The organism is Cruoricaptor ignavus (assembly GCF_900141665.1).
In the GTDB taxonomy this organism is placed as follows: Bacteria; Bacteroidota; Bacteroidia; order Flavobacteriales; family Weeksellaceae; genus Cruoricaptor; species Cruoricaptor ignavus.
In genome coordinates this window covers 397,255-453,865 of record NZ_FQYI01000001.1, presented here as the reverse complement: position 1 = coordinate 453,865, position 56,611 = coordinate 397,255, and the positions used below count along the sequence as shown (strand labels likewise).

Genomic DNA, 56,611 nt, shown 5'->3' with positions numbered 1-56,611 from the left:
CTCAATTTCGAAACAGCGTGGAATATCGGGAAGAAAATCTTCAGCCCGTAGATTGTAATACGAAAAGCCGCCCAGGCTTGGCGTCCCGAGCGGCTTTTTATATAATTAATTTTTAGAAGGTGGAATTGCTTTCGTTGAATTTTTCCTCCACCTTATCCCAGTTGATCACATTCCAGAAAGCGCCGATGTAATCCGGGCGCCTGTTTTGGTAGTTCAGGTAGTAGGCGTGTTCCCACACATCCAGCCCAAGAATTGGCGTGCCCTGCTTCTCGGCCACAGGCATCAGCGGGTTGTCCTGGTTTGGTGTGGAGGTAATTTCCAGCTCGCCGTTTGCATTCTTAATCAGCCAAGCCCATCCGGAACCGAAGCGCCCCTTTGCCGCTTCTGTGAAAACTTCCTTGAATTTTTCAAATCCGCCAAAGTCCTCAATAGCCTGCTTTACATTTCCCACCGGCTCTTTGCTTCCCGGCTCTTTGCTTCCGCCGGGTGTAAGGATGTCCCAGAAGAAGGTGTGGTTCCAGTGGCCGCCGCCGTTGTTTCTCACTGGCGTTTTATCGGTTCCAGTTTTGCAGATTTCCTCGATGGATTTTCCTTCCAGCTCGGTGCCTTCTATCGCTTTGTTCAGGTTGTCCACATAAGCCTGGTGATGCTTGGTGTGGTGGATTTCCATAGTTTTCGCATCAATGTGCGGCTCAAGGGCTGCGTAATCGTAGCTTAGTTTCGGTAATTCGAATGCCATAAGTTGTTGATTTTAATTATTGATTTTGAATCCAAAAATAAGACCTCTATAGCACCGAACGAATTATTTTATGATTTTTTAACACTTATCAGCACTCCAAATTTCAAAAATTTGTGCTTTTAGAATAAAAATTCCCTAAACATATCTTTCTTAATCGCTGAAGAGATCATTTCTTTAGATAATTAAAAAAGCGGAACTAAATCCGCTTCAGAAGGTTACTGTAATTTTTTTTACCAGGAAAGTGTAACACAATCTCCATTGCGTTTTACATGTACATTGAATTCTTCTCCCAAACTTTCGTCTTTCATAATTTTATTTAAGTAAGAATAGGCAGAACTCACTCCACAAACAGTGCAAGAGCCCTTATAAACCTCAGCTGGCGATTGAGATTTCTCTGTTTTGCAAATTATAATGCTGTTGCTAAATGTATCCGCAGAATTTTTGCTTATAGAAATTTTCGCTTCTACAGAAGAATCCAATATTTTTAGGGATGCTATTGAAGCATCAATATAGTTGATAATTCTTTTAGTAAATTCATCTGCTCTGCTATAATCTTCCGCAGATACGATGGACTGGTGCCCATCCCTCATCGTCAGTTGAATATCTACCTTCGTTGGGTTTGTAGGGTTCTTTGCAAATGCTGCTGTGCCAGCCATCATCATTAATAGGCACAAAGCTTTTAATAAATCCTTCATAAATAATTTTTTTAATCAAACAATTTTTGATTGAACTACAAAAACACGGTGCGCAACCTTGTTTTCTGATGGCTAAATTGCAAAGAAAAAATGATATATCTTATTCGAAAATCGAATAAATTAGCACAAAATCGAATAATTTATGCGATTTTGTGCTAATAATACGGTGCATGTAAAAAATATTTGCGTAATCGGCTATTTTATATATCTTTAAAAAAATAAACTGATGGAAAACACCTTGAAAAATTTAAGACAGCTTATTCGCCTCTACCGCCTGAAAAAGGGCTATAGCCAGGAGGTTATGGGCGAGCTGCTCGGGATCAGCCAGTCAGCATATGCCAATATAGAGAATGGTAAAAATAAAATTACGGTGGATAAACTTCTGGAAATCATGCGGCTGCTCGACAAGATTTCGTTTTGGGTATAAATTTCAGTGGCGTATACAATTCATCTATCATTAAAATTAGTTTTTAGTTTGAAAAAAACAATGACCACAAAAATATGCTTTTTGTAGCCATTGAATTTGTACCATGTTGTACAACGTTTAAACTTTATTGCGTCTATTTAATTGTAAAACTCCTATTATCAACACAATAAATAAAATTGAAACTTGAACATAACTTGTCCATTTATTTTCAAATACTATTAATTTATATATTAATATGATTAACAATAAAGTTCCTATGAAATATTGAAAAAACTTATTTTTAAATATTTCTGCTACATAAGGATTAACATTTTTTAAATAAATTAATGCTAAAACTAGAATTGTTGAAATGATAGTTAAATACATTTATAATAAATTTAGCAATCACGCGCACATGCGTAAGTATATGCGGCAGCGGCAATATCCATTAATGGTGCAGGACCATCCCACAATGAAATTAAAAATCCTTGACCTACACAACTAGCGCCACACAGCCATCTAGGAGTTCTATCACTTAAACCATTTTTTGCAGTATAACCACTTAAAGATAAAGTGCTATTTTCATTTTCTATTAAATCAAATTCAATTGGACTTGTCTGATATAGACTATCAATATGGTCTATGAAAAGGTTGATTTCCTTTTCAAAATCTTTCTGAGGTGTAGTTTCGCTTTCTTCTTTCAAAACTCTGTTCTTTTAATTACCGCCAACGTTTTTCGGCTTGCCGCAGTGGGGGTTTTTAGCACAAAAGTTCAATCGAAGCACTGCACTTTGGTTAACCACAAAACTGTCATAGAAGCACGTCTGCCCCCATTGCGGCAAACCGATGTTGGTAGCCGTTTTAATTTAACAATGGTAATATTTTTGATGTGAGAACGTCATCGCCATCTGTCCAATCTGAAATATACATTAAATTTCCATCTTCATCAAATAGAATTATTTTTGACATATCATCAATCAATTTTGATTCAGCATAAAATTTCTTCAAAAAATTTTTATATTTTTTACGAGGTTTATTTCCGTATTCATCACTTAATACCAAGATATTCAAATTTTCATTTTTAAATTTATTATTTTCAATTTGCATTTCTCTCGAATTCTCATTATGAATTAATAAAATATATAAATTAACCTTTTTGTTATTAGCAAAATTAATTATATGTGGCAACTTTTCAACGCAAGGTTTACACCAAAAAGCATAAGAATAAATAATAGTTTTATTCTCATTTTTTAATAAACATATTAATTTTTCATCATTTATGATAAATATGTTATCAGTATTGGGACAGATTCTCAAATTGCATTTTTCCAAATTTTGTGCGCTCAATATAGAAGTTAAAAAAAGTGAAAAGATTATTATAATTTTCATTCTAATATAAATTAAAATTCTAGTATAATTTAAAAGCGGCAGCGGCAATATCCATTAATGGTGCAGGACCATCCCACAATGAAATTAAAAATCCTTGACCTACACAACTAGCGCCACACAGCCATCTAGGAGTTCTATCACTTAAACCATTTTTTGCAGTATAACCACTTAAAGATAAAGTGCTATTTTCATTTTCTATTAAATCAAATTCAATAGAACCAGCTTCATTTTCATTTGTGAAAGTCGCTTTCATAGCATCTAAATCTACGCTTACAATTAAACCTTCTAACATGCCACTTAGATTTTCATCGGATGAAGTCATATCTGAAAAAACAATAACTTCACTAATATCACTATTTTTAGAGGTAGTAGATGATTTATTAAAAGATGTAATTAAGTTTTCATTGATAGGACTTTGATCTAAACTTTCATCTTCGTTACAAGAGAAGAAAAAAAATTGATAATAATAATACAAGTGTGATTTTTAAAATTTTATTCATTTGTATAAATTTATTTGTTAATATTTAATTTTCAATGTTTTACTCTTAACGATTTTCAAACTGATGCTCATAACATCTCGCGCATTCATTCTTGTTTGATGTCGAGTCAGAATTATTTCGACTTTGGAAGGTTAGTCCTTTTTTAACCGTTTTTAAATTAAATGTTGTACAACATGCGGATATGCGAGAGCTTCTTCCACTCCATTAAAACAATGAATATGCCCTAAAAACTTTAAAAAAAGCTCTCTTCTGTTACCTTACATTACAGTAAACCTCAGCAACAGGTATTAGGGCAAACAATAACATTGCGCCCATTTCTTTCTAAAAATAGTATGATTATTTGTTCATACTCATCAAAAACTCCTCATTGCTAAGCGTATTTTTGATGTTTTTCTCCACAAATTCCATCGCTTCCACTGGGTTCATTTCTGCAAGGTATTTCCGCAATATCCACATTCTCTGCTGCGTCATTTCATCCAGGAGCAGATCATCACGCCTTGTGCTGGATGCCACCAGGTCTATGGCAGGGTAGATGCGCTTGTTGGCAATCCTTCTATCCAGCTGCAGCTCCATATTTCCGGTTCCTTTGAATTCCTCGAAAATCACCTCGTCCATTTTTGAGCCGGTATCAATCAGTGCCGTGGCGATGATGGTAAGGGAGCCGCCGTTCTCAATCTTCCGCGCCGCCCCAAAGAATCTTTTCGGCTTGTGCAGCGCATTGGCATCCACACCGCCGGAGAGTATCTTGCCCGATGCCGGCGTCACGGTGTTGTACGCTCTTGCCAGCCTTGTGATGGAGTCCAGAAGGATCACCACATCGTGGCCGCACTCTACCATTCTTTGCGCTTTTGCCAAAACTAAATTCGCAACCTTTACATGCTTTTCCGCCGCCTCGTCGAAGGTGGAGGCTATTACTTCCGCATTCACGCTGCGCTCCATATCGGTCACCTCCTCTGGCCTTTCGTCGATGAGGAGCACCATCATATAGGCTTCTGGGTGGTTTTTTGCAACCACATTGGCGATGTCCTTCAGCAGCATCGTTTTCCCGGTTTTCGGCTGTGCCACAATCATCGCCCGCTGTCCTTTGCCAATGGGCGCAAACATATCCACAATGCGCGTGGAGGTGGTGGCACCCTCGCCTGCAAGGTTAAATTTCTCTTGTGGGAAGAGCGGCGTGAGGTATTCAAAAGCCACCCTGTCCTTGATGAAGGAAAGATCCCGCCCGTTTACCTCCACGGGTTTCAGCAGGGAGAAGTATTTTTCGCCCTCCTTCGGCAGCCGCACGATGCCGCGTACCGTGTCGCCGGTTTTCAATCCATAGTTGCGGATTTGTGCGGTGGATACATACACATCATCCGGCGAAGAAATGTAGCTGAAATCCGATGAGCGCAGGAAGCCGTAGTTGTCGGGAAGAATTTCCAGCACGCCTTCGATTTCCACAATCCCGTCGAAGTTAAATTCTTTTCTCGGCTCCGCATCCTCGGCCGCCGGTCTTGGGTGGTTCTGTTTTTGAAAGTTCTGCCCGTTCCCGTTCTGGTGCCGGCCGTTCTGTGCGCCGTACCCGTTCTGGTGCTGGTTGTTTTGGCGCTCCCGCTGCTGGTTTTGCCCGCTGTATCTCGGGTTTCTCTGCTGGCGGTTTTGCTGAGGATTCTCTGCCGCGGTTACCGGGCTAGTCTCAGTTTCATGTGAAACCAGGGCTTCCGCAGCCTCCTGCAAAACATCTGCTCCAGGGTTTTCCGCAGCCTCAATGGCTTGCTGGTTCTTAGGTTTCCTGCCGCGTTTCTTGGGTGCCGGTTTTTCCTCCGGAGTGGTTTCTGACTGCGGTACCTCCAGAATTCCTGCATCCTCGGCTTCCGTGGAGGCGGTTTCGGGTTTTTCTGCGGCCTCCTTCTTCGGCCTGCCCGGCTTCCTGCCGCGTTTCTTTGGGGTGGCATCTGTGGCTTCCGCAGGTGCGGCCTCCTCGCCGCCGTTTATTTTATTGTAATACTCTGCCGCCGCAGTTTTGTTTGCCGCCTGAAAGTCCAGAATAGCAAATGCCATTTCCTGCGCGGTGCTGCCCTTCGGCACATCCAGCCCCAGGCCTTTCATTATTTTGCGCAGTTCTGTTTCGGAAGTACCGCTCAGCGATTCAAGATTGAACATATAATGTCAATAAAATGTAAGTATAAAATGAAAATAAACCTGCACAAAGGTATAAGTACAGGTACTTTTTTGTGTTAAAGTGCTGCAAATCTACATCATTTTTTGAATTACGCAAAAAATTGTCTTACTTTTGCAGGCATATTTGATACCTGGAATGCTGCAGAGAATACAGACGGTGTGGATGGGGCTGGCGCTACTGTGCGGCCTTGCGGTGGTGTATGTAAAGGATCCGCTGAACAGCCGCGCGGAAGACGGCGCGTTTTACTTCATCGCTGCGGCATTCATCGCGCTGGAGGTATTCAGCATTTACAGTTTTAAAAATAGAAAATTACAGGTGCTGCTGAACAGGATCGGCATCGTACTGAACGCATTGTTGCTCGCTCTACTGTCGTACTGGCTGCTAAGCTTACCCGGAGGAATGGAGTTTCCTGAGAAGGGTATTGAGCCGCTGTTTCCCCTCCTGGCTATGGTGTGCCTGGCTATTGCCAACACATTTATCCGCCGGGACGAGAGGCTCGTGAAATCTGTGGACAGGCTGCGGTAAAGCGGAAACTTTTTTTTTGAGTGAAGACAGCTCCGGACTCCCGGGGCTGTTTTTTTTGTGCTGACGGTTTCCGGTTGTATATTTGGCAAATTTTTCTTTGAAATGATATGAAATTCCGTGCAGATATTCAGGGGCTTAGGGCTATTGCTTTTTTAAGTGTTTTTATCTTCCATTTAAACAAAGCCTGGTTGCCGGGTGGTTTTTTGGGGGTTGATATATTCTTCGTGATTTCGGGCTACCTTATTACCACCATCACAATTTCGGATATGGATAGGGGCAGATTTACTTTCGGAATTTTTTTAAAAAAAGGCTCGTCCGGATCGCGCCGGCATACTATGTTTTGATTTTTGGGGTGTCGCTTGCTGCATGCCTATTCTACCTCAGCACGGATATTAAAACATTCAGGGACGACCTTTCGTATGCGTTAATATTCCTCTCCAATAAAATCTTCTCCCGCGGAGATTCCTATTTTGGTGCCAAGCTGAGCGAGAATGCTTTGCTCCACACCTGGTCATTGGCAATAGAGATGCAATTTTACCTTATCCTTCCGTTTATTCTTTATTTTGTAAAGAAGAGGAGGTTCCTGGTTCTGCTCTTGCGATGTGTTAATGTTTAAAATTGAAAGTTTAGGGTTCAACATTGCGCTGCCGTATTTAATTTTTTTAACCACAGAGGCACAGAGTTTTTTTAATGGCATCGAAAGATGGTTCTTAGTTTAAAGTTGAGAGTTTAAATTTTAGTTTTCGTATAAGCACGAAACCACAGAGTTTTATAGCTTTTACTTTCATTAAAACGCTGCAGCTTAGGTTTTGGTGGAATGTCATCCGGAACTTGTCGAAGGGCAAAAACAATTGAAGCTTTACGCTTCGACAGGCTCAGCGTGACAGGATGCGCTCCGGCAGGCTCAGCGTGATAAAATCACTCAGCCTAAACCTCATTCTTTACCTAAAAGTATTTTTAAGTAAATTCGCCTGATGTTTGTTTCAGAATATATCTCGCGGGATTATCCCGCATTCAGCCCGGAAGATCCGGCAGAGGAGGCGTACGAAATCTGCCGCAGCTTCGGCTTTACCCACATTTTTATTGAGGAAGAGGGGTATTTCGCCGGTGCGCTGCGCCAGGATTTTCTTGAAGATTTTTTAGAGAGCAGGCTTAGCGACCTGAGGGTGCATTACGAAAAATTCGCCCTGCCCGCGGATGCCGGGGTGCTGGAGAGCCTCCCGGTATTCCACACCTACAACACCAGCGTGGTGCCCATAATCTCCAGAGAGGAGAGGTACGAGGGCTATGTGGAGTACCGCGATGTATTTGCGGAGCTGTCGCGCTACCCGCTTTTTAGCGAGGCAGGAGCGGTGCTCACCCTGCAGACGCCGGCGGCGCACTGGTCGATGAGCGAAATCTCGCAGATTGTGGAGGGCAGCAACGGGCGGATACACGGCGTATTCATCAGCAGGATAAATACGGACAGCATCGAAATTACCCTGAAAATCAGCAGTGGCGGGCTCAGCTCGATAGAGGAGACCTTCGAGCGCTATGGCTATATTATCATTAACAAGCATTATCAGAACGAGCGCGATGAGCTGATGCGCCAGCGATTCGATTTTCTGCAGAAATATATAGAAGTGTGATGAAGGCGGCTATCTATACCCAAAAGAACGACCTGGATGTTTTCCTTTACCTCAGCAGGTTCATATCCGAGCTGGATAAGCGCGGCGTAAAGGCGATAGTGCATACAGGCACGGCGGAGAACCTGCAGTTCTCTGCGAATTTCAAGACTTTCTCCAACTACGAGGGGCTGGCGAGCCACGGCGTGGATTTCTTTTTCTCTTTCGGCGGAGACGGCACCATCGTAAGCTCCCTATACTACATTCAGGACCTGGGCATCCCGGTGGTGGGGGTAAATATGGGCAGGCTGGGCTTTCTGGCGAGCTTTACCAAGGAAAACCTCTTCGGCTACCTGGATGATATTTTAAGAGGGAATACCAACATCAGCCACCGCAGCGTGGTGGAGGTGCACCTGCCGGAGGAGTACGACATCTTCCCCTACGCACTGAACGATGTAGCCATCTCCAGGAGGGAAACCACAAGCATGATCACGGTGGAATCCTATATAGATAACGAGTTCCTGAATGTGTTCTGGGGAGATGGGGTTATAGTCTCCACCCCTACGGGCTCCACCGCCTATTCCCTGAGCTGCGGCGGGCCGATCATCGCCCCGGACAACAATAATTTCGTGATCACTCCCATCGCTCCGCACAACCTGAATGTGCGCCCGCTGATTGTGAATGACGATGTGGAGGTAAAATTCCGTGTGCAGAGCCGCGCCAAGCATTTTACCCTCTCCCTGGATTCGCGGCTGGTACACATACCGGTGGAGACGGAGTTCAGCGTGAGGAAGGCGCAGTTCCATTTCGCGCTGGTACACCCCAATGATCTGAATTTCTACGAAACCATCCGCCAGAAACTGCTGTGGGGGCAGGACAGAAGGGAGCATAAAAATTCATAAAAATTCTTTAATTTTACGACAAAAGTTTATCAAAATTCTAAGTTATGAGCAGAAAATTCCCGGCAGGTGTTGCCACAGGAAATTTGGTAACGGAAATCTTCCAATACGCCAAGGAAAACCAATTTGCCCTCCCGGCAGTGAATGTAATCGGATCCAGCAATGTGAACGCCACTATGGAGACCGCTGCGAAGCTGAACGCGCCGGTAATCATCCAGTTCTCCAACGGTGGGGCAGCCTTTAATGCGGGCAAGGGCCTGAACAACGACGGGCAGCGGGCTGCCATCCTGGGGGCGGTGGCAGGAGCAAAGCACATCCACACCCTTGCGGAAGCCTACGGAGCCACGGTAATCCTGCACACGGACCATTGCGCGAAGAAACTTCTGCCATGGATAGACGGGATTATGGATGCCAATGAGGCGCATTTTAATCAGACCGGCAAGTCGCTCTATTCCTCCCATATGCTGGATCTTTCCGAAGAAACCCTGGAGGAAAACCTGGAAATTTCCCAGAAATATTTTGAGAGGATGGCGAAGATGGATATGACAATCGAGGTGGAAATCGGGGTGACCGGCGGCGAGGAAGACGGCGTGGATAACTCCGATGTGGATAACGCAAAGCTCTATACCCAGCCGGAAGATGTGGCATACACCTACGAGAAACTAAAGCAGATTTCGCCAAACTTCACCATCGCCGCGGCATTCGGGAATGTGCACGGCGTATACAAGCCGGGCAATGTGGTGCTAACGCCGAAGATCCTCGACAATTCGCAAAAATTTGTACAGGAAAAATTCGGCACCGCAGCGAAGCCTATCAACTTCGTATTCCACGGAGGATCCGGCTCTTCGCTGGAAGAAATCCGCGAGGCTATCGGCTACGGCGTAATCAAAATGAACATAGATACCGACCTGCAGTACGCCTATCTGGAAGGCATCCGCGATTATATGCGCGACAGAACCGACTATCTGCAGGGGCAAATCGGCAACCCGGAAGGCGAGGACTCCCCGAACAAAAAGCACTACGACCCGCGCGTGTGGCTGAGAAAAGGTGAGGAAACATTTACCAAAAGGCTTACCCAGGCTTTCGAAGACCTGAACAATGTTAACACATTAGGGTAAACCTTGCCTAGAAAATAAATCACCTGCCCGGCGGAATTTCTGCCGGGCTTTTTTTCTGATGACAAGTTGAGGCAAGATAATTTTGACTATGAACGAAAATAATTACCTTAGCTGAAATTTTCTTTTTTAAAAATTCTGCATGGCGTTTGAATGGTTTAGAAGGCAGGCGAAAAACATTACTACCTCCACCGCGGAGAAGAAGGATATGCCCAAAGGGCTTTGGCATAAAACCCCCACGGGGAAGATCATAGAGTACGACGCCCTGCGGGCAAATAACTATGTATCGCCGGAAGATGGCTTCCATGTAAGGATCGGGAGCAAGGAATATTTCGACATTATTTTCGACGGGGGTACCTGCAGGGAGCTGGATGCCAAGGTAGAAAGCATAGACCCGCTGAAATTTAAAGATACCAAGGCGTACAGCGACCGCCTAAAGGAGGTAAAGAGCAAAACAAAGCTTACGGACTCCATCCGCAGCGCTACCGGCAGCGTGAACGGGCTGGAGATGGTGGTGTCCTGTATGGATTTTGCCTTCATCGGGGGCTCCCTCGGCTCCGTGATGGGCGAGAAGATCAGCCGCGCGGTAGACTACTGCATAAAAAACAGGCTTCCGTATATGATCATCAACCAGACGGGCGGGGCGCGCATGCAGGAGGCAGCGATTTCATTAATGCAGATGGCAAAAGTGCAGTGCAAGCTCGCGCAACTCTCCGAGGCGGGGCTGCCATACATCTCGTACCTTACCGATCCTACATTCGGCGGGGTGACGGCCTCTTTTGCAATGACGGGCGACATCATCATGGCGGAGCCGGGCGCGCTCATAGGCTTTGCAGGGCCGCGCGTAATCCGCGAAACAATAGGCAGGGATCTCCCGGAAGGCTTCCAGACCTCGGAGTTCCTCCTGGAGAAAGGTTTCGTGGACTTCATAGTAAAGCGTACGGAAATAAAGGAAACCGTAAGCCAAACCCTGCGGCTGCTGATGAACAAGTGAAGCCCTGCCTGAATTTCTTTCTGCTCGTGCTGTCTCGCCCCGCCTTTGCGCTGCTCTCAGGTTTTGCATTCATTAAAACAAAAATAACAGCAGAGAAGACCTGGCGGGGCAGCCGAAGAAGCAGCGCCTTCCGGGCGTATGAAAATGCTCTGCTCGGCTCCCTGGTGATGATGTACTGCTGCAAGATATCATCTCCTCGAAAATCTGCCGCCTGGGCACGCCGAATCGCGGAACTTACTGAGCAAGTTTTTACCAAAAATCCATCTGCGCAGGAAATAAACCTTCATAACATAAATGTGGGCGTTAGCCATTTTTTTGAATTACTACCGGGGGTGCACCGCCAGTTTTTCGAGACCTCCTTCTTTGTGCCGGGGCTTTTATCTAAAATAAAAAATGCCGAAGGCAAGCCGGAAGCCGCAGGCCCCGACTCGCTAATAATAGCGAAAAATAATGAAGGTATTTACTAAATTGGTAATTTCGCCAAAAATAATAAAATGGTTCTCAGCCGCATCTGGTCCGCATTCATCATTGTAGCGCTCTGCGTGGCGGGGTGGAAATATCTTACTTCCCCGGATTATAAGGATATCTTCAACGATATGGTAGTGGGCAGGGGCGGCGATACCGTGCGGATTTCCACTGTGCCGCTGAGGGAAGTACCGGGGGAGGTTTTGGCAAAGTTTGAAATAGAGCCTGCGAATGCGGTGGCAGCGGAAGGAAGAATTCAATATAAAATAAATCCTCAGCGGCAGACCGCTGAAAAATTCCGCGTGCAGGATACCGATGGGGTTATCGGCACCAGCCGCACCGCCGTGGATATCTGCATCGGGCTTGTGGGCATTATGACGCTGTTTATGGGCTTTATGTCCATCGCGGAGAAGGCGGGTGCCGTCACGGTTCTCAGCCGGGCGATTCAGCCCTTTTTCTCAAAACTCTTCCCGGAAATCCCGAAAGACCACCCTGCCTTCGGGCATATGCTGCTGAATTTTTCCGCCAATCTTTTGGGGTTAGACAATGCTGCTACGCCGTTTGGGCTGAAGGCGATGGAGAGCCTGCAAACCCTAAACCCGAAGAAGGACACGGCGAGCAATGCACAGATCATGTTCCTGTGCCTGCACGCCGGGGGGATGACGCTGATACCAGTGTCCATCATCGCGATTCGTGCCTCATTGGGCTCCCAGTCGCCCACGGATATCTTCCTGCCGTGTATGATAGCGACCTTTGCCGCCACGATGGCCGCGATGATTATTGTGTCAATTTATCAGAAAATCAATCTGCTGAATGCTACGGTGCTTGCCTATGTGGGAGGGATTTCCGCACTCATCGCCGCATTGGTATGGTACCTCACGGGGCTCTCGAAGGAGGGGCTGGAACAGTTCAGCAAAGTGCTGAGCAACGGCTTGATTTTGTTAATTTTTCTACTCATCGTCCTCGGCGGTGTTTATAAGAAAATCAATGTTTTTGATGCGTTTATCGATGGCGCGAAAGACGGTTTTACCACCTGCGTGAAGATTATTCCGTACCTGGTGGGTATGCTGGTGGCTATTTCTATGCTGCGCACTTCCGGCGTTTTTGATGTAATCATCGGGGGGATGCGCTGGCTCGCCGATCTCTCGGGTGCCGATACGCGTTTTGTGGACGGGCTGCCCACCGCCCTGATAAAGCCGCTTTCCGGAAGCGCGGCGCGGGGTATGATGGTGGATGCGATGCAGACCTTCGGGCCGGACAGCTTTCAGGGCCGGCTGGCTGCGGTGCTGCAGGGCAGCTCGGATACTACTTTTTATGTTATCGCGGTGTACTTTGGCTCCGTGGCGGTGACCAACACGCGATATGCCGTTCCGGCGATGCTTCTGGCAGATTTGGTGGGTGTGATCACATCTATCGTTCTTGCCTATATGTTCTTCGGGTAATGCACACTACTGCGGGATTGGCGCTGTGGACGGTACCGGGATCGAACCAGCGACCTCTGCGATGTCAACGCAGCGCTCTGAACCAACTGAGCTAACCGTCCGCTTAATACAATAAAAAAATCCCAGATTACTCTGAGATTTTTGTGGGTTCTGAGGGATTCGAACCCCCGACCCTCTGGGTGTAAACCAGATGCTCTGAACCAACTGAGCTAAGAACCCTTGTTTTTGGTTCGGCAAATATACGGCGATTTTTTAAACCTGCAAATTATTTTGCAAAAATTCTCCAACAATAAAGTTACTACCGCCTACAAAAATCATCTCTCCAGGCGTAAGTGTTTCTTTTGCAGAAAGATAGGCATCCTGCACTTTTTCAAAAATTTTATAAGGTATGCCGGTTTTTTTTAGCTGGTGTTCATATTCCTGCGGGTTTCTGCCTCTTGCCACATAAGGTTTAGCAAAATAATACTCTGCATTTTCTGGCAGCATCTGCAAAACCTCATCTATTTTCTTGTCATTCACAAAGCCGAGGATGATGTGCTTGCGCTGCGGCATCTCGTTGAGCTGGCTGAATACCTCCGTGAGGCCGGCCAGGTTATGCCCCGTGTCGCAGATGGTGAGCGGGTCCCGAGAAAATTCGTACCAGCGGCCCAGGAGGCCCGTGTTGCGCTGCACATTCCCAAGCCCGGTACGGAGCGCGCTGCCGGGTATCCGAACATTCTGCCTGCGGAGTTCTTCTGCGATAGCCACTGCCACGCGGATGTTTTTTTTCTGGTAATTGCCACTCAGGTCGGTGCTGAGGTCGGTGCTAATCTTTGTGGCATCAATGAATTCAGCTTTTTTTTCTGCAGCGATATTTCGGACGATTTCCTGTACTGTCGGATTTTCTTCTCCGGAAACTACGGGGATGCCTTCTTTAATGATGCCCGCTTTTTCTGCCGCGATTCCCTCCACAGTATCGCCCAAAACATCCTGATGGTCCAGCGCCACGCTGGTAATGGCGGTGAGCACCGGGCTGAGGATGTTTGTAGCGTCCAGCCTGCCGCCGAGCCCGACTTCTATCACCGCAAAATCTACCTGCTGCTGTTGGAAATATTCGAAAGCCATTACAGTGGTAAATTCGAAAAAAGAAGGCCTTATGTCTTGGGGGATTTCCTTCAGTCTTTGGATGAAACTAAAAACAAAATCGCGGCTGGCATTCTGGCCGTTAACCTTGATCCTCTCGGTAAAGTCCAGTATGTGCGGCGAGGTGTACAACCCCGCGCGGTAGCCTGCTTCCTGCAGTACGCTTGCCGTCATACTGCTCACGGAGCCTTTGCCGTTGGTCCCCGCGATATGTATGCAGCGCAAAGTTTTCTGCGGGTTTCCAAAAAAATCGCAAAGCCTGGCGATGTTCTGCAGCCCTGGTTTGTAGGCGCCCTTGCCGGCGCTCTCCCAGCGGGGGGCTTGTGCGTACAGCCATTCCACGGCTTGCGTATATTCGTTTTCTGTCATAGGAGATTTTTGAAATGCAAATTTAGTAAGAGTATAGCTGTTGCAGGATTTATAAAAATTTAAACAAAGAAATGAACAAAAGGTTAATTAATTGTTAAAACATTAAAAGTTCAAACTTTTGGAAAGACATTTGCATCTTCCGTTCTACAAAACGCACTATGGAGGGCTACGAAGGTATTTACGAAAATAAAAATTTATCGGATGCGGAACGCACTACTGAAAAAGAGCTTGCATCAGAAAAAAGTTACGGCGTAAATTCATCAGAGAAAATCTCAATTGTAAAGGAGGAGGTTGCCTTCGGGAAAAAGGAAGTAGAAAGGGGTAGGCACATTTTCAGAAAAGAAGTATCTGAGCGGGAGGTTCCAGCAGAAGTTGAACTTCGGTCAGATAAATTTGACATACAGCGAGTGCCAAAAAACGAGGAGGTTGATTTCATCCCAGAGATTCGTCAGGAAGGCGATGTAACCGTGATCCCCGTGGTGAAAGAGGTACCTGTGGTAGTGAAGAAGCTTATGCTCGTGGAGGAAATTATCATTACCAAAACCACGGAAGCGCACACCGAAACAGTTAATGCTTTCGTGCGGGAGGAAGAGTTTAAGCACGAATTTATTGAGACAGAAAACAATTCACAAAATATCTAACAATTAAAAAATTATTATTATGAACTACACTGTAGTAGGTTTGTTCAGAACCGCAGAAGAAGCACAAAGAGCATCAGAAAGACTTGATGATGCAGGTTTCGAAAAAGAAAATGTAGACTACTCTCCGTACAGATACGAAGGGGATTACGAAGGGGAGGATTTTGATTATGATGAAGACGAAAGATCTGGATCCTTCTGGGATAGGCTTTTCGGCGCAGATGAGCCCGTACGGAGAACTTACAGCGCAGCAGGTGCAAGAAGCAATGTGGTAACAGTATACACAGACGATGCAGACCGCGCTGAAAGAGCAAGAGACATTATGGATGAAAACGGCGCTATCAGCGTGGATGACCACATCCCTACAGGCTATAATGAAGCGGGATATGCTGCAGGAACAGCGGTAGAAGGCACCCGAACACAGAACTTTGCTCAGACCACTGAAGGTTCGGACAAGGTAGAAGTAGTAAAAGAAGAGCTGAATGTAGGCAAAAGAGAAGTAGAGCAAGGCGGTGTGCGCCTAAGGAGCCGCATCATCGAGCGTCCAGTGGAAGAAAGTGTACGCCTGCGTGAAGAGCGTGTGTATGTGAAAAGACAACCTGTAGATAGAGCGGTAACTGACGCAGACCGCGCATTCCAAAACCAGACTGTGGAAATGTCTGAAACTCACGAAGTGCCGGTAGTAGATAAAACTGCCCGCGTGGTAGAAGAAATCGAGCTTGCAAAAGATGTGACAGAGCGCGACGAAACCATCTCCGATACTGTACGCGAAACTGAGGTAGATGTAGAAAACCTTGGTTCTGACAGAAGAGATGACCTTGTTTAAATAATTAAAATTCCTAATATAGGCTGCCCTCGGGCGGCTTTTTTATTTTTAGAAAAAAATTACGGAATGAAAATGCGCGTGGCAATCATCGGGGGCGGGGCTGCAGGGATGTTCTGCGCCGCCAATCTTGATGAGGAAAAATGTGAGGTAAAGATATTCGAGCAGAATGCCGATGTATTGCAGAAAGTAAAAATCTCCGGCGGAGGGCGGTGCAATGTGACTCACGCCTGCTTCGATCCGCGCGAGCTCGCCAAGTTTTACCCCAGAGGCAGCAGGGAGCTTTTAAGCGTATTCTCAAAATTCCAGCCGGCGGATACCATCGCCTGGTTCGAAGAACGCGGCACGAAGCTGAAAACCGAGGAGGACAACCGCGTGTTCCCGGAGAGTAACAGCTCGCAAAGCATCATTGACACCATCACGAAAGAAGTTCTAGCAAAGGGATTCGAGGTGAAGACACGCTGCGCCATTCGGGACATCGCCTGTGAGGAAGAAATTTATAAAATTTCTACTTCCGGGGGGGTATACCCTGCCGATGCCGTAGTATTCGCCACGGGCAGCGCGCCAAGATCGCTGAAAATATTGGAAAATCTCGGTCACGGCATCGTGCCGCCGGTGCCGTCGCTGTTTACTTTCAATATTCAGGATGCGCTGCTGGAGGGGCTTTCCGGCACAAACTTTGAAGATGCGGAAATATCCGTCCCCGCTTTAAAAACGGAAGAGTCCGGAGCGCTGCTCATCACGCACTGGGGACTCTCCGGGCCGGCAATCCTGAAACTTTCAGCGTGGAAGGCGCGAGAATTAGCGGCGCAGAATTATCGGTTTGAAATCCTTGTGAATTTCATCGGGGAAAACATTCGGGATACTGAAGAAATTTTCCTTGATTTTAGAAATAACCATCCTAAAAAATCCATAGGCCAGAGCAAAATTTTCAATGTAACTCACCGCTTCTGGCAGAGAGTTCTCGAAATATCTCAAATCAAAGCTGAAAAACAGCTCTCCCAAATCAGCAAAAAAGAAATAATGGCAATGCTGGAAAATCTTTGCAGGAAGCGTTTTTCGGTAAACGGGAAATCTACCTTCAAAGAGGAGTTCGTAACGGCGGGCGGCGTAGAGCTGAGGGAAATTAATTTTAAAACGATGCAATCCAAACTGCTGGAGAATTTCTTCCTCGCCGGCGAGGTTCTGGACATCGATGCCGTAACCGGCGGCTTCAACTTCCAAGCGTGCTGGAGCGAGGCTTGGCTGATTGCCCAGGCACTGAATGGCACTGTCTAAAGTTTTCGCAAATGAGAAATAAGAATAAGGTGGCACGCATAAAAAGCCTATTTTTGCAGGTGAAATGGCAGATATCATCCAACTTTTGCCGGATCATGTGGCGAACCAGATAGCAGCGGGCGAGGTGGTGCAGCGCCCGGCATCCATCGTGAAGGAGCTTCTGGAGAATGCCATAGATGCAAAGGCTAGCAAAATAGAACTTATCGTGCGAGAATCCGGCAGGAACCTCATCCAGGTGGTGGACAACGGCATCGGGATGAGCGAAACGGATGCCCGAATGGCCTTCGAAAGGCACGCCACTTCCAAAATCCGAAACACTGAGGATATTTTTAAAATAGCCTCCAAGGGCTTCCGCGGCGAGGCGCTGGCGTCCATCGCTGCGGTGGCGCAGGTAGAGCTGAAGACGCGGAAAAAGGATGCACCCATAGGCACCAACATCTACATAGAAGGCGGGGGGCTCCAGTTTCAGGAGCCGGTACAGACGGCGGAAGGCTCCAATTTTTTGGTGAAAAATCTTTTTTACAATGTCCCCGCAAGGCGTAAATTCCTGAAAAATAATAATGTGGAATTCCGGCACATCCTCGATGAGTTCCAGCGGGTGGCGCTTGCGCACCCGGAGGTGGAGTTTGATCTCTATCATAACGACGATATCGTCTTCCGCCTGCGCAAGGGCTCCCAGCTGCAGCGCATCGTGGAGATTTTCGGGCGGAAGCTGCAGCCGCTCCTTATCCCCATAAAAGAGGAGCTGGACTGGGTACGGTTTCACGGATATGTGGCTAAGCCGGAGGGGGCAAAGAAGGTGCGCGGCGAGCAGTTTTTCTTTGTAAATGGCAGGTATTTCCGCAGCCCGTACCTCAGCAAGGCAGTGGTGGAGGCATTCGAAGGGCTGCTGATGCCGGGCTACATTCCGTCGTTTTTCCTCTACCTGGAGCTGGATCCTGGCAGGATTGATGTCAATATACATCCGCAGAAAACCGAGGTAAAGTTTGAGGATGAAAGCCTGATCTTCGCCCTCATCCGCTCCACCGTCAAGCGCGCTCTGGGCATCTACAACATTGCCCCGTCGCTAGATTTTGACCGAGATCCGCAGGTTGAGAATTTTCTCGGAAACGCTACGGCCAGCTCGCTGAACAAGCCGGCGGGCATCCCGGTAGACCGGAATTTCAATCCCTTTGAACAGGAAGGCAAAACCCGGCCGGAAATGCTGAATCTGGAGGAAATCTACGGCACTGCCGAAACTGCTCCTTCAAAAATCAACCTTTTTGAGGATGATGAAAACCTTGACGAAGACCTGCTGCGGCTGCCCAACGGCTACTGGCTGCTGAACCGCCAGGGCGGGACGCTGATGCTGGACCCCGGGCGGATGCACCGCGTCATCAATGCGGAGCGAAATAAAGGAAAAAAGCGGAGTACGGAAGCCCACCAGCTGCTATTCTCGCTGGAATATCACCTCAATGAAATTGAGAAAACAAAGTTCCGCTCCATAAAGAAATACCTCCCGCAGCTGGGTTTTGATATGACGCTGGCACAGGAGAATGTGCTGAGGATAGACGCCGTGCCGCAGGGGCTGAAGGAGACGAAGGTGATAAAATTACTGGAGGACCTCTTCGAAATCCTTGACTATCACACCGAGGAGGATTTTTTGCATTTCTATGACAATCAGTGGAATAAGCTGCATTCCAAGTCCCGGTTTGATTTTATTTATAAATATGAAATGCAGGAGCTGCTCAGGGATTTCTCCGCGGCGGGCTTCCCGAATTACGCTCCGGACGGTAAAATTTGTTTTATTGAATTACCTTTGGAGGAATTAAAAAATAAATTTTAAACCAATGTTTGACAATCAGGCGCCCATCACCAAAAATATTATTTTGCTCAACTCAGTGATCTTTGCACTGATGTACCTCCCCCTGCCCGCGGCGCACCAGCTTCTGGTGAGCTTCCCAGCCTATTTTCCACTCTCGCCTTATTTCCGGTGGTGGCAGGTGATTACGCATATGTTTATGCACGGCAGCCTTATGCACATCCTTTTCAATATGCTTACGCTTCTGAGTTTCGGGCCTACCATAGAGCGGCTCTTTGGCGGGAAGAGGTTTACCCTGCTGTATTTCCTTAGCGGTCTCGGGGCATTTCTGCTGTTTAATTTATGGAATTATTACCTCTACACCCAGGCAGCAGGCACCGCCGAGGGCGACGCCATACTGAATACGCCGATGGTGGGGGCGTCGGGGGCTATTTTTGGGGTGATGACCGCCTTCGCCACTCTCTTCCCGGATACCAAGCTCTACTTTATGTTCATACCCGTACCCATCAGCGCAAAGTACATCCTCCCGGTCATCATCGTAGTATCCATATACCTGGGCTTCAGCGACCAGATGAGCGGGATAGCGCACTTCGCGCATGTGGGCGGGGCAATCGTAGGCTGGATAATGGCACGGAGTTGGAAGAAAAAACTGCCTCAACATAATTTCTACCGATGAATCTGCTGCGCACTTTCCTTGCCGCCGTCCACCTTCTGGTGGTGGTGGCCCTGCTGCTCTGCGGGCTGAATGCGGTGGTGTCGCCGGTCGTTTTTCCTTACCTCAACCTCCTTTCGCTGGCGTTCCCGGCGCTGCTTGGCATTCATGCCGCGCTCTCCGTACTTTGGTTGCTACTTCGGCGCAAGCGTGCCGTGTTTTTTCTGCTGATGAGCATCTTTTTCTTCAAACCGGCGCAGAGGTGGATTAATTTTACCCCTGAAAAAAAGCCCGGAAATTTTAAGGTGATCACCTACAACGGTCATTATAACGGCGGCGAGAATGATGCGGTGCGGAACTACCTGCTGAGGCACAACGCGGATGTGGTTTTCCATCAGGAATACAGGCCGGCGGAGAATTTCTACCCTATCGTGAAGCAGGAATCTGTGGTTGCCATCAGTTCTGCGCACAGGATCGTAAATTATCAGCTCATAGATATTGGCGACGGAAATTCTCAGGCGATGGCGGCAGACATACAGATAAACGGCAAAGTAATCCGTTTTATCAACATCTACCTCGAGCCGTTTTATATCAATAAAGATTTAGTGAAATCTGCAGCGAAAAATGAAATGAAAGCTGATGTATTGAAAAACAGGCTACTCTCCACCTTCCGCATTCACGGGCAGCAGGTGCCGGTAATCCAAAAATTTATCAAAAACTCGCCCTATCCCGTGATCGTAGGTGGGGACCTGAATTCCGTACCCAACTCCTTTGAATATTACTCGCTTTCGGAAGGCTTGCAGGACGCGTTTACCGCGGCAGGCAGGGGCAGCGCCACCAGCTTCCACGATTTTAAATTCCCGATCCGCATCGATTATCTTTTCTGTTCCAAAGATATACTGCCGAGTACCTACCGCGTAGACCGGGGCGTGCGCTATTCCGACCATTACCCAGTAATCGCTACATTCACTTTGAAATAGATGAGAGCTTATAAATTTTTATACCTTTCGGCAGCCCTTTGCCTTGCTTTCTGCAGCAAACCACAGGGCGAGTTGCCGGCAGCAGAAGCGGATAACCTTCCTGCGCCCTACGATACCGCCGCGGTGGATTCCTTCGCCCCGGGCGCCACTTCGAGGAATGTGGTATTGGTGAGATACGACACGGTGCCGGTAGATTCCTTGAAAAACATTAAGCCAAAAACCAAAGACTCCGCAAAGAAAAAAGCCGAGAAGCCGCAGGATAAAAACCTGAAAGACAGGACTAAAACCAACGAGAGCGAGCCAAAGGCCGCAGAATAATATTTTTAAAATTGACAGAAAAATTAAAACTTGAAGAGCTCGGTAGGATAAGCATCGAGGAGTTTAAGAACGCCGCAAAAACCCCGCTGGTCGTAGTGCTGGATGATGTGAGGAGCATGCACAATGTAGGCGCGGTATTCCGCACGGCGGACGCGTTTCTGGTGGAGAAAATCTTCCTCTGCGGCATTACGCCAAAACCGCCCCACCGAGAAATCCACAAATCTGCGCTTGGCGCTACGGAAAGCGTAGAGTGGCGGTTTTACGAGAATATATCTGAAGCGCTGCTCGATCTTAAAACTCTGCGGTACGAAATCATCGGCATTGAGCAAACGACGGCCTCGCGGGCTGTTACCGATTTTAAAATCTGCAAAGACAAAAAATACGCCCTCGTGCTGGGCAATGAGGTGGAGGGGCTTTCGCAGCGCGCCATGAAGCACTGCGATGCTTTTCTGGAAATTCCTCAGCTGGGCACCAAGCACTCGCTGAATGTTTCCGTGTGTGCAGGGATCATAATGTGGGAGTTCTTCCGGATTTTGCGGTAATTTTTATTTAATTTTGAAAACCAATGAAGCCTTCACAAAGAATCCTGCAATTTGCCAAACCATACAGCCGCTATCTTTGGGGCAGTATGTTTTTCAACATTCTGTACTCCGTGCTGAATATCTTCTCCGTAGCCACTATGCTCCCGATTCTCGGGCTGATGTTCGGCACTGTGGAAGCTGTGGATACCACCCAGGCGCCGCCCAGCGGAGGCGGAATTTCGGAATTCTTCGGTTCCCTGCAGCAGCGTGTTTATTACGCCATCCAGCTGCAGATCAATGAGCACGGCGCCATCCCGGTGCTGGCGGTGCTCTGCTCGGTTACCGGGTTCGCCTTCCTGCTGAGGAACCTTTTCCGGTACATCGGTTCGCTTTTGCTCGTGAATTATAGGGTGCTCATTACCAGGGATATGCGTGCCGAGATGTACAATAAATTTCTGCAGCTGCCGGTAGCCTTCTTCACGGAGCGCCGCCGCGGGGATATGATGTCCCGCATTACCAACGACATCAATACGGTGGATTCGGGGATACTCGGCAGCCTGGTGGATTTGGTAAATGCGCCCTTTATGATAATTTTCTCCCTCTTGGCGCTCTTCGCCCTCTCGCCGCAGCTTACCATGTTTTCCCTGATCGTTTTCCCCGTGATGGGCTGGATCATCTCCCGCGTAGGCAAGTCCCTGAAGCGCGAGGCACACGCAGCCCAGCACGAGCTGGGGAATCTCTTTTCTATGGTAGATGAAACCCTGAGGGCATCGAAAATTATTAAAATATTTAATGCGGAAGAAATTCTTAAACGGCGGTTTAATACCACATCCGAAAACTGGCAGGACTACACGATGCGGATGAGCCGCCGCCGTATGCTGGCATCGCCCTCCAGCGAGTTCCTGGGGAGCGTCACCATACTGCTGATCACCTGGTTTGCAGGCAGGCAGATTATTGAGGAGCACAGCATGCAGCCAGAGGCATTTCTGGTATTCATCGGGCTTTTTTTCCAGATTCTGGAGCCTGCAAAGAGTTTCTCCAACGCCATCAGCAGCGTGCAGAGCGGTATGGCAAGCCTGGAGCGCGTCACCGAGGTGTTGGATTTTGATATAAAAGTGGCGGAGCGGGAAAATGCACAGCCGGTGGAAAATCTTAAGGATAAAATCGAGTTCCGCAATGTTGGGTTCTTTTACGAAAAAGAAAATATCATACTCAAAAATTTTAACCTCACCATACCGCGGGGGAAAACGGTGGCACTCGTAGGGCAGTCCGGCTCCGGGAAATCCACGGTGGCTAGCCTGCTCGCGCGGTTCTACGATGTTTCCGAAGGAGAAATCCTGATAGACGGGGTGAATGTAAAAGATTTAAAACTGACCGATTTCCGCAGCCTGCTCGGTATGGTAACGCAGGAGTCGGTGCTGTTCAACGATACCGTGTACAACAATATCCTTATCGGCAACCCCCGGGCTACGGAGGAGGAGGTGGTAAAAGCCGCGAAAATTGCCAATGCGCATCAATTCATAGAAAGCCTCCCTGAAAAATACCATACCAATATCGGGGACGAGGGCAGCAAGCTCTCCGGCGGGCAGCGGCAGCGGCTCTCCATAGCCCGCGCCGTGCTGAAAAACCCACCCGTGATGATTCTGGATGAGGCCACCTCCGCGCTGGATACCGAGTCCGAGAAATTTGTGCAGGATGCCCTTGAAAAGATGATGGAAAACCGCACCTCGCTGGTGATAGCCCACAGGCTTTCCACTATAAAAAAAGCGGATTTAATCGTGGTAATGGATCGCGGCAGCATCGTGGAGCAGGGTACGCACTCCGAGCTGCTTGCCTTGGGCGGTATATACAGAAAACTGGTAGAGCTGCAGAACTTTGGTTAATGAGAAAGCGTCTCTCAGCTCTGCACTCCCGGGTAGATCAGCACATAATTTTTCTCGCGGAAGTTTCCGTTCAAGAAGTCCGGCACTGCCGACATCTCCGGCAGGTATGCGGCACGCCCCCGGCGGGACATTAGCAGGATCAGGCAATGGTTGGCTTTTATCTTGCCGGAAATCTTTGTAAGTTCCTTCCAGTTTTCCAGGATAATAAATTCCGCATTCAAAGCCGTTCTTCGCTGGAATCTTTCAAGTATCCGGATGGTCTTTTCCGTGGTGTAGAAGTTCATTTTTGCCCCAAGGTTTTTCCCTAAATTCCAAATTCGGGAGAGCGCCTGCTGAAAGCCGGCCTCCAGCTCTGCCCCGGCCGGCAGCGCGATGTGGAACTCCGCAAGCGTGCCGATAGGCTGTAGTATGTGCGAAACCAGCACCGTGGTATCCTCATCCGCCAGGTATCCGCTGTAGAGATTGTACACAAAAGTGGGCGAGAAGCCTTTATCCGGCTCCACCCCGATGATCAGGTCGGTGATTTTATTCTTTTTGATCTCATTGTTAATGCCCGCAATCACATCAGAATCGTACCGCTTTAGCGGGGTCATCGCCACATCCGAAGCCGTGGTGATCTGCGTAGCCTGCTGCAGAAGCTTATCCGCATTTTTGTCGCTGGATTCATTTACTTCCGCACTTTCATCCTCTACGATGATGTTCAGGGCGAAGAGCCTGTCTTTATTCTTGGGGGATTTTGTCTGCAGGGCTAGCTCCGTCAGGCTTTCTATAGTTTCGGGATAATTCAGAGCTATCATTATGCGCTCCTCGCCCTCTCCGCTATCATCTTCTTCATCCATCTCCAGCGCTACTTTCCCCGCATTTTTCTGGGTCACAAAGGACGAGATGGTACAGCTCACCAAAATAAGCAGGATGCTGCCATTCAGCACGCTTTCGTTGAGCAAGCGGATGGGCTCTCCATTCTCATTCTCGCCAAGGATGATGTTGTAGCCTACCATTACCGAAGCCAGGGTAGCCGCCGCCGAGGCAGAGCTAAGCCCGAATATCACGCCGCCCTCGGCACGGCTGAGGCGGAAGGTCTTTCGTGTTGCTACCGAGGCGAGATATTTCCCCACCAGCGCAAGAACCGTCATTACCAAAGCCACCTTTATCGTTTCCGGGTTTTTGAAGAAGGCTCTGAAATCAATAATCATCCCCACACTGATCAGGAAAAAAGGAATGAATAATGAATTCCCGACAAAATCGATGCGGTTCATCAGTACGGAAGTGTGCGGGATGAGCCTATTCAGCGCGAGACCGCAGAGGAATGCCCCGATGATTGCCTCAATGCCTGCTATTTCGGCGAGCAGCGCGGCAAAGTAAATCATCACCATTACAAAAATGAACTGCGAAATTTTATCATCCACTGTCTTGAAAAACCACCGCCCGATGATGGGAAAAAGCCACAAAACCACGGCGCCAAAGGCAAGAACGGAGCCACCCAGGCGTATCCAGAACTCTGTGGTTACATCGCCCTTCGCCATTCCCACGCACGCGGCGAGTATCAGGAGTGCGGCGATGTCGGTAATCATCGTTCCGCCCACGGTGATGGTAACGGCAGGGTTTTTCGCGATGCCGAGCTTGCTTACCAGCGGGTAGGTGATGAGCGTATGCGAGGAAAAGAGGCTGGCGAAGAGTACCGCCGTAAGCCACTCAAAACCAAGGAAATACCGCCCAGCGATGATCCCGAAAATCAGCGGGATCATAAAAGTGTAGAAGCCGAACCCCAGGCTTTTCCATTTATTTTTGTAGAATTCCGTAAGGTCGATCTCCAGCCCTGCCTGAAACATGATGAAAAGCAGACCTGTAGTCCCAATAACCACGATATTGGCATCGCGCGGCAGGAGGTTGAAGCCGTTCGGGCCCACCAGCGCGCCGGCGATTATCAGCCCGATGAGGTGCGGCACCTTAACCCTGTTGAGTAGCAGCGGCGCAAAGAGGATAATCAGCAGGATGAGGAGGAACTTCAGCACAGGATCCTCCACCGGCAGGGTAAAATGATCTAAAATTGTTAGCATACGCTATTCTTTGATGAGTTCCACGGTGTATTTTGCGGTACAGTTTTTATCTACCTGCAGCTCGCGCGTGCCGGAAATGCGCTTCTGCCCTATGTTGTTCAGCTGCATTCTTATCTCGATGAGCTTCCCGGAATCCGTGGTGCGCTCATTCGTCAGGTTTATGTTCGTCCCGTCGTACTGGCCTTTGTATACCTGTACGCTGCCGGATTTGTTGGTGTTGGAAAGCACTATGTCGCTGCCGTCTATCGTGAGCTCCCAGGCATCTACCCGCGTATCTCCCACCACATAGTCGGAGCAGTTGGATTCTGTACACACTACTTTACCATTCCACCTACCGGCAAAAACGGGAGAAAGCTGCGGGGTGACGGCGAGGCTGTCCTGCTGTGCCTGGATGCTGTCGCGCATCTTTATAAGGTTCTGATAATCGGCTTCCTTTAAAGCCAAAGCTTGTTCGCGCGCGGTAAGCAAGGAATCTCGCTCGCGCAGGCCTGCCTCGCGGCTGTTGTCAATTTTGCTGCAGGAGATTAAAATAATGCCAATGGCAAAGAGAGACGCGGGAAACTTCATCTGAAAATTTTTTGGAAAATTTAAGAAAAATAAAATTAAATGCTACAGTCACACCAGCTTAGCGATTACATCCAGCCCGCCTTTTACCTTATCCCCGATTTTGCACCGGATTTCGGAATTGGTCGGGATAAAGACATCCATCCGCGAGCCGAACTTGATGAAGCCAAACTCGTGGCCGGCCTTTGCCGCATCGCCCTCATTGGCATAAAACACGATGCGCCGCGCCATATACCCGGCGATCTGGCGGAACACTACCGGGTGCCCTATAGCGGTTTGTACCGCAAGGGTAGTGCGCTCATTGTCCGTGGAGGATTTCTCGTTCCACGCCATCAGGTACTTCCCCGGGTGGTATTTTTTATAAATAACCTCTCCGGTGACGGGGTAGCGGCAGATGTGCACATTCAGCGGTGACATAAAAATGGAAATCTGCATCACTTTCTGGTTCAGGAACTCATTTTCCTCCACCTCCTTTATCATCACCACCTTGCCGTCCACAGGGGCTACCACCGTCTCGCTGTGCTCCGCGATCTGGCGCTTCGGCACGCGGAAGAACCACAGGATCAGGCCGTAAGTTACCAGCAGCGGCACTATTATCAGCAGCGACCACATTTCCAGGTAGTAGATGGAAATAGCCGCGATAATGGCAAATAAAACTGAGGAAATAAGGAGCGTAGCCCTGGATTCTCGGTGGAGTTTCATCAGAAAAGTTTTTCGATTAAGAAGTACAAATATACAACCGGGGCGCAAATGATGAAACTATCCAGCCGGTCCAGCACGCCGCCGTGACCGGGGATCAGCTTGCCGCTGTCCTTCGCTCCGAAGCTGCGTTTCAGCTGGCTTTCCACCAGATCCCCCAGGGGGGCGAAGAGCGAGACCAGCAGGCCTACCGCGATCCAGTTGCCACGAAGGTCGGGATTGTATTTTTCCACAAAAAATGAAACGATCAGCGTTAAAACCACTCCCCCGGCATAGCCTTCCCAGGTTTTTTTGGGAGAAATTTTCGGCGCCATCTTGTGTTTTCCGAAGAGCCGCCCCGCCAGGTAGGCGAAGGTGTCGCTGCACCAGATGAGGATGAAGAGAAAAAATACCTCCAGAGAAAAATCGCTGCTCCCGAACTTCGGCAGCCCGAGGGCGAAGGAGAAGGGCAGCGCGGTGTAGATCACTGTGAAAATCAGCTTCCCGTTTTCATAATACAGCTCATCGCGGAATCTGAATAATGTGACTGCGGCGAGGGCAATAAGGCTCAGCTCCAGCAGCTCTGGAAGATGGAAGCTGAAATAAAACCCGTGTCGGTAGTAGCGCACCGAAAATCTGTAGAAAACAAGAATTACTAGCGGGAATACGGCATAGAATTCCCAGGATCTCTTGTCGAATTTCATCAGGCGCGTACACTCCCACGCCCCGCAAAGCATCAGGAAGCCCATCAGGCCCCAAAACAGGTGCTGCTGCGGCAGGTGCGGGAAGATAGCCTGCAGCACGGGAGCGGTACACACGATAATTACCGCGCAGTAAACGATGCCGGAGACGGTACGCAGGATGAGGTTGCGGTCCATAAGATGCTAATCTTCCAGCAAAAGTAGGAAGATTTTTGTGTTAGCCTTCTCCATGGTCTCCAGCTGCCCCTTCCCGCAACTGATGGAGGTCAGGTTTTTGCAGGTGCCCTGGCGTTTTACCTTCATCATAGCCTCGTTCAGGTTCGTCACTATCTGGGATACCGTAGCCATTATGATGATTTTATCTGGCAGGCGTGAAGAAGGGTAATGCTGTATATTGTTGGAAGTGAGCATGATACGCCCGCTGTCCGCCATTAGATATTCGCAAGTGATAAATGCCGCGTCATTAAAAAGCTCCAGCACGGGAGTATATTTTACATTGATGACGCTGAGGAAATTCTTCAGATCTTCATCGAAACAGTACACTGACTGAATTTCTTCTATTTTAATTATTTGATTCAGCGTCTGCAATGCCTCGGCCTCATCGCCGCAATAGTTGAAAAAGCCTCCGTCGTGAGTAAAGAGCTGAGCAAATCGGTAGTCCGGATCAGCATTCTTCAGCTGATCGGCAAGCCTTGCCACATTGCGCTCGTCTGCGGGCTCCTGCTGCGGGACGATTTTTTTTATTATTTTCTTAAAAATACTCAACTGACCGTGCGTGTATTATTATACAAATGTATAAATATTTTTGCCGATAATAAAAACCCCCAGGCGGGCCCCGAGGGATTATTAAACTTATTTAAATAACTCCGCCGCTCTCCGGCGCCACCACCGTTTCCGGAATTTCGTTTTCTACGGTGGTCAGAGGTTTTTCCGTAAGCTCCGGATCCCAGGCGCGCTTGCCGAAAATCTCTTCCAAATCCTCACGGAAGATCACCTCTTTTTCCAATAGTTTTTCTGCCAGCCTCTCTAGCTTGTCGCGGTGGGTGCCAAGGATCTCCAGCGCGCGCTGATACTGCAGCTCCACTATTTTGGAGATTTCCTCATCTATGGTTTTTGCAGTTTCTTCGGAATAAGGCTTGCCAAAGCTGAATTCTGCCTGGCCGGAGCTGTCGTAATAGGAAATATTCCCTACTTTGTCATTCAGCCCATAAATGGTCACCATCGCTTGTGCCTGTTTGGTTACCCTTTCCAAATCAGACAGCGCTCCGGTGGAAATATTCCCGAAAATAGTCTGCTCCGCGGCGCGCCCGCCGAGGGTAGCGCAGATCTCGTCCAGCATCTGCTCCGTGGTCGTCAGCTGCCGCTCTTCCGGAAGATACCAGGCGGCGCCGAGGGAACGGCCGCGCGGAACGATGGTTACTTTCAGAAGCGGTGCGGCGTGCTCTACCAGCCAGGAAATCGTGGCGTGGCCGGCCTCGTGGTAGGCAACCCGCTTTTTCTCCGAAGGCTTGATGGCTTTATTTTTCTTCTCGAGACCGCCGATAATCCGGTCTACAGCATCCAGGAAATCCTGTTTTGTAACGGCTTCGTGCCCGTTCCGCGCGGCGATCAGGGCAGATTCGTTGCAGACATTCGCGATATCAGCACCGCTGAATCCCGGTGTCTGTTTCGCAAGGAAATCTACATCTACAGATTCATCCACCTTAATTTTAGCGAGATGCACATTGAAAATCTGCTTCCGCTCGTGGAGTTCCGGCAGGTCTACATAAATTGAGCGGTCGAACCGGCCGGCGCGCATCAGGGCTTTGTCCAGAATATCGGCGCGGTTGGTAGCCGCCATTACGATGACATTGGTATCCGTACCGAAACCATCCATCTCTGTAAGTAGCTGATTCAGAGTGTTTTCACGCTCATCATTACCCCCTGTGAAATTCTTTCCTCCCCGTGCCCTGCCGATGGCGTCAATTTCATCGATGAAAATAATCGCCGGAGATTTTGCTTTCGCCTGCGCAAACAAATCACGCACTCTCGACGCCCCTACACCGACAAACATTTCCACGAAATCTGAGCCGGAAAGTGAGAAGAACGGCACCTTGGCTTCGCCGGCTACAGCCTTTGCCAGAAGGGTTTTACCAGTTCCTGGCGGACCTACCAGCAGCACGCCTTTTGGAATTTTCCCTCCAAGCTTGGTGTATTTTTCAGAATTTTTAAGGAAATCTACCACCTCCTGCACTTCTTCCTTCGCGCCTTCTAGGCCTGCAACATCGGCGAAGGTTACATTTACTTTTTCCTTTTCGTCAAAAAGTTTTGCGCGGGATTTCCCGATGGAGAAAATCTGCCCCCCGGGGCCGCCTGCACCAGCCATTCTGCGGAAGAAAATGTAATAGATTAAAAACATTACGCCGAACCACATCGCCATCTGCAGCAGCAGGCTCTTCATCTCGGAGCCCTTGCGGTCTATGTTCAGCTGTGTCGTTAGCGCCGGGTTGGCTGCCTTTTCGGCATCGAATTTTTCCTGGAAATGCTGCAGGTCCCCATAGTTGAACGAATAATCCGCCACCGGCCCGGCAGCAAAATTCATACCCGGGAACATCTCCTCGGCGCGGCTGTTTTTCACGCTCGCCGATGCCGCCTCCTTTGTGAGGAATACATCGGCATCTTCGGCATCTTTGTAAAGGATTAGTTTATCTACTTTGCCCTCGCGCATCAGCTCGAAAAAGCGCTCTTCATTAATTTTTGCTTTAGCTAAATCTTCCCCGAATCCATTACCGAAGAAGAAGAAAATCATCGCGAGGATGGCTATTGGGAAAAACCAGTTGAATCCCTTGTTGTTCATCTTAAAATTTAGAAAAAATTGTTTTAAAAAAATTAATCTGCTATGGCAGTGATTTTGGCATCGCCCCAGAGCTCCTCGATGTCATAATACTCACGGATTTGTTTCTGGAAAATATGGACAACTACGGATACATAATCCATCAGGATCCACATCGCGTTCTCCTCGCCTTCCACATGCCACGGGCGCTCGCCTGCCTCGTTCCTTACGCGGCGCTGGATCGCGGCGGAGATGGCTGCCACCTGCGTGTTGGAGTTGCCGCTGCAGATGATGAATGTTTCGGCTACGGCGTTTTCTATTCCGGAAAGATCGAGTATGCGAATTTCTTCGCCTTTTACATCCTGGATGGCTTCAGTGATTGTTGATATTAGTCTTTGCTTTTCTGCAGATTTTGTCATTCAAAAATTTATATTTGCAAATTTACCGCTTTTTACCAAGTTTAAAGTTAAAAAAATAATTATTTGATTTTCAAAATATTACAATGTTGATAAGCCTGCACCATATCCCCACCTGCGGTTCTACCAATTCCGAAATCCTGGAGTTCCTCCAGGGAAACCCCTGTGGTACGGCCGTATACACATTTTGCCAGACGGCAGGGCGTGGGCAATACGGCAACCGCTGGCAGAGCCGCCCCGGAGAAAACCTCGCATACAGCCTTGCTGTAGAAGCGAATTTACTCCGCACTTCTGCGAACTTATTCAATTATCATACCGCCACGGTGGTGAGAGATTTCATTGCCAAAGTGACTGATTGTGGTGCGGAAATAAAGTGGCCGAACGACATTATCCTTAAAAAAAAGAAAATCTGCGGCATCCTGATTGAGAAACATAAGGCTGAGAATCTTCGGGAATACTTCATTATCGGCATAGGGATCAATATTTTAAGTGATGAGTTTTCGGAGCTGCCGAAAGCGGGATCGTTATTTACTCAAACGGGCTTAAAGCCTGATTTACATATGTTTACGGAAGAATTTCACCAGTACATTAGCGAGAATATTTTCCCCCAAAAAGGCGATGAAGAAATCCTGGAGAAATTTAACGGGCATCTGTTCCGCAAGGATGAAGTATCCGTTTTTGAAATTGAAAAAGTAAGACAAAATGGCATCATCCGAAAAGCCGATGCGGAAGGTTTCCTTTGGGTAGAGTTGGAAAACGGAGGGCTAAGGAAATTTTACCACAAAGAAATGGAGCTGCTCTACTGATTTGCCCTTTTCCAGTACAGGTAAAAGGCTACCGGCGCAAAAACGATGTTGGGCAGCCACATCGCCAGCATCGGCGGGATGGTATTGTGCTCCGCCACCACTTTCAGCGCCTCGAAGGAGAAGATGAAAACGAACGCCAGCGCAATGCCGATGGCAAGATTGACGCCCAGGCCGCCGCGTTTTTTCTGCGAGGAGAGGGAGAGTGCCAGTACGCTGAGAATGATGATGGACACCGGCATAGAGGTCCGCTGGTAAAGTTCGATGTAGTTGGTGGTTAGGTTGCCGTTCCCTTTCAGTTTTTCCTCGCGGATGAAGCTGCGGAGCTCCGGCGTGGTTTTGGACTGTGCGGAAAGTTCGTCCGGGAAGAGCTCCTTCGGCGGCCTGCCGAAGTCCAGCATTTTTGTGTCGCCATCGCTGATTATTTGCGTATCTTTTTCCCCTGCTTTCCTTTCATAAAAATTGCTAAGGACAAAGCGCTGCTTCTGAGGTTCCCAGTATATATCATTCGCTGAAATCTGGTGCAGCAGCTTGCCGTTTTTATCAAATTTTTGCCAAAGCATCCCCGTACCGCGCTCGCTTTTCCGGTTGTAGTTGAAGATGAAAAGATAAGTGTCTGGCGTAAGCTTGGTAGCGATTTCCACATCACCTTCCAGAGCCTGTTTTTTGCGCTCTGTGCCTACATAGGCTTCCAGCTTGTTCTTTTTCACATTCGCCCTCGGCAGGCCGTAGTGGTTGATGAAAAATGCCATCACGGCGAGCAGCAGCGAGGTGATAAAATATGGCCGCGCAAAACGGTGGAAGCTCGCGCCGCTGCTCACCACTGCCACGATCTCAGTATTGTTCGCCATCCTTGATGTGAAGAAAATCACCGAGATGAAAACGAGGATGGACATAAAGGTGATGATGAGATACACCATCCAGTACGGATAGTAGTGCAGCAGGAAATAGCCCACGGTATAGCCGTTGTTCTCGATGCGGGGCGCCTTAGATTGAACATCGATGACTACCACGATTACCGACAGCAGCACCAGCATAAACGCCAGCGTTCCCAGGAATTTCCGGATGATGTATCTGTCGATGATTTTCATCTAAAGTCGGTTTTTCAATTCTGGAAGCACGGAATTTTTCCACTGGTAAAAATCGCCTGCAAGGATGTGCTGCCGTGCGGTTTTCACCAAATCCAGATAAAACGCCAGGTTGTGCACGGATGCAATCTGCTTCCCGAGGTACTCCCTCGATACAAACAAATGCCGCACATAAGCCTTGGAATAATCCCTATCCACATAGCTTTTGCCGAATTCATCCAGCGGCGAAAAATCGTTCTTCCACTTCTCGTTTTTAATGTTGATGACGCCTTTCCAGGTGAAGAGCATCCCGTTTCTTGCGTTTCGCGTAGGCAATACGCAGTCCATCATATCGATGCCAAGGCCTATGGATTCCAGGATGTTCCACGGCGTGCCCACACCCATCAGGTAGCGCGGTTTCTCCTTCGGCAGAATGTCCGTCACCTCATCCGTTATGCGGTACATTTCGTCTTCCGGCTCACCTACGGAAAGCCCGCCAATTGCGTTGCCATCGCAGTTTTGCTCCGAAATGAATTCCGCGGAAATCTTCCGTAAATCCGAAAAAGTAGAGCCCTGAACAATCGGGAAAAGGTGCTGCCTGTGCGCATAGATTTCCGGATTTTCTTCGCACCATTTTATGCAGCGTTTCAGCCAGCGATGCGTCATCTCCATCGAAAGTTTCGCCTGAGTGTAGGTGGAAGGATAGGCCGTGCATTCATCGAAGGCCATAAAAATATCGGCGCCGATTTGCCGCTGAATTTCCATTGATTTTTCTGGTGAGATGAAATGATAACTTCCATCGATGTGCGATTTGAATTTCACGCCTTCCTCCGTCATCTTCCTTGAATCCGAAAGGCTGAACACCTGAAAGCCACCGGAATCCGTGAGAATCGGCAAATCCCAGTTCATAAACTTGTGCAAACCGCCAGCATTCTGCATCACCTCCATTGCAGGACGAAGGTAAAGGTGATAGGTGTTCCCAAGGATTATCTGGGCTTTGATATCCTCCCGAAGTTCACTTTGGTGCACGGTTTTCACGGAAGCCACCGTTCCCACGGGCATAAAAATCGGCGTCTCGATTTTGCCGTGATCTGTGGAAATTATTCCGGCCCTTGCCTTGCTTTCCGTGGTTTTTTCAATTTGGAAAAAAGGATTCATTTAGTTTGGGGCTGTCTCTTCTTTTGTTTTCTTTTCAATATAAGCCTTAGCTTCTGGATCTTTCGACAGAATAATGTCCTGAGCGTCTGAGTAAATTTTCTCCAGCTTCCAGGGTTTCGTGAGGTAGTACCGGTGGCTTTCCAAAAATTGCTCCTGCGAGATCCTGTGCTGCTGAAGTATGAAAAGTCCCTGCTGCTGCATATCCCCCTGCTGGTTCAGTAAGCCCATTTGGTCATTGATTGCAAAATCCGCGATGATGCTGCTCATTTCCCCTTCCGGTATCAGGTTTTCCGGCTTCGGTATGGTGCCGCTGCAGGAAAGCAGTACAGATAAGGCTAAAATCTGGAGCTTTTTCATAGTTTTCCCGTCAGCGCTTTCCATCTCAGTTGCAAAATTCCCACCACAGCTTCACCGATGATGTTGCCGTTCATCTTGCTTTCGCCGCGTACCCTGTTGGTAAAGATTATCGGCACTTCCACGATTTTCATCCCCTGCAAAAATGCCCGGTACTTCATCTCCACCTGAAAACCGTAGCCTTTCAGCTTTATTTTGTCAATGTTAATTTTTAGCAAAGTTTCCCGTTTAAAACAAACAAAACCCGCCGTGGTATCTGCCACGGGGATGCCGAGCACCAGCCTGACATAGATGGATGCGAAGTACGACAGCAGCACCCTACCCATAGGCCAGTTTACGACATTCACACCCTGAGAGTAGCGTGAGCCGATGCTCATATCTGCGGTTTGGCAGGCGTTGTAAAGGCGGATTAAATCTTCGGGATTGTGCGAGAAATCGGCATCCATTTCGAAGATGAAATCGTAGTTTCTATCGAGTGCCCAGCGAAAACCGTGGATGTACGCCTTGCCAAGGCCATCCTTAGTTTTCCGCACCGTAAGGTACAGATTTTCAGGGAATTCCGCTTGAAGTTTCTGCACGATTTCCGCCGTGCCATCCGGAGAAGAATCGTCCACCACAAGAATTTCGAAGCCCTGCTGCATAGCGAAAACCGCCCGGATAATGGCCTCGATATTTTCCTTCTCGTTGAAAGTTGGGATGATGACGAGCTTCTTCATTTAAATCGGCAAAGATACGACTTGAGACACAAGATGCAAGAACTAGGAATCAAGACTCATCAATGGATTTTGCGACTAACCAAAACTCTTAATTCTTGGCTCTAAAATCTCCGTTCTAAAAATTAATTCTTCACCAGCAGCCGGAAGCCTTCGCCGTGCACATTGATGATTTCCAAGCCTTCATCGTCCTTCAGCAGCTTGCGCAGCTTGGCGATGTACACATCCATACTGCGCGCCGTGAAGTAGTTTTCCTTCTTCCAGATTTTCCGCAGCGCCAAATCCCTCGGCATAAAGTCGTTGCGGTGTATGCAGAGCAGCTTCAGCAGGTCGTTTTCCTTCGGCGAAAGCTTGTGTTCCTGGTCGTGCACCTTCAGCTGCCGCAGCACTGAATCGAAGTAAATGTTGCTGATTTTAAACTGCTCCTGCTCCTCGTTTTCCAATGTGGAACTTCGCTGCAGGATCGCCCGGATTTTATACAGAAGTAGCTCAGTATCAAACGGTTTGGTGATGTAGTCGTCTGCCCCGATTTGGTAGCCCTTCAGAATATCCTCCCGCATATTTTTCGCTGTAAGGAAGATGATCGGGGTGTTTTTGTCTATTTTTTTTACATCTTCCGCGAGGCTGAAGCCGTCTTTCTTCGGCATCATCACATCGAAAATGCACAGGTCGAATTCTCCGTCGGTAAATTCTTTTAGCCCCAGCTCGCCATCCGTAGCCAGGGTTACTTCAAAATTATTAATGCTCAGGTAGTCTTTCAGTACCGCGCCAAAGCTCTGGTCGTCCTCTACCAATAGTATTCTGTTCATATTCTTTGTTTTAATTGTAAATTTTACTGAAAAGGTATTAACTCGCTAATAATGTCAATTATGAATCATAAATTCATCGGCAATTTTATTATAAACTTTGAGCCTTTTCCTTTTTGGGATTCCACCTCTATTTTACCATTGTGCAGCTCCACAATTTTTTTTACATAAGACAGCCCAAGCCCCTGGCCCTTCACATTGTGGATGTTGCCAGTCTCCTCCCGGAAGAATTTTTCAAAAATTTTATTCTTATTTTGAGGGTCAAGCCCAATGCCCTTATCCTGAATTTCGATCACATAGCAGTCCCCCTCGTTCCGTGTGCGTATGGTGATTTCCGGGTTTTCCGGAGAATATTTGTTGGCATTATCCAATAAATTTACCAGTACATTCGAGAGGTGCAGCTCGTCCACCCTGAAGAGGAATTTTTCCGCCTGAAAATACTTATTCAGCGCACCGCTTCTCTCGCGGAGGATCAGCTCAAAAGATGCACTCACATCCTCTATCAGTTTTCTTACATCCGTTTCTTTCAGGAAGAGCTTTACTTCGTTTCGTTCCAATTTGCTCATATTCAGCACATTATCTACCTGATTCTTCATCCTGAGGTTTTCCTGCTTTATGACCTGGGAGTAATATTTTACTTTCTCCGGATTGGTGGCGATTCTGTCATTCGCCAGCGAGTCGGTCGCGATGGAGATGGTCGCCAGCGGCGTCTTAAACTCGTGCGACATATTGTTGAGGAAGTCCGTCTTCACATCGGCAATTTTCTTCTGCTTCATCATATAATTGATGGAAGTGGCGTAGATGGCAAGGATGGTTATAAGCGAGAAGAAAGTCCCCAGCAGCATAGGGTAGTAGCTCCTGATGAGCGAGAAATTTTTATTCGGGAATGCCACGGCAAGGGTGTAAAGCGGGCGGTCCTCCCGGTCGGTAAAGAGCGTACGCCGGTATGATTTTTTTTCCCCTTTTTTAAAATCCTCCGTGGCGATGGGCGTTACATTAAAATTTTTATCCAGCACGGCAAAGCTGAAGCCGGCAGAGATGCCTTTCTCCCTCAGTTCCCGGCTAATGACGCTGTCCAGCGTAGCTTTGCTCACACGCTTCTCTATCGGCACATTCTCGGCGTTCAGCTTTGCAAATTCCTTCAGGGTGTACTCCCCGGAGGCTATGGAGTTGTTCAGATCAGTGGTAAGGGGCGCCGTGCTCCCGGGGGATTTCCGGATGCGCTCAATGCCCTCTTCATTCCACAGCTTGGTGATTTTCAGGCTGTCTCCCCGGGTGGAAAGCGGCATATCCTGCCTTTCGATGATGCTTTTCTGGAAGGTGAGCACCGTCTTCGATGCCGAGTCCTGCACCTGGTTCACGGCGATGAGGCTCGGCTGGCTGCTGTGTTCCTCTACGGTTTTGGCGAAATTTGGGTTAATGCCGTTCAGGTAGGTGTCGATTTCGATTTCATTCACCCGCTTTGCCGAATTCTCCATCGCGCCAGCCACCCTGCCGGAAAACTCCTTGTTCAGGGCGCTGTAGTACACCTTCAGCCAGCGAATCTGCAGCGTGACGAAGATAAGTAGCGAAACCGTCATAAGAACGGCAATCACGGGAATGAAACGCTTATTCATCCAGAAGTTTTGTTAAACTGTTAAAATTTAATTTTTTAACAAATCTCTAACAAAAAATGCGCCGAATTTCTGCGCATTAATTTGGTTTGAAGTTGGTTTTAACATATTTGCCTAAATCATCCCAGCAACGATCTCTTCAGGGAATAGGTTTTCGTCGATAAAGTACTGGATCACAGCCTTTTTCATAAGGATCTGCTGTTCATTTGGCTTTAGTGCGGGCAGAGGCTTTTTTTCTGAAAAATGCGGGAAGCCATCCAGGTCATAATGCGAAAATTCATAATAGCCGAAGGGCTCCAGCAGGCGGCACACGGCGATGTGGAGGAGGTTCAGCTTATCATCCTTACTGAAAGCCTGCGGGCCGCTGCCCAGCTCCTGTACGCCGATGAGGAAAAGAATGGTGTCGAGCGAGGCGCTCTGCTCCGTGCCGAAATTCTCCCGGAAGAAGTCCTCAATCCATTCCCAAAGTTGCGCATCGCTCATTTTTTTGTAAACTATTTTAATTTTTGTAAGACAAAGCCAACTCCGCGGGAAGTTGGCTCAGAATGCATTGCTTGAAATTTAAATTATTTATTCATGCTGCGGATATAGCGCTCTATTGCCATCGTCATGCTCGGGGTTTCCCGCGTGGGTGCCATTACATCTACCGTAAGGCCTTCCTCTTCTGCGAGCTTCTGCGTATTGGCGCCAAAGACGCCGATTTTTGTGCTGCCCTGCTCAAAGTCTTTAAAGTTATCCTTGAGTGAGCGGATGCCCTGCGGCGTGAAGAGGACTATCATATCATAATCCTTCACCCGGAGGTCGGAGAGGTCGGAATATACGGTGCGGTACATGATGGCGCGCGTCCAGTCGATGCCCGCCTTGTTCAGTGCCGCGGGGATATCCGGGCTCATCACATCGGAGGTGGGTATCAGGTACTTTTCGTCTGGGTATTTTTTGAAGAGCGGCAGCATATCCACCACGGTTTTCTCCCCGAAAGAGATTTTCCTTTTACGGTAAACGACATGCTTCTGAAGGTAATTGGCAATAGCCTCCGACTGGCATACATACCGCATAGAATCGGGCACGGCAAAGCGCATTTCCTCGGCGAGGCGGAAGTAATGGTCTACCGCATTTTTGGATGTCATAATGACTCCCGTGTATTGCGAAAGATCGATTTTCTGCGTCCTCAGTTCCTTGGAATCTACGCCCTCGACCTGAATAAACGGACGGAAATCAAACTTTACTTTCTCCTTCTTTGCAATCTCCGCATAGGGCGAAGTCTCTCCTGGTGCGGGCTGCGATACCAGTATGGATTTGATCTTCATCAACGATTTTTTATTATTCTGTGTTTTTAGAGAAACAGCAGTTTCACGAGCGCTAAGGTAGGCGCCATTTGCAGGGTGCAAAGGTACAAAATTTTATAATACCACTGCCGGGGAAGTATGTGGAGAGGGTGCGCCAGGTAGAATATATTTTTGAAAATGAACAAAATACAGGCGGCAGCAGCGGCGGCGCGGAAGAAAAGCAGCCCATCCGCGCCGCTGTAGTAGGCATAGAAGACGGCGGCCGCCAGCGGGAAGGCAAGCACGAAATAAAATTTCCCAGCCACGAAATAAAACCTCTCCCACCGCTCGCCGTTGCCCGTGGTGTAGTAAAGCAGCAGCGTGAGCAGCGCGCGCAGCGGGTAGAGTATCAGCAGCCCGGCAAATGCCAGCCAAAATCTGCTCATCCCGAAACCAAAAAGATTCAGGCTCTCTGCCCACCTTGGCAGGCCGGGAAGCATTTTAGAAAGCAATGCGGCAAGCAGCAGGGCGTCTGCTGCAGATACCAGCAGCCAACTTGGGAATATATTTGCCGCAGATGCGCGGTCCTGCAGCAGGAAATCCTTTACCGATGCATCCCTGTTGAAAATATTTAATGTAAAGGCAAGGGCACCCAGGCATCCGAAAACCAGGAAGAAAACCCAGTCGTTCTGTTCAGGAATTCTTGGCAAAATCAAATTTTTGCAAAAATAATAAAGTCCCCGGAGTGTTGGCGGGCAAATGTTTCCCAGCTATCGAAATTATACCAGGCTGTTTTTATCCGCATAGTTGAGTTTGAAGAAAATGGCGGTCATAATGGAAAAGGCAAGCAGCGAGCTCCCCCCATAGCTGAAGAACGGCAGTGGAATGCCCACGGTGGGGAAGAGGCCCATCACCATGGCGAGGTTGATGGAGAAGTGCATCAGCAGCACGCCTGCAAAGCAGTATCCGAAGACCCTGTTGAAAGTCGTTTTCTGATTCTCGGCAAGGTAATAAATTCTTCCTATAAAAAGGCTGTAGGCAAGTACCAGCAGCGAGCTGCCGAGGAAGCCCCACTCTTCGCCCACGGTGCAGAAGATGTAGTCCGTGCTCTGCTCCGGCACGAATTTCCCTTGCGTTACAGACCCCTCGCGGTAGCCTTTGCCGAACAACCCGCCCGAGCCGATCGCCGTTTTGGAATAGAGAAGGTTGTAGCCCGATGTATCCCGGAATGCCCGCTCGCCTTTAAACAAAACCTCGATCCTCTCGCGCTGGTGCTTCGGAAGTTTTTCCAGAACAAAGGGCGAGGCAAACGAGAGCCCGGAAAGCAGCAAAATCCCGCCTGCTATGCCTGCTACGCTCAGCGCATTCCAGTGGATCCTGCGGGAATTTAACAGTAGAATAATTCCTGCCGACACGACGATCCCCAATACAACATACAGCGGCGCCACCGCTAGGGACAGCAGAAATACCGCTGCGAGAATGGCGATAAACCCAAAGAACCAGCCGCTCATTCCCTCGCGGTAGAGGGCGATGAAGTACGCCATAAAGACTAGCAGCGAGCCAACATCCGGGATCGCAAGCACCACCAATGCTGGCAGCCCGATGATGGCAAGCGCCGTGAGGAGCGACCGTCTGTTTTTTATATTAAAATCCGGATTGCTTAGATAATTGGCAAGCATCAGCGCAGTGCCGATTTTTGCAAACTCAACTGGCTGCAGGCTCACCGGCCCGAATTTGTACCAGTTTTTCTGCCCCATCACCTCCTTCCCGAAAGGGAAGAGCCCTATCAGCAGTAGAACGCCGATGATGTAGATGATGCCCGAAAGATTTTCGAAAAATTTTGTCCTCGTTAAAAAAATTAAAAGGCCCACGAACAGCGACACTCCGAACCATACCGCCTGCCGTGTGCCGCTGCCGGGATCTACGCTGTAGATGTTCAGGATGGCAAATATGCAAAGCACGAAGTACAGCCCGAGGCCTAGCTTATCCAAACCCTGCGCCCACCTCATTTCTTTGCCTGTTTTTTTAGTGAATCTTTTTTCATCTGCGTAGCTTTTGCTGCGTCCTGCTTCTTTTTCAGCAGGTCTATGCTGTCCTGCTGCCGCTTCAGTGCTGCGGAGTCGGGCTTAGGTTCTACATACCAGCCCTTGCGCTTCAGCTCGGCGGTGTATTGCCGCTTGTATTCGGGCATAAAGCTGGCATTTACCATCTGCTTGTAAAGGTGCTCCCGCTTGATGGTCCCGGTGATGTATTTTTCAGCGATAAGGCTGGAGGCCGGGCCCGCCCAGGTGGCTCCGAAACCTGCGTGCTCCATCACGGCGGCTACCACTATTTTAGGATTTTCTGCCGGGGCTATCAGCACGAAAATAGAGTTGTCCTTGCCCTGCGGCACCTGCGCCGTTCCGGTTTTCGCTAGCTGCGTAAAGTCGTTGCTTTTCAGCCTTCTGGCGGTACCGCCGGTTACTACCTGCGCCATACCTTCCAGCACGGGATCGAAGTACTTCTCGTCCACCAGTACTTTATGTTTTACCTTAAATCTCGGGTCGGGGTTTGGTTCCCCGTCTATGGATTTCACGATATGCGGCGTGTAGTACCAGCCTTTGTTCGCTATGGCAGCCATCCCGTTGGCGAGCTGCAGCGGTGTTATCATAATATCGCCCTGCCCCATCCCGTTGAATACGGCACCAGTAGCCAGGGGGTCCCACTTCGCAGGATCTGCTTTGGAGCCGCTGGCTTTGTAGATGCGCGCCATTCTGTTTTCGTAAAACTCGCCACCGGGGATCCTGCCTTTCACGCCGGATGCCAGGTCATTATTCAGAAATACTCCGAAGCCAAAGCTGTTCATAATTTTCTGCCATTCATCCACGCCTTTGCTGGGATTGCCCGGGTATTTGTTCGTCATAGCCAGGAATGCGTAGGAGAAATAGCAGTTGCTGGAAACCCGTATTGCCGGCACCAGCGGGTCTGCGCCACCGTGGCCCTTGATTCTCAAACCTTTATAGTAAAAACCTCCGCCGCAGGGGAAGATGGTTTTATCCGTCATTACGCCCATCTGCATACCGGCGAGCGCGGTAAAGAGCTTGAAGGTAGAACCTGGCGGGTACGCAGCCTGCACAGATCGGTCGAAGGAGGGCTTGTTGTTGTAGAGCGTATCGTTCTGGATGCGGTAGAGGTTTTTGGTTTTTTCCGGCCCGGTAAAGAGGTTGGGGTCTATGTCCGGCCCGGTAGCCATTACCAGGATCTCCCCGTTGTTGGGGTCCAGGGCTACTATCGCTCCGTGTTTGTTCACCAGCATTTCCTGTGCCAGTTTCTGCAGGTCGTAGTCGATGGTGAGAGTTAAATCCTTCCCGGAAACCACCTCCCTGTCCAGCGCCCCGTTTTTATAGGGCCCGATGCTCCGCAGTTTTATATCTTTCTGAATGTAGTTCACGCCCTTCACGCCGCGGAGTTCTTTTTCGTAAGAGCGTTCCACGCCTTTCTTCCCGATGTTGTCGCCCGGCAGGTAGTAGAGGGAATCCCGCCTGATATCGGCATCGTTCACCTCGTTCGTGTAGCCGAGGAGGTTGCCGGATGTGTTGATTTCATACTGGCGCTGCGGCCTCGGCACGATGCTGAACGCCGGGTATTTAAAGATGATCTCCTGGATGCGCGCGATGTCTTCCCGGCTGAGGTTTTTCGCGAAAGTCATCGGCGTGAGCTTCGAGTAATATTTTTCCTTTTTAATGTTTTCTATTCTGGTAATGAATTCCTGCTTGCTGATTTTTAGCAAATTACAGAAGCCAAGCGTATCAAAGTCCGGCATCATAAGAGCCTGCGTAAAGGACAATTCGTACGCTGGCTGGTTCCCCACGAGGATTTTGCCGTTGCGGTCGAAAATGATGCCGCGCTGCGGGATGATGTACTCCGCCTTGATGGAAGTGTTGGCGGCATTCAGCGCATAGCGGTCGGTAAATAGCTGCAGGTAGGCGAGCCTCGCAATGAAGATCACAGCGATGATGCCTATAGCGGTTATTATTTTCAGATACTGCTGATTCAAACCTTGCTAAACTTTTTGTTTAATTTTAAAAGCCAGGGCGTACAGCAGAATGCAGAAGAAAGAAATCGTGCTGGTAATGAGGATGTTTAGCAGAATTTCTAAAACCCCGCTTAGCTTGAAAAACTCCATAAACTGCACAAGGAACTGATGCAGGAATATGCTGCTGAAGATGAAGAAGAGAAACTGCGGCCACTGAAGCGATTGGAAGGAGAAGAAATCGCTCTCCGTGTCGGTAGAAGTCCTGAAAATCAGCGTGCGGAAGTAGGCGAGCGCGGTGGTGGCAAAGGCATTGATGCCCCAGGTGCCAAGGAAGGCATCTATGCTTAAGCCCAGCAGAAAGCTAAGTAGGAGGAACTGATACCGGTTCCGGAAGAAGGGCCAGAACATCACGAACATTGGGTACATCACGGGGGTATATCTGCCGAAAAGCGTCACCCTGTTCAGCACAAAAATCTGCAGCGCCACCAGCACCACGATCTGTATGATGTCGGAATATAGCGTTTTACTGATCATCCTTTTTTATTGCCGCCTGCAGCGTATCCTGAATTTTCTGTACCTCTGTTTTCCGGAGGTTTTTCACCACATAAATTTTGCTGAGTTTCCCCATCTGCTCGGAGAGCTCCACAGAGATGTCCCAGAATCCGGTTTTGGTATCCACCTGGTAGCCAGCCACCCGCCCGATCATCACATTTTGTGGGAATATGGCGGATTTCCCGTCAGTTACCACGGTGTCGCCGATGGCCAGCGGCACATATTTCGGGACATCTGCAAGGTGCATGATCCGCGAATTATCTCCCCGCCAGGTAAGGGTGCCAAAATACCCGGATTTCTTCAGCGACCCGTTGATTTTAATTTTATTCACGCTTAAAACCGACTGCACAAGGGCGTATTCGTTCGTGGTATTTACAACGATCCCGGCGATGCCCTGCGGAGCAATGACGCCCATCTGCGGTTTTACGCCATCCCGCCTGCCGCGGTTTATGGTAAAATAATTATCCTGCCTGTTGATGCTGTTGTAAACGATTTCCCCATCCACAAAGGTATAAATCTGCCCGCCGCCCACGGTATCGTGCACCTTGCGGAACTGCGGGTTTCTGGAATAATCTTTCCCGTAGAGCTCCAGCATCAGCTGGCGGTTCTGGGCTACCAGCTGCTCATTAATCTGCTTAAGCTTCAGGTAGGAGGCGCCCTCGTCTATATAGCCCGACACGCGGGAGTTGAATGCGGCTGCCTGCGCCGCGATCCACGACCGCTGCATGGAATTCCGGCTGAACATCAGCACCAGGGCGATTATTTGCAGGAAAAAGAACAGCACGAAAAGTGCATTCTCCCTTAAAAATCTTAAAAGATATCCCACCCTGCGCTACCGTATTGCTATTTTATCAGGAAATTGAATTTATCCATATTCTTCAGCGCGATGCCCGTACCGCGCACCACCGCACGCAGCGGATCTTCGGAAACGAACACCGGCAGGCCGGTCTTGCGGTTCAGGCGGTCTGCCAGCCCGCGTAGCAGCGCGCCCCCGCCGGCGAGGTAGATGCCTGTTTTGTAGATGTCCGCCGCAAGCTCCGGTGGGGTGAGGGAGAGGGTCTCCATCACGGAATCTTCGATGCGGATGATGGACTTATCCAGCGCGCGGGCGATTTCTTTGTAATTTACCATAATCTCCTTCGGCTTCCCAGTGATGAGGTCGCGCCCCTGTACGGGGATTTCGTCAATTTCTATGTCGAGCTCCTCCACTGCGGAGCCCACCTCTATTTTAATGCGTTCCGCGGTGCGGTCGCCCACATACAGGTTGTGGTGAGTGCGCATATAGTAGGCGATGTCGTTGGTAAAGGCGTCTCCCGCGATTTTTACCGATTTATCACAGACGATACCCCCCAGCGCCACTACGGCGATCTCCGTAGTACCGCCGCCTATGTCGATGATCATATTGCCCTCCGGCTTCTGCACATCGATGCCTACGCCGATTGCCGCCGCCATCGGCTCGTAGATCAGCCTTACATCCTTAGCATTCACCTTCTGGGCGGAATCCCGTACGGCGCGCTTCTCTACCTCTGTAATGCCGGAGGGGATGCAGATCACTATGCGCAGCGCCGGCTGTATCAGCTTACCCTTGATCCCGGGTATGATTTTGATAAATTCCTTTATCATATGCTCCGACGCCTGGAAATCCGCAATTACCCCGTCCTTCAGCGGGCGGATGGTTTTAATATCCTCGTGCGTCTTGCCCTGCATATGCTTCGCCTGCTCGCCCACGGCGATGGGTTTGCCGCTGGAGCGCTCCACGGCTACAATGGAGGGCTGGTCGATTACAATTTTGTTGTTGTGTATTATAAGTGTGTTCGCGGTACCGAGATCTATGGCGATCTCCTGAGTGAACATATCAAAAAGTCCCATTTTTTTGAAAGCGTTTAAGTTTACAAAGATATAAATTTGCCTTCATCATTTTCCTCCCCTTTTGGAATTTTGAGTGAAATTTTGATGAATTGCCCTCAGATTTGTCCAGGTGGTAGCAGCTTCCTTCCCGAAATACTCGGCCTTAAGCAAAAAAAATCAGTAAATTTGCAGTCATTTTTTATGTCCGCTCCATCAAATATTTATCAGACTGCCAATTTTGTGGTGCTCAGCATCAGCTATGAAAAAGCCGATGCGGAGACACGCTCGAGATTTGCGTTTTTTGATCATCAGATAAAGGGCTTCGTAAAAAACATTCACGATAAGGATTTGGGCGATGCCTTTATCGTCTCTACCTGCAACCGCACGGAAATCTACACCACGACGCACAATTACCTGCTCATTGCTGAAGAATTCTGCAGGGCTACGGGTGTTTCTTTAATGGAGTTTATGCAATATGTCACCGTCTACAGCCGGGAAGAGGCGCTGATGCATCTCTTCCGCGTGGCGGCGGGGCTGGAGAGCCAGATCATCGGGGATTTTGAAATCATCGGGCAGATAAAAAAGGCTTATTCAAGATTTAAAAAGGAAAAAAAATACTCCAATCCCTACCTTGAGCGCGCCATTAATCTGGCGATTCAAATTTCCAAGAAAATAAAGACCGAGACGGGCATTTCCACCGGAGCGGCTTCCGTATCCTATGCAGCGGTGCACTACATTCTGAATACCCAAAAGCGGCTTTCCGAAAGGAATATCCTGCTGCTGGGGGTAGGCGAAATAGGCAGGAATACCGTAGAAAACCTGCTGAAGCACATCCAAGAACCAAAGGTAAAAATTGCCAACCGCACGCAGGAAACAGCGGAAGAGATTTCCAGGAAGTTTGATATCCCCTTCATCCCTTTTGAAAATTTCACGAAGGAGCTTCTCGAGACGGACATCCTCATCGTAGCGACCGGTGCACAGGAACCTGTGGTGAAAATGCAGCACATCCCCGCTGGCAGGCCAATGCTTATCCTCGACCTCTCTATTCCCAACAATGTGGAGAAATCCGTGGGAATGCTGGAAGGTATTAGCCTCGTGGATGTGGATGCACTTTCGAAGCAGATCGGCGAGACGATGGAGCAACGCAAAAAGGAAGTTCCCAAGGCGGAAAACATCATCCGTGTGATGACCAAAGAGTTCCAGGAGTGGGAGAGACGCAGGAAAATGGCGCCAAAAATTCACGAATTTAAGGCAGTACTAAAGCGGATGGAAGATTTAGAAATGCACAACATCCACCGCAAGCACCGCTACATCAGCATAGAAGATATGGAGCTGAGCGACCGCCTGGTACAGAAACTTACGAACCGCTTCGCAAAGTACATCATAGATCACCCCTGGAAAGCGGAAGAAGTGAGCTCTCTGATGAAAGAAATTCTGGTGGAGCAGCCTAAAAATGAATTCAATGAAAAGCATTAGAATTGGCACAAGAAATTCACCCTTGGCACTTTGGCAGGCCAACGAGGCAGCGAGAAAGCTAAAGAGCTTAGGCATTGATTGTCAGATAGTTCCGGTGCTGTCTTCCGGAGACAAGAATCTTTCTCAGCCGCTGTATTCGATGGGAATAACCGGGGTTTTCACGAGGGATTTGGACGCCGCCTTACTTAATGACGAAATAGATATTGCGGTGCATTCCCTGAAAGATGTGCCAACGATTTTGCCAGAAAATATTTCGCTTTTCGCATTTTTAGAGCGCGATTTTCCGCAGGATGTTTTGGTGAGAAATTCAAAATCTAAAGCGAAACCCATTGAAAACCTGAAAGTTGCAACGAGCAGTTTACGCCGCAGAGCATTTTGGCTGAAGGAATTTCCCAACACGGAATTTACCGACATCAGAGGAAATGTGCAGACAAGATTACAGAAAATAGAGGACGGCTTGGCAGACGCCACGATTTTTTCCTTGGCAGGTCTGAAAAGATTGGCGCTAAACATTGATTATGAACTTTTGCCTTTTATGCTGAATGCAGCTTCGCAGGGTGTCATTACAATCGCCGGAAGAACTGATAATCAATGGATAAGCTCGATTTTAAACCAAATCAATCACGAAGAAACTGCGCTTTGCGTTCAGGCTGAAAGGGAATTTTTGCAGACGATGGAAGGCGGTTGCACAGCGCCAATAGGTGCCTTTGCCGAAATTGAAAACGGAAAGATGAGACTTGTGGGAAGGCTATGCTCAATCGACGGGAAAGACTGTGTTGAAACAGACGAAACCACTGATATTCAATATGTTGCAGGCTTCGGAAGCAGGTTGGCACAGAAAGTTTTGGAGAACGGTGGAAAGGAAATAATGGATGCCCTGCGGAAAATGAATGTGGGAAGCTGATGGAGATTTTATTTACAAAATTAACCGAGAGAAAGAAGATTTCCGAAGTGCTGAACGGCAACTGCCGCTTTGATTTCGTGGAGGTAATTTCGGCGAAACATCTGAAGGTGGAGCCGTTTGACATGAAGAGTAAGTCGCTGATTTTCACGAGCGTAAATGGAGTGGAATCTTTTTTCGCCAATGGCTTCAAACCGAAGGCTGATTTCACGAAAGAGAAATTTAACAAGATTTACGCCGTTGGGAAAAAGACGAAAAAAGAGCTGCGAAAGCACGGCTACGAAACCTTCAAGGTGAAGAAGCACGCACAGGAACTGGCGGAATTTATCACGGCAAATTCTGCGGGAGAAAAATTCCTGCACTTCTGCGGAAATTTAGCGCTGGATGTGCTGGATACAACGCTGCCGTTGCAGAACATCTGGTATAAAAAAGTGGTGGTCTACAACACGATTTTGCTTTACCCGAAGGTAGAAAAGCCTTTTGATGCGGTGGTATTTTTCAGTCCGAGCGGTGTGAGAAGCTTTGTAGAAAAAAATTCGCTGGAAGGAAAAAAAATATTTTCCATAGGCTACACTACCGAAAAAGAAATTAGGAAACACACTGATTCTCAAATATTTACAAGCACGGAAAGCAACATTGATGATTTGCTTTCCCTGATTAAAAAAGAATGCTGCGGCAAGAAGGCAGCGAAATAATTATGATGAAAAACGACCTTTATCTTCGTGCTTTGCGCGGCGAAACCGTGGAAAGGCCGCCGGTTTGGATGATGCGGCAAGCTGGGCGCTATCTGCCTGAATTTATGGCACTTAGAGAGAAATATGACTTCTTCACTAGATGCCAAACGCCAGAGTTGGCAGCGGAAATTACCGTGCAGCCTTTGCGGCGCTTTCCGCTGGATGCCGCCATTTTATTCTCAGACATTCTGGTGGTTCCGCAGGCTATGGGCATCGATTTCAAGATGAAGGAATCCGTAGGGCCTTGGCTTGACAACCCGATAAGAACGGCGGAACAAGTGCGGCAAATACAAGTGCCTGATGTGGACGAAACTTTAGGCTATGTATTTGATGCTGTGGAAATTACACTGGAAAAACTCAACGGTGCCGTTCCGCTGATTGGCTTTGCCGGTTCACCGTGGACCATCCTTTGCTATTGCGTAGAAGGCAAGGGCTCGAAGGCTTTTGATTTGGCCAAAAAATTCTGCTACACCGAGCCTGAAGCCGCGCATTTACTTTTACAGAAAATCACCGACACCACGATTGCCTACCTGAAACGCAAGGTGGAAAAAGGCGTTTCAGCAGTGCAGATTTTCGATTCCTGGGGCGGTATGCTTTCGCCGGAAGATTACCGCGAGTTTTCCTGGCAGTACATCAACCAAATCGTGGAAGCGCTCAGCGAAGTAACGAAGGTGGTAGTTTTCGGGAAGGGCTGCTGGTTTGCGCTGGAAGAAATGGCGCACAGCAAGGCTTCGGCACTTGGCGTGGACTGGACGATAACGCCGGAAAATGCGCGGAAATTCAGCGGAAACCAAATTACGCTCCAGGGAAATTTCGACCCTGCGAGATTGCATTCTTCGCCGGAAACCATACGGAAAATGGTGCACGAGATGATACGGCGTTTCGGCAAAGACCGCTACATCGTGAACCTTGGGCACGGCATCCTGCCGAACATTCCGGTGGAAAATGCGGAGGCCTTCGTGAATGCAGTGGTGGAATGGCGGCCGGAATAGCGCGGCAAAATTTCCTATTTTTGTAATCCAATGCTGGTAAAGGATGAACTACAAAATATCATTTCAGGAGATGAACAGGCTTGCGGCGGAAGTGTTCTCAAAAGAGCGCAAATTTACCTTGGAGGAAATGAGGGAGCAGGTGCAAAACATAAAGTGCAGAAGCCAATCAAAAGTGAAGAAAAAAAGCTGCTGCGAAAATTCTGTGAAGAAAACGGACTGATTTTTAACAGAGAAGATTTAAACCTAAATTATCTTTCCGAAGGCGCAGAGCAGAAAGTTTACCGATTTGGAAATTCAAAAGTTGTTAAATTTAATGATGGTATTTTCTACGAATTCTGGCTGGACTACCTGAACAGCCTGCTGATTCACAATTACTTCTTCCCTTTAACCGCCTATGAATTATTGGGTTTTGAATTTTTTGATGATAAAATTTATTCCGTAGTGCTCCAATCATTTGTAAAGGAAACCGAACCTGTGAATCTTGAAATTGTAAATGAATTTTTGGAGCACAACGGTTTCAGAAAAATACGAAATCAGGATTTTATTAATAAAGATTTAGGGCTCATTTTAGAAGACATACACGATGAGAATGTGATATTTGAGAATGGAATTCCATTTTTCATCGACACCGTTTTTTACCTCACTGAAAATTTCTACCAAAAGTAAATGGCAAAATCCCGGAAGGAAACACCGCTGATGACGCAGTACAACAGCATTAAGGCGAAATATCCTGATGCGCTGCTGCTTTTCCGCGTAGGCGATTTCTATGAAACTTTTGGGCAGGATGCCGTGAAAACTTCCCAAATCCTGGGCATCGTACTTACCAAGAGAAACAACGGCGATTCTCATACGGAGCTTGCCGGTTTCCCGCATCATTCGCTGGATTCTTATTTGCCGAAGCTTGTTCGGGCAGGGCTTCGCGTGGCAATCTGCGATCAGCTGGAAGACCCGAAAACTGTGAAGGGCATCGTAAAGCGCGGCGTAACGGAACTCGTGACACCGGGCGTAACCTTCAACGATCAGGTGCTGAATTCCCGAAAGAATAATTTCCTGCTCTCGCTGCATCAGGAAAAGGGAAAATACGGCATAGCGCTGGTCGATATTTCCACCGGAGAATTCCTGGTGGCAGAAGGCAATCTGGAGAAACTGCTGCACATCCTGCACACCTTCAGTCCTTCCGAAATCATCCACCAAAGAAGCGTGCCCATCCCTGAACAGCTGAAGACCCGCAGCATTTTCAAGCTGGAAGACTGGGCGTTTCAATACCCTTACGCTTACGAAAAACTCACGGCGCACTTCAAAACCAACTCGCTGAAAGGCTTCGGTATAGAGCAATTTCCGCTGGCCATCACAGCAGCAGGCGCCATTTTCGCTTACCTAGTTGAGGATACGCATCACGCTCTGCTTCAGCACATTACGAAGATCCAGCTAATTCCGCAGGACGATTTCCTGATGCTGGACGGCTTTACGCTTCGCAATCTGGAAATCCTGCAGCCCAACCATCCGGACGGAAAATCTCTGCTGGACATCATCGACAAAACTTCAACGCCAATGGCCGCAAGGCTTTTGCGAAGAAGGCTGATACTGCCGCTAAAATCTGTGAACGAAATTAACCGAAGGCTAAACCTGGTGGAGTTTTTCAGCAGGGAAGAAGAGCTGCGTTTCGAGATTTCAGAATTGCTGAAAACCATTTCTGATCTGGAAAGGTTAATAGGGAAATTAGCATCGGAAAAAATCTCGCCGAAAGAGCTGGGCTACCTTCGCTCAAGTTTAGTTAGTGTTCAGAAAATCAGGGAGTTACTGCGTCCTTTTCACGATATACCTGCCTGGATTGAGCCGCTGCACGATTTATCGGAAATCATCACTTTTCTGCAAAAAAATCTACAGGAAGAATTGCCGGTAAATTTAGCGAAAGGCAATGTGGTAAGGGAAGGTGTGGATGATGAGCTGGATGCGCTGCGAAACCTGCAGCAGAACGGGAAAAACTACCTGGAGGAAATGTGTGCCAGGGAAACGGAGCGCACCGGAATTGCATCGCTGAAAATAGATTTCAACAATGTTTTCGGCTACTACATCGAAGTGCGAAACACGCATAAAGACAAGGTGCCGCAGGATTGGGTGCGGAAGCAGACTTTGGTGAATGCCGAGCGCTACATCACCGAAGAACTGAAAAATTATGAAACGCAGATCCTTGGCGCGGAAGAAAAAATTTCCGCCCTGGAATATTCGCTTTACCGGAAAATCTGTGCGCAGGTTCTGGAATTTATGGATGACATCCAGCAGAATTCCGCCATTATCGCTCAGATTGATGTAGCTTTAGGTTTTAGCTTATTAGCTGATAATCAAGGATATACAAGGCCTGTTTTGAACGAGGGCTTTGCGATTGAGCTGCAAGAAGCAAGGCATCCCATCATAGAAAATTCTCTACCGCTTGGCGAAAAATACATCCCGAATGATATTTTTCTGGACAATGAAACGCAGCAAATTCTGATGGTAACCGGACCAAATATGGCGGGAAAATCGGCGATTCTTCGGCAAACGGCGATTGTTTGCCTACTTGCTCAGATTGGCAGTTTCGTTCCGGCAAAGCACGCAGAAATCGGCATTCTGGATAGGATTTTCACCAGAGTGGGCGCTTCGGACAATATTTCAGCCGGCGAATCCACTTTTATGGTGGAAATGAACGAGGCGGCGAACATCCTGAATAATGTGACCGAGCGCAGCCTGATTCTGCTGGATGAAATAGGGCGCGGAACTTCCACTTATGACGGTGTTTCCATAGCCTGGGCAATTGCCGAATTTCTGCACGGGCACGCTACACGGCCGAAAACGCTTTTCGCCACGCATTATCACGAGCTGAACGAAATGGCGCTGACTTTCGGGAGGATTAAAAATTTCCACATCGCAATTCAGGAAAACAAGGGCAGCGTGATTTTTATGCGAAAACTTCTGCCTGGCGGAAGCGAACACAGCTTCGGAATTTATGTGGCAAAACTTGCCGGGATGCCTGCTAAGGTGGTGAGCCGTGCGCAGGAAATTCTGAAAATACTGGAGGCAAGCCGCAGCGCAGAAAGCACCGACAAAATAAAGCGCGTAACGGAAAAAAACCTGCAGCTGTCCTTCTTTCAGCTGGATGACCCTGTGCTGGAAAACATCCGCGAAGAACTCACGAAAATCGACATCAACACCCTTACACCCATCGAAGCGCTGATGAAGCTGAACGCGATAAAAAAAATGATCGGTGGATGATTATTTTACAAAAAAAACCGGCAGAATTCCGCCGGGTTTTTCTTTATCGAGTTTAAAACTTTGAATTCTTTGGCGTGCCCCTCAGTTTCGCTAAGGCGCGAAACTGAGGGTCGGTCTGCAGCCACTCGCTTTGCTCCGCTGCGCTTCGCAAGAGCTCAAACAATGGCTTCCGCCCTCACGCAAAAACCGCAAGCCCGCAGCCTTAAACTGTAAACTATACTTTTAGCCTTGAACTTGAAACTTGTATCTTGATTCTTGTGTCTTGGCTCTACTTCAGGCTTCCCACCATATCCTCAGGCTTCACCCACTCGTCGAATTGCTCTGCCGTTAGCAGCCCTAGATTGATGGCTTCTTCCTTCAGTGTGGTGCCGTTTTTGTGAGCGGTTTTCGCGATTTTCGCCGCGTTTTCGTAGCCGATGTGTGTGTTCAGCGCCGTCACAAGCATCAGGGATTTTTCCACCAGCTCTTTTATTCTCGGCTCGTTCGGCTCGATGCCCACGGCACAATGGTCGTTGAACGAAATCATCGCATCCGCCAAAAGCTGCGCCGATTGCAGGAAGTTGTACGCCATCACGGGCTTGAACACATTCAGCTCGTAATTTCCTTGAGTTCCGGCGAAGGAAATCGTGGTATCGTTCCCAAGAACTTGCGCACAAACCATCGTAATCGCCTCATTTTGCGTAGGGTTCACCTTGCCGGGCATTATCGAAGAGCCGGGCTCATTTTCAGGAATGAAAATTTCACCGATGCCAGACCTTGGGCCGGATGCCAGCAAACGCACATCCTGCGCGATTTTGTAGAGCGCCACGGCAAGCTGCTTCAATGCGCCGTGCGTTTCCACGATGCCGTCGTGCGCTGCCAGAGCTTCAAATTTATTTGGTGCCGTTTCGAAAGGCAGCCCTGTAAATTTCGCGATGTATTCCGCTACCTTTACATCGTAGCCTTTCGGCGTGTTCAGCCCGGTGCCTACGGCCGTTCCGCCTAATGCTAGTTCCTTAAGGTGTGCCAGCGTATTTTCGATGGCTTTTTTCGCATAATCCAGCTGAGCCACATAGCCGGAAAATTCCTGACCGAGCGTTAGCGGCGTAGCGTCCATCAAGTGTGTGCGCCCGATTTTTACGATGTTTTCGAATTTCTTCGCCTTTTCATCCAGCGTGTTGCGAAGTTTTTCTAACGCAGGCAGTGTATGCTTTACAACTTTGGTGTACGCTGCGATGTGCATTGCGGTTGGGTAGGTATCGTTCGATGATTGCGATTTGTTCACATCATCGTTCGGGTGCACGGTGGTTTTCTCGCCCAGTTTTCCGCCGGCATTGGTATGAGAGCGGTTGGCAATTACTTCGTTCACATTCATATTGCTCTGCGTGCCGGAGCCTGTCTGCCAGATTACGAGCGGAAATTGGTCGTCCAGCTTTCCATCCAGGATTTCGTCGCACACTTTCGCTATGGCGTCGCGCTTTTCCTCGCTCAGCACGCCAAGTTCCGCATTGGTATAGGCTGCGGCTTTTTTCAGGTAGGCGAAGGCTTCGATGATTTCGTGCGGCATACTGCCTTCCGGCCCGATTTTAAAATTGTTTCGGGAACGCTCTGTCTGTGCGCCCCAGAATTTCTCGGCGGGCACCTGCACTTCGCCCATTGTGTCTTTTTCAATACGGAATTCCATATTTGATAAAATTTATGTTTAAACTGTCTGCAACGAAAGTACAAAAAAATCTCCTTGCCGCAAACGAAAAAAATCATATATAAATGTTTTGCGGAAATGGAAATTTGTCTTACTTTTGCCTAAAATCAAACAGGATGCTTACTTTTCTTCTTTGGCCATTTTACCAATTTCTCTGGACGCTGTTCTTTCTGGTTATGTTCTTAGTGGGGTTTTGGTGTATATTTATGTTTGGCCTGGTAGTGGTGCCAATGTGGCTTACGGAAGGGCTTGCAGAATATTTTGGCAAAACCAAGCCGTTCGACCCGGAAGATATCCGAAGGAAAACCCTGCCGGAGCAGGAAGGTGTGGAAGTGGTCTACAGCAACCCTAAAGGTGAGGGGCCTTTCATCCACGAGCACGGCCACGGCACGCATGCTGACGATGCGCCTACCTATCAGTAGCCCTTAAATCTTTAGAAAATTTAATCCGCAGCAGAAATTGTTGCGGAATTTTTTGTTTTGTGATTTTGAGCAGATAATAATTTTCATTTGCAAAAGCGCACTACAAATTCTGTGGGATCATTTAATCTTACAATGCTATCTTTGCAAATTCAATTTTCCAAAAATGGCCAAGTCCCTTATTCCCAAATTAGAAGCGATAAAGCAGCGATACAACGAAGTGGCAGACCTGATCATCCAGCCCGATGTAATTTCTGACCAAAAGAAATACGGGCAGCTGAACAAGGAATATAGCGACTTGGGAAAAATAGTGAAGGTGTTTGATGAATACTCCGCCGCGCTGAAAACCATCGAAGAATCCGATGAAATCATTGCAGATGGCTCGGACAAAGACCTTGCGGAGCTTGCCAAAATGGAAAAGCTGGAAGCTCAGGAGAAAATTCCCATTTTGGAGGAAGAACTGAAAATCCTGCTGATTCCGAAAGACCCAGCCGATGATAAAAATGTAATCGTGGAACTGCGTGCAGGCACAGGCGGAGACGAAGCCGCGATTTTCGTGGAAGATGTGTACCGAATGTATTCGATGTATTTTAAGGACAAAGGCTGGCGCCACGAAATTACCGATTCGAACGAAGCGGCGAAAGGCTATAAAGAGCTGATAATGAAGGTGGAAGGCGATGGGGTGTACGGCGTGATGAAGTTTGAATCCGGTGTGCACCGTGTTCAGCGCGTTCCGGAAACGGAGTCTCAGGGCAGGGTGCATACTTCGGCAATTACCGTGGCAGTTTTGCCGGAAGCCGAAGAAGTGGATGTGGAAATCAACCCGGCCGATATTGAAATGCAGACTTCAAGATCCGGGGGAGCAGGCGGGCAGAATGTGAACAAGGTGGAAACCAAGGTGCAGCTTACGCACAAGCCTTCCGGCATAGTGGTGGTTTGTCAGCAGGCGCGTTCTCAGCTGGCGAACAGAGAGCTGGCGATGGAAATGCTTCGCGCAAAACTTTACGATATGAAGCTGCAGGAAGTTCAGGGCGATATTGCGGCGCAACGCAAGACGATGGTTTCCACGGGAGACCGCTCCGCGAAAATCAAAACCTACAATTATCCGCAGGGAAGGGTGACGGACCACCGCATCAACAAGTCCATCTACAACCTGGATGCCTATATGAACGGCGATATTCAGGAAATGATGGACGCCGTGATAATGGCGGAAAACGCTGAGAAAATGAAGGGAGAGGAGTGATAATTAAAATTTGTTTATAAAATATTTATCATTAAAAACTTTTTTTATTTTTGTCCCGAATAAAATTTTATACAATGAAAAAACTAATCCTTTCTGCCACAGCACTTACGCTTGCGGTAGTATCTTGCAAAAAAGTGGAAAAAGAAGAAATCCACACGGATGAGAATATTGTGGTATACGAAGCAGACAGCCTTGGCGATACCTCCTCCCTTGGCGATACCCTAAGCACGGGAGCTGTGAGCACCGGGCCGGTAACGGAAACTACCACCAGCACAACTACCACTTTGGAACCATCGAATGAAGCCAAAAACGACTTCGAGCGCGCTCTTGACAAAACTGAACAAGGCCTTGATAAGGCGGGTAACGCCATTAAAAAAGGCGCTCAGGATGTAGAGGCAGGAGCAAAAGAAGTAGCCAATGATGTGAGTACAGCGGCGAAAAAAGGTGCCAATGATGTAAAGGCAGGGGCGCAGGATGTGCAAAGAGACATCGAAAGGAGAACCAGATAAATTAAAATCACACTTTTCATCATTTATATTTGCAAAATCGCCGCAAAGTTTTAATTTTGCAGCACTAAAAAATTATCAACTATGAAAAAAGCATTTTTCGCGCTTAGCGCTGTGGCAGTACTTTCTGTAGTATCTTGCCAGAAAAAAGAAGTAGAAACTGTGGAGACTACAGAAACTGAAGTAGTAACGCCTGCTGAGGAGACTATGACAACTGGCGAAACAGTAGTGCCCGAGACAAACGAAGCTGTGGTAGATACTGTAGCTACATCTACAACTACTACTGTGACGACTCCGGATGCGGCTACAAACTAAATTATGTTAATATTTTGAAAAAAACGGGCGAAACTTGTCCGTTTTTTTTATTTTAAATAACCATCAAAACTGATGCGCTGGCGGTCTGCAAAGCGAAGGTAAACAAAATTTCAAAGGCAGTCGTTAGATACTGAGACTGGACTTCACTACAACAGATTTAGGTATTATGATTCTGATGTGGGGATGTTTATTGCCAGAGACCCTATCGGTCTGCTTGGTGGTAGTAATGTATTCCAGTATGCTCCGAATCCTGTAATGTGGATTGATCCTGTAGGACTAAGTAGAAAAACCACAAGCTTTACTGATAGCACGGGCTTCACACTGGAAGTACATGGATATACTGATTTAAGTCAT

59 protein-coding genes, 2 tRNA genes and 2 pseudogenes (2 of these 63 running past the window's edge) are annotated in these 56,611 nt (G+C 48.3%); 32 read left to right on the top strand and 31 right to left on the bottom strand.

All coding sequences use genetic code 11. The features are described 5' to 3' along the window. Positions 1-51, top strand: partial view of a hypothetical protein gene (locus BUB43_RS02320; RefSeq protein ID WP_073177912.1) — the 3' end only. Its footprint begins 513 nt before the window's first position; only the last 51 of its 564 coding nucleotides appear in the window; its start codon lies off the left edge, out of view; it ends in the stop codon at positions 49-51. 61 nt (positions 52-112) lie between these two features. Here the strand turns inward: BUB43_RS02320 and BUB43_RS02315 are convergent, their stop codons facing one another. Continuing rightward, positions 113-739, bottom strand: a complete 627-nt coding sequence (locus BUB43_RS02315; protein WP_073177911.1) for a superoxide dismutase — start codon at positions 737-739, stop codon at positions 113-115. 230 nt (positions 740-969) lie between these two features. Continuing rightward, positions 970-1,434 (bottom strand): hypothetical protein, encoded by a 465-nt coding sequence (locus tag BUB43_RS02310; RefSeq protein WP_143154013.1) that lies wholly within the window; start codon positions 1,432-1,434, stop codon positions 970-972. A 226-nt stretch (positions 1,435-1,660) separates the two neighbouring features. On the opposite strand from BUB43_RS02310, the gene BUB43_RS02305 reads away from it, so the two are divergent. Further along, on the top strand, positions 1,661-1,861 hold the full coding sequence (locus BUB43_RS02305) for a helix-turn-helix domain-containing protein (RefSeq protein WP_073177907.1): 201 nt from the start codon (positions 1,661-1,663) through the stop codon (positions 1,859-1,861). Positions 1,862-2,238: 377 nt separating this feature from the next. On the opposite strand, the gene BUB43_RS11035 is transcribed toward BUB43_RS02305, so the two are convergent. From BUB43_RS11035 to rho, 4 genes are all read right to left on the bottom strand, one after another. After that, on the bottom strand, positions 2,239-2,544 hold the full coding sequence (locus BUB43_RS11035) for a hypothetical protein (RefSeq protein WP_143154012.1): 306 nt from the start codon (positions 2,542-2,544) through the stop codon (positions 2,239-2,241). A gap of 157 nt (positions 2,545-2,701) precedes the next feature. Then, positions 2,702-3,229 carry a hypothetical protein gene (locus BUB43_RS02300; protein WP_073177906.1) on the bottom strand — a complete coding sequence of 176 codons (528 nt, stop codon included), beginning with the start codon at positions 3,227-3,229 and terminating at the stop codon, positions 2,702-2,704. 19 nt (positions 3,230-3,248) lie between these two features. Continuing rightward, positions 3,249-3,704 carry a hypothetical protein gene (locus BUB43_RS02295; RefSeq protein ID WP_143154011.1) on the bottom strand — a complete coding sequence of 152 codons (456 nt, stop codon included), beginning with the start codon at positions 3,702-3,704 and terminating at the stop codon, positions 3,249-3,251. A 361-nt stretch (positions 3,705-4,065) separates the two neighbouring features. Then, positions 4,066-5,871 carry a transcription termination factor Rho gene (rho, locus tag BUB43_RS02290; RefSeq protein ID WP_073177902.1) on the bottom strand — a complete coding sequence of 602 codons (1,806 nt, stop codon included), beginning with the start codon at positions 5,869-5,871 and terminating at the stop codon, positions 4,066-4,068. Between the two features lie 154 nt (positions 5,872-6,025). Here rho and BUB43_RS02285 point away from each other — a divergent pair, with 154 nt between their 5' ends. The 8 genes and pseudogenes from BUB43_RS02285 (at position 6,026) to BUB43_RS02245 (ending at position 12,934) form a co-directional block, all read left to right on the top strand. Continuing rightward, positions 6,026-6,415 (top strand): DUF4293 family protein, encoded by a 390-nt coding sequence (locus tag BUB43_RS02285; protein WP_073177901.1) that lies wholly within the window; start codon positions 6,026-6,028, stop codon positions 6,413-6,415. 107 nt (positions 6,416-6,522) lie between these two features. After that, positions 6,523-7,031: pseudogene (locus BUB43_RS11555) on the top strand (acyltransferase family protein). A gap of 358 nt (positions 7,032-7,389) precedes the next feature. After that, complete coding sequence (locus BUB43_RS02270; protein ID WP_073177895.1) at positions 7,390-8,043, top strand: CBS domain-containing protein; 654 nt, start codon at positions 7,390-7,392, stop codon at positions 8,041-8,043. Further along, the gene (locus tag BUB43_RS02265) at positions 8,043-8,921 is read left to right on the top strand and encodes an NAD kinase (RefSeq protein WP_073177893.1); all 879 of its coding nucleotides are present in this window, start codon (positions 8,043-8,045) and stop codon (positions 8,919-8,921) included. Before BUB43_RS02270 ends, BUB43_RS02265 begins: the two co-directional genes overlap by 1 nt. A 44-nt stretch (positions 8,922-8,965) precedes the next feature. Further along, positions 8,966-10,036 carry a class II fructose-bisphosphate aldolase gene (gene fbaA, locus BUB43_RS02260; RefSeq protein ID WP_073177891.1) on the top strand — a complete coding sequence of 357 codons (1,071 nt, stop codon included), beginning with the start codon at positions 8,966-8,968 and terminating at the stop codon, positions 10,034-10,036. Between the two features lie 139 nt (positions 10,037-10,175). Then, entirely contained in the window at positions 10,176-11,027 is an 852-nt protein-coding gene (gene accD / locus BUB43_RS02255) for an acetyl-CoA carboxylase, carboxyltransferase subunit beta (protein ID WP_073177890.1), read from the top strand. Further along, complete coding sequence (locus BUB43_RS02250) at positions 11,024-11,494, top strand: DUF6973 domain-containing protein (protein WP_073177888.1); 471 nt, start codon at positions 11,024-11,026, stop codon at positions 11,492-11,494. The genes accD and BUB43_RS02250 overlap by 4 nt, the downstream gene beginning before the upstream one ends. Positions 11,495-11,521: 27 nt before the next feature. Then, a complete protein-coding gene (locus BUB43_RS02245; protein WP_073177886.1) occupies positions 11,522-12,934 on the top strand; it encodes a nucleoside recognition domain-containing protein in 1,413 nt (470 codons plus the stop codon). A gap of 26 nt (positions 12,935-12,960) precedes the next feature. Here BUB43_RS02245 and BUB43_RS02240 read toward each other — a convergent pair. The 3 genes from BUB43_RS02240 to BUB43_RS02230 form a co-directional block, all read right to left on the bottom strand. After that, a tRNA-Val gene (locus BUB43_RS02240) sits at positions 12,961-13,035 on the bottom strand. A gap of 43 nt (positions 13,036-13,078) precedes the next feature. Then, a tRNA-Val gene (locus BUB43_RS02235) sits at positions 13,079-13,153 on the bottom strand. 33 nt (positions 13,154-13,186) lie between these two features. Then, positions 13,187-14,425 carry a bifunctional folylpolyglutamate synthase/dihydrofolate synthase gene (locus BUB43_RS02230; protein ID WP_073177884.1) on the bottom strand — a complete coding sequence of 413 codons (1,239 nt, stop codon included), beginning with the start codon at positions 14,423-14,425 and terminating at the stop codon, positions 13,187-13,189. A gap of 158 nt (positions 14,426-14,583) precedes the next feature. Between BUB43_RS02230 and BUB43_RS02225 the strand changes: the two genes are divergently transcribed. The 9 genes from BUB43_RS02225 (at position 14,584) to BUB43_RS02185 (ending at position 23,319) form a co-directional block, all read left to right on the top strand. Continuing rightward, positions 14,584-15,066, top strand: coding sequence for a DUF2382 domain-containing protein (locus BUB43_RS02225; protein ID WP_083541119.1), 483 nt, complete (start codon positions 14,584-14,586; stop codon positions 15,064-15,066). 19 nt (positions 15,067-15,085) lie between these two features. Beyond that, positions 15,086-15,889 carry a YsnF/AvaK domain-containing protein gene (locus BUB43_RS02220; RefSeq protein WP_073177882.1) on the top strand — a complete coding sequence of 268 codons (804 nt, stop codon included), beginning with the start codon at positions 15,086-15,088 and terminating at the stop codon, positions 15,887-15,889. Positions 15,890-15,955: 66 nt separating this feature from the next. Then, entirely contained in the window at positions 15,956-17,164 is a 1,209-nt protein-coding gene (locus BUB43_RS02215) for a BaiN/RdsA family NAD(P)/FAD-dependent oxidoreductase (protein ID WP_073177880.1), read from the top strand. 64 nt (positions 17,165-17,228) lie between these two features. Continuing rightward, positions 17,229-18,989, top strand: a complete 1,761-nt coding sequence (gene mutL / locus BUB43_RS02210) for a DNA mismatch repair endonuclease MutL (protein WP_073177878.1) — start codon at positions 17,229-17,231, stop codon at positions 18,987-18,989. Between the two features lie 4 nt (positions 18,990-18,993). Then, complete coding sequence (locus BUB43_RS02205) at positions 18,994-19,641, top strand: rhomboid family intramembrane serine protease (protein ID WP_073177876.1); 648 nt, start codon at positions 18,994-18,996, stop codon at positions 19,639-19,641. After that, positions 19,638-20,597, top strand: a complete 960-nt coding sequence (locus tag BUB43_RS02200) for an endonuclease/exonuclease/phosphatase family protein (protein ID WP_073177874.1) — start codon at positions 19,638-19,640, stop codon at positions 20,595-20,597. Before BUB43_RS02205 ends, BUB43_RS02200 begins: the two co-directional genes overlap by 4 nt. Beyond that, positions 20,598-20,915 carry a hypothetical protein gene (locus tag BUB43_RS02195; protein WP_073177872.1) on the top strand — a complete coding sequence of 106 codons (318 nt, stop codon included), beginning with the start codon at positions 20,598-20,600 and terminating at the stop codon, positions 20,913-20,915. It begins immediately after the preceding gene. A gap of 11 nt (positions 20,916-20,926) precedes the next feature. Further along, positions 20,927-21,457: an RNA methyltransferase gene (locus BUB43_RS02190; protein WP_073177870.1), complete on the top strand. Its 531-nt coding sequence runs from the start codon at positions 20,927-20,929 to the stop codon at positions 21,455-21,457. A gap of 23 nt (positions 21,458-21,480) precedes the next feature. Continuing rightward, on the top strand, positions 21,481-23,319 hold the full coding sequence (locus BUB43_RS02185; protein ID WP_073177868.1) for an ABC transporter ATP-binding protein: 1,839 nt from the start codon (positions 21,481-21,483) through the stop codon (positions 23,317-23,319). 14 nt (positions 23,320-23,333) lie between these two features. Here the strand turns inward: BUB43_RS02185 and BUB43_RS02180 are convergent, their stop codons facing one another. From BUB43_RS02180 to rsfS, 7 genes are all read right to left on the bottom strand, one after another. Then, positions 23,334-25,376 carry a cation:proton antiporter gene (locus BUB43_RS02180; RefSeq protein ID WP_073177866.1) on the bottom strand — a complete coding sequence of 681 codons (2,043 nt, stop codon included), beginning with the start codon at positions 25,374-25,376 and terminating at the stop codon, positions 23,334-23,336. A gap of 3 nt (positions 25,377-25,379) precedes the next feature. Next, positions 25,380-25,943, bottom strand: a complete 564-nt coding sequence (locus BUB43_RS02175) for a hypothetical protein (RefSeq protein WP_073177864.1) — start codon at positions 25,941-25,943, stop codon at positions 25,380-25,382. A 48-nt stretch (positions 25,944-25,991) separates the two neighbouring features. Next, positions 25,992-26,642 carry a phosphatidylserine decarboxylase family protein gene (locus tag BUB43_RS02170; protein ID WP_073177862.1) on the bottom strand — a complete coding sequence of 217 codons (651 nt, stop codon included), beginning with the start codon at positions 26,640-26,642 and terminating at the stop codon, positions 25,992-25,994. Beyond that, positions 26,642-27,496 (bottom strand): phosphatidate cytidylyltransferase, encoded by an 855-nt coding sequence (locus tag BUB43_RS02165; RefSeq protein WP_073177861.1) that lies wholly within the window; start codon positions 27,494-27,496, stop codon positions 26,642-26,644. Before BUB43_RS02165 ends, BUB43_RS02170 begins: the two co-directional genes overlap by 1 nt. 6 nt (positions 27,497-27,502) lie before the next feature. Beyond that, positions 27,503-28,084: an LUD domain-containing protein gene (locus BUB43_RS02160; protein WP_073177859.1), complete on the bottom strand. Its 582-nt coding sequence runs from the start codon at positions 28,082-28,084 to the stop codon at positions 27,503-27,505. Between the two features lie 91 nt (positions 28,085-28,175). Beyond that, positions 28,176-30,155, bottom strand: a complete 1,980-nt coding sequence (gene ftsH, locus BUB43_RS02155) for an ATP-dependent zinc metalloprotease FtsH (protein WP_073177857.1) — start codon at positions 30,153-30,155, stop codon at positions 28,176-28,178. Between the two features lie 32 nt (positions 30,156-30,187). Beyond that, on the bottom strand, positions 30,188-30,550 hold the full coding sequence (gene rsfS, locus BUB43_RS02150; protein WP_073177855.1) for a ribosome silencing factor: 363 nt from the start codon (positions 30,548-30,550) through the stop codon (positions 30,188-30,190). 83 nt (positions 30,551-30,633) lie between these two features. Here rsfS and BUB43_RS02145 point away from each other — a divergent pair, with 83 nt between their 5' ends. Next, complete coding sequence (locus BUB43_RS02145; RefSeq protein ID WP_083541118.1) at positions 30,634-31,353, top strand: biotin--[acetyl-CoA-carboxylase] ligase; 720 nt, start codon at positions 30,634-30,636, stop codon at positions 31,351-31,353. On the opposite strand, the gene BUB43_RS02140 is transcribed toward BUB43_RS02145, so the two are convergent. The 14 genes from BUB43_RS02140 to BUB43_RS02075 all read right to left on the bottom strand — a co-directional run bounded on the left by BUB43_RS02140 (position 31,347) and on the right by BUB43_RS02075 (position 44,762). Beyond that, positions 31,347-32,441, bottom strand: a complete 1,095-nt coding sequence (locus tag BUB43_RS02140; RefSeq protein ID WP_073177853.1) for an LptF/LptG family permease — start codon at positions 32,439-32,441, stop codon at positions 31,347-31,349. The two genes, BUB43_RS02145 and BUB43_RS02140, sit on opposite strands and share 7 nt — an antisense overlap. Further along, positions 32,442-33,575, bottom strand: a complete 1,134-nt coding sequence (gene tgt, locus BUB43_RS02135; protein ID WP_073177852.1) for a tRNA guanosine(34) transglycosylase Tgt — start codon at positions 33,573-33,575, stop codon at positions 32,442-32,444. Continuing rightward, on the bottom strand, positions 33,576-33,932 hold the full coding sequence (locus BUB43_RS02130; RefSeq protein WP_073177850.1) for a DUF4296 domain-containing protein: 357 nt from the start codon (positions 33,930-33,932) through the stop codon (positions 33,576-33,578). It abuts the gene before it with no gap. After that, the gene (locus BUB43_RS02125; protein ID WP_073177848.1) at positions 33,929-34,645 is read right to left on the bottom strand and encodes a polyprenol monophosphomannose synthase; all 717 of its coding nucleotides are present in this window, start codon (positions 34,643-34,645) and stop codon (positions 33,929-33,931) included. The genes BUB43_RS02130 and BUB43_RS02125 overlap by 4 nt, the downstream gene beginning before the upstream one ends. 122 nt (positions 34,646-34,767) lie before the next feature. After that, positions 34,768-35,451, bottom strand: a complete 684-nt coding sequence (locus tag BUB43_RS02120; protein ID WP_073177846.1) for a response regulator transcription factor — start codon at positions 35,449-35,451, stop codon at positions 34,768-34,770. 65 nt (positions 35,452-35,516) lie between these two features. After that, a complete protein-coding gene (locus BUB43_RS02115) occupies positions 35,517-37,064 on the bottom strand; it encodes a sensor histidine kinase (RefSeq protein WP_073177845.1) in 1,548 nt (515 codons plus the stop codon). A 111-nt stretch (positions 37,065-37,175) separates the two neighbouring features. Beyond that, complete coding sequence (locus tag BUB43_RS02110; protein ID WP_073177843.1) at positions 37,176-37,544, bottom strand: hypothetical protein; 369 nt, start codon at positions 37,542-37,544, stop codon at positions 37,176-37,178. Positions 37,545-37,627: 83 nt separating this feature from the next. Next, entirely contained in the window at positions 37,628-38,368 is a 741-nt protein-coding gene (locus BUB43_RS02105) for a uroporphyrinogen-III synthase (RefSeq protein WP_073177841.1), read from the bottom strand. 26 nt (positions 38,369-38,394) lie between these two features. After that, entirely contained in the window at positions 38,395-39,036 is a 642-nt protein-coding gene (locus BUB43_RS02100) for a DUF4271 domain-containing protein (RefSeq protein WP_159430216.1), read from the bottom strand. 69 nt (positions 39,037-39,105) lie between these two features. Next, positions 39,106-40,335, bottom strand: a complete 1,230-nt coding sequence (rodA, locus tag BUB43_RS02095; RefSeq protein WP_073177838.1) for a rod shape-determining protein RodA — start codon at positions 40,333-40,335, stop codon at positions 39,106-39,108. Then, positions 40,332-42,362 carry a peptidoglycan D,D-transpeptidase FtsI family protein gene (locus BUB43_RS02090; protein ID WP_073177836.1) on the bottom strand — a complete coding sequence of 677 codons (2,031 nt, stop codon included), beginning with the start codon at positions 42,360-42,362 and terminating at the stop codon, positions 40,332-40,334. The genes rodA and BUB43_RS02090 overlap by 4 nt, the downstream gene beginning before the upstream one ends. 6 nt (positions 42,363-42,368) lie before the next feature. Further along, positions 42,369-42,875, bottom strand: a complete 507-nt coding sequence (gene mreD, locus BUB43_RS02085) for a rod shape-determining protein MreD (protein ID WP_073177835.1) — start codon at positions 42,873-42,875, stop codon at positions 42,369-42,371. Next, positions 42,865-43,719: a rod shape-determining protein MreC gene (mreC, locus tag BUB43_RS02080; RefSeq protein ID WP_073177833.1), complete on the bottom strand. Its 855-nt coding sequence runs from the start codon at positions 43,717-43,719 to the stop codon at positions 42,865-42,867. The genes mreD and mreC overlap by 11 nt, the downstream gene beginning before the upstream one ends. Before the next feature lie 17 nt (positions 43,720-43,736). Then, positions 43,737-44,762 carry a rod shape-determining protein gene (locus BUB43_RS02075; RefSeq protein WP_073177832.1) on the bottom strand — a complete coding sequence of 342 codons (1,026 nt, stop codon included), beginning with the start codon at positions 44,760-44,762 and terminating at the stop codon, positions 43,737-43,739. Positions 44,763-44,942: 180 nt separating this feature from the next. On the opposite strand from BUB43_RS02075, the gene hemA reads away from it, so the two are divergent. The 6 genes from hemA to mutS are packed head-to-tail and all read left to right on the top strand — an operon-like array spanning position 44,943 to position 52,093. After that, entirely contained in the window at positions 44,943-46,217 is a 1,275-nt protein-coding gene (hemA, locus tag BUB43_RS02070; protein WP_073177830.1) for a glutamyl-tRNA reductase, read from the top strand. After that, complete coding sequence (hemC, locus tag BUB43_RS02065; RefSeq protein WP_073177828.1) at positions 46,195-47,121, top strand: hydroxymethylbilane synthase; 927 nt, start codon at positions 46,195-46,197, stop codon at positions 47,119-47,121. Before hemA ends, hemC begins: the two co-directional genes overlap by 23 nt. Further along, positions 47,121-47,813 carry a uroporphyrinogen-III synthase gene (locus BUB43_RS02060; protein WP_073177826.1) on the top strand — a complete coding sequence of 231 codons (693 nt, stop codon included), beginning with the start codon at positions 47,121-47,123 and terminating at the stop codon, positions 47,811-47,813. Before hemC ends, BUB43_RS02060 begins: the two co-directional genes overlap by 1 nt. A gap of 2 nt (positions 47,814-47,815) precedes the next feature. Beyond that, on the top strand, positions 47,816-48,844 hold the full coding sequence (gene hemE / locus BUB43_RS02055) for a uroporphyrinogen decarboxylase (protein ID WP_073178006.1): 1,029 nt from the start codon (positions 47,816-47,818) through the stop codon (positions 48,842-48,844). A gap of 30 nt (positions 48,845-48,874) precedes the next feature. After that, positions 48,875-49,510, top strand: coding sequence for a putative polyvalent protein kinase domain-containing protein (locus BUB43_RS02050; RefSeq protein WP_073177824.1), 636 nt, complete (start codon positions 48,875-48,877; stop codon positions 49,508-49,510). Beyond that, positions 49,511-52,093 carry a DNA mismatch repair protein MutS gene (gene mutS, locus BUB43_RS02045; protein WP_073177822.1) on the top strand — a complete coding sequence of 861 codons (2,583 nt, stop codon included), beginning with the start codon at positions 49,511-49,513 and terminating at the stop codon, positions 52,091-52,093. A 268-nt stretch (positions 52,094-52,361) separates the two neighbouring features. Here the strand turns inward: mutS and fumC are convergent, their stop codons facing one another. Further along, positions 52,362-53,756, bottom strand: a complete 1,395-nt coding sequence (gene fumC / locus BUB43_RS02040; RefSeq protein WP_073177820.1) for a class II fumarate hydratase — start codon at positions 53,754-53,756, stop codon at positions 52,362-52,364. 134 nt (positions 53,757-53,890) lie between these two features. Here fumC and BUB43_RS02035 point away from each other — a divergent pair, with 134 nt between their 5' ends. The 6 genes and pseudogenes from BUB43_RS02035 to BUB43_RS11415 form a co-directional block, all read left to right on the top strand. Further along, entirely contained in the window at positions 53,891-54,196 is a 306-nt protein-coding gene (locus BUB43_RS02035) for a hypothetical protein (protein WP_073177818.1), read from the top strand. Positions 54,197-54,359: 163 nt separating this feature from the next. Then, entirely contained in the window at positions 54,360-55,436 is a 1,077-nt protein-coding gene (gene prfA / locus BUB43_RS02030; protein ID WP_073177816.1) for a peptide chain release factor 1, read from the top strand. A gap of 74 nt (positions 55,437-55,510) precedes the next feature. Further along, positions 55,511-55,945: a hypothetical protein gene (locus tag BUB43_RS02025; RefSeq protein WP_073177813.1), complete on the top strand. Its 435-nt coding sequence runs from the start codon at positions 55,511-55,513 to the stop codon at positions 55,943-55,945. A 159-nt stretch (positions 55,946-56,104) separates the two neighbouring features. Continuing rightward, positions 56,105-56,257, top strand: coding sequence for a hypothetical protein (locus BUB43_RS11220; RefSeq protein ID WP_159430215.1), 153 nt, complete (start codon positions 56,105-56,107; stop codon positions 56,255-56,257). Between the two features lie 165 nt (positions 56,258-56,422). Beyond that, positions 56,423-56,476 (top strand): annotated as a pseudogene (locus BUB43_RS11550) (hypothetical protein); the annotation flags it as partial. 36 nt (positions 56,477-56,512) lie between these two features. Then, positions 56,513-56,611: the beginning of an HNH/ENDO VII family nuclease gene (locus BUB43_RS11415; protein ID WP_260200448.1), read on the top strand. Its footprint extends 309 nt past the window's final position; the window shows 99 of its 408 coding nt (coding positions 1-99); the start codon lies at positions 56,513-56,515; its stop codon lies off the right edge, out of view.

Excerpts from the sequence above, each read along its gene's own strand:
- fumC (WP_073177820.1), bottom strand. The coding sequence starts at position 53,756 with ATGGAATTCCGTATTGAAAAAGACACAATGGGCGAAGTGCAGGTGCCC.
- BUB43_RS02200 (WP_073177874.1), top strand. The coding sequence starts at position 19,638 with ATGAATCTGCTGCGCACTTTCCTTGCCGCCGTCCACCTTCTGGTGGTG.
- fbaA (WP_073177891.1), top strand. The coding sequence starts at position 8,966 with ATGAGCAGAAAATTCCCGGCAGGTGTTGCCACAGGAAATTTGGTAACG.
- BUB43_RS02035 (WP_073177818.1), top strand. The coding sequence starts at position 53,891 with ATGCTTACTTTTCTTCTTTGGCCATTTTACCAATTTCTCTGGACGCTG.
- BUB43_RS02285 (WP_073177901.1), top strand. The coding sequence starts at position 6,026 with ATGCTGCAGAGAATACAGACGGTGTGGATGGGGCTGGCGCTACTGTGC.
- BUB43_RS02315 (WP_073177911.1), bottom strand. The coding sequence starts at position 739 with ATGGCATTCGAATTACCGAAACTAAGCTACGATTACGCAGCCCTTGAG.
- mutL (WP_073177878.1), top strand. The coding sequence starts at position 17,229 with ATGGCAGATATCATCCAACTTTTGCCGGATCATGTGGCGAACCAGATA.
- BUB43_RS02075 (WP_073177832.1), bottom strand. The coding sequence starts at position 44,762 with ATGGGACTTTTTGATATGTTCACTCAGGAGATCGCCATAGATCTCGGT.
- rsfS (WP_073177855.1), bottom strand. The coding sequence starts at position 30,550 with ATGACAAAATCTGCAGAAAAGCAAAGACTAATATCAACAATCACTGAA.
- BUB43_RS02130 (WP_073177850.1), bottom strand. The coding sequence starts at position 33,932 with ATGAAAAAGCTCCAGATTTTAGCCTTATCTGTACTGCTTTCCTGCAGC.
- BUB43_RS02300 (WP_073177906.1), bottom strand. The coding sequence starts at position 3,229 with ATGAAAATTATAATAATCTTTTCACTTTTTTTAACTTCTATATTGAGC.
- hemE (WP_073178006.1), top strand. The coding sequence starts at position 47,816 with ATGATGAAAAACGACCTTTATCTTCGTGCTTTGCGCGGCGAAACCGTG.
- BUB43_RS02125 (WP_073177848.1), bottom strand. The coding sequence starts at position 34,645 with ATGAAGAAGCTCGTCATCATCCCAACTTTCAACGAGAAGGAAAATATC.
- BUB43_RS02195 (WP_073177872.1), top strand. The coding sequence starts at position 20,598 with ATGAGAGCTTATAAATTTTTATACCTTTCGGCAGCCCTTTGCCTTGCT.
- BUB43_RS02050 (WP_073177824.1), top strand. The coding sequence starts at position 48,875 with ATGCTGGTAAAGGATGAACTACAAAATATCATTTCAGGAGATGAACAG.
- ftsH (WP_073177857.1), bottom strand. The coding sequence starts at position 30,155 with ATGAACAACAAGGGATTCAACTGGTTTTTCCCAATAGCCATCCTCGCG.
- BUB43_RS02140 (WP_073177853.1), bottom strand. The coding sequence starts at position 32,441 with ATGAAAATCATCGACAGATACATCATCCGGAAATTCCTGGGAACGCTG.
- BUB43_RS02060 (WP_073177826.1), top strand. The coding sequence starts at position 47,121 with ATGGAGATTTTATTTACAAAATTAACCGAGAGAAAGAAGATTTCCGAA.
- prfA (WP_073177816.1), top strand. The coding sequence starts at position 54,360 with ATGGCCAAGTCCCTTATTCCCAAATTAGAAGCGATAAAGCAGCGATAC.
- BUB43_RS02245 (WP_073177886.1), top strand. The coding sequence starts at position 11,522 with ATGGTTCTCAGCCGCATCTGGTCCGCATTCATCATTGTAGCGCTCTGC.
- BUB43_RS02225 (WP_083541119.1), top strand. The coding sequence starts at position 14,584 with ATGGAGGGCTACGAAGGTATTTACGAAAATAAAAATTTATCGGATGCG.
- BUB43_RS02185 (WP_073177868.1), top strand. The coding sequence starts at position 21,481 with ATGAAGCCTTCACAAAGAATCCTGCAATTTGCCAAACCATACAGCCGC.
- rodA (WP_073177838.1), bottom strand. The coding sequence starts at position 40,335 with ATGAGGTGGGCGCAGGGTTTGGATAAGCTAGGCCTCGGGCTGTACTTC.
- BUB43_RS02180 (WP_073177866.1), bottom strand. The coding sequence starts at position 25,376 with ATGCTAACAATTTTAGATCATTTTACCCTGCCGGTGGAGGATCCTGTG.
- BUB43_RS02265 (WP_073177893.1), top strand. The coding sequence starts at position 8,043 with ATGAAGGCGGCTATCTATACCCAAAAGAACGACCTGGATGTTTTCCTT.
- BUB43_RS02110 (WP_073177843.1), bottom strand. The coding sequence starts at position 37,544 with ATGAGCGATGCGCAACTTTGGGAATGGATTGAGGACTTCTTCCGGGAG.
- mutS (WP_073177822.1), top strand. The coding sequence starts at position 49,511 with ATGGCAAAATCCCGGAAGGAAACACCGCTGATGACGCAGTACAACAGC.
- BUB43_RS02270 (WP_073177895.1), top strand. The coding sequence starts at position 7,390 with ATGTTTGTTTCAGAATATATCTCGCGGGATTATCCCGCATTCAGCCCG.
- BUB43_RS02120 (WP_073177846.1), bottom strand. The coding sequence starts at position 35,451 with ATGAACAGAATACTATTGGTAGAGGACGACCAGAGCTTTGGCGCGGTA.
- BUB43_RS02205 (WP_073177876.1), top strand. The coding sequence starts at position 18,994 with ATGTTTGACAATCAGGCGCCCATCACCAAAAATATTATTTTGCTCAAC.
- BUB43_RS02175 (WP_073177864.1), bottom strand. The coding sequence starts at position 25,943 with ATGAAGTTTCCCGCGTCTCTCTTTGCCATTGGCATTATTTTAATCTCC.
- accD (WP_073177890.1), top strand. The coding sequence starts at position 10,176 with ATGGCGTTTGAATGGTTTAGAAGGCAGGCGAAAAACATTACTACCTCC.
- BUB43_RS02145 (WP_083541118.1), top strand. The coding sequence starts at position 30,634 with ATGTTGATAAGCCTGCACCATATCCCCACCTGCGGTTCTACCAATTCC.
- BUB43_RS02220 (WP_073177882.1), top strand. The coding sequence starts at position 15,086 with ATGAACTACACTGTAGTAGGTTTGTTCAGAACCGCAGAAGAAGCACAA.
- BUB43_RS02165 (WP_073177861.1), bottom strand. The coding sequence starts at position 27,496 with ATGGACCGCAACCTCATCCTGCGTACCGTCTCCGGCATCGTTTACTGC.
- BUB43_RS02105 (WP_073177841.1), bottom strand. The coding sequence starts at position 38,368 with ATGAAGATCAAATCCATACTGGTATCGCAGCCCGCACCAGGAGAGACT.
- hemA (WP_073177830.1), top strand. The coding sequence starts at position 44,943 with ATGTCCGCTCCATCAAATATTTATCAGACTGCCAATTTTGTGGTGCTC.
- BUB43_RS02230 (WP_073177884.1), bottom strand. The coding sequence starts at position 14,425 with ATGACAGAAAACGAATATACGCAAGCCGTGGAATGGCTGTACGCACAA.
- hemC (WP_073177828.1), top strand. The coding sequence starts at position 46,195 with ATGAATTCAATGAAAAGCATTAGAATTGGCACAAGAAATTCACCCTTG.
- rho (WP_073177902.1), bottom strand. The coding sequence starts at position 5,871 with ATGTTCAATCTTGAATCGCTGAGCGGTACTTCCGAAACAGAACTGCGC.
- BUB43_RS02025 (WP_073177813.1), top strand. The coding sequence starts at position 55,511 with ATGAAAAAACTAATCCTTTCTGCCACAGCACTTACGCTTGCGGTAGTA.
- BUB43_RS02115 (WP_073177845.1), bottom strand. The coding sequence starts at position 37,064 with ATGAATAAGCGTTTCATTCCCGTGATTGCCGTTCTTATGACGGTTTCG.
- BUB43_RS02170 (WP_073177862.1), bottom strand. The coding sequence starts at position 26,642 with ATGAAACTCCACCGAGAATCCAGGGCTACGCTCCTTATTTCCTCAGTT.
- mreD (WP_073177835.1), bottom strand. The coding sequence starts at position 42,875 with ATGATCAGTAAAACGCTATATTCCGACATCATACAGATCGTGGTGCTG.
- tgt (WP_073177852.1), bottom strand. The coding sequence starts at position 33,575 with ATGAATCCTTTTTTCCAAATTGAAAAAACCACGGAAAGCAAGGCAAGG.
- BUB43_RS02310 (WP_143154013.1), bottom strand. The coding sequence starts at position 1,434 with ATGAAGGATTTATTAAAAGCTTTGTGCCTATTAATGATGATGGCTGGC.
- BUB43_RS02305 (WP_073177907.1), top strand. The coding sequence starts at position 1,661 with ATGGAAAACACCTTGAAAAATTTAAGACAGCTTATTCGCCTCTACCGC.
- BUB43_RS02215 (WP_073177880.1), top strand. The coding sequence starts at position 15,956 with ATGAAAATGCGCGTGGCAATCATCGGGGGCGGGGCTGCAGGGATGTTC.